This is a genomic window from Microbispora amethystogenes, from assembly GCF_016863015.1.
Taxonomy (GTDB): domain Bacteria; phylum Actinomycetota; class Actinomycetes; order Streptosporangiales; family Streptosporangiaceae; genus Microbispora; species Microbispora amethystogenes.
In genome coordinates this window covers 113,852-170,742 of record NZ_BOOB01000036.1, presented here as the reverse complement: position 1 = coordinate 170,742, position 56,891 = coordinate 113,852, and the positions used below count along the sequence as shown (strand labels likewise).

At 71.8% G+C, this 56,891-nt stretch carries 50 protein-coding genes and 2 pseudogenes (2 of these 52 running past the window's edge); 32 read left to right on the top strand and 20 right to left on the bottom strand.

The genetic code is table 11. From position 1 onward, the window contains the following. The 6 genes from Mam01_RS23020 to Mam01_RS22995 all read left to right on the top strand — a co-directional run. Positions 1-768: the end of a phytoene desaturase family protein gene (locus Mam01_RS23020; protein WP_204287280.1), read on the top strand. It extends 804 nt beyond the left edge of the window; only the last 768 of its 1,572 coding nucleotides appear in the window; its start codon lies beyond the left edge, outside the window; the stop codon is at positions 766-768. A 93-nt stretch (positions 769-861) separates the two neighbouring features. Next, a complete protein-coding gene (locus tag Mam01_RS23015; RefSeq protein WP_204287279.1) occupies positions 862-1,581 on the top strand; it encodes a response regulator transcription factor in 720 nt (239 codons plus the stop codon). After that, a complete protein-coding gene (locus Mam01_RS23010) occupies positions 1,578-2,993 on the top strand; it encodes a sensor histidine kinase (RefSeq protein ID WP_204287278.1) in 1,416 nt (471 codons plus the stop codon). Before Mam01_RS23015 ends, Mam01_RS23010 begins: the two co-directional genes overlap by 4 nt. A gap of 136 nt (positions 2,994-3,129) precedes the next feature. Beyond that, on the top strand, positions 3,130-4,212 hold the full coding sequence (locus Mam01_RS23005) for a transporter substrate-binding domain-containing protein (protein WP_204287277.1): 1,083 nt from the start codon (positions 3,130-3,132) through the stop codon (positions 4,210-4,212). Continuing rightward, positions 4,202-5,263: a hypothetical protein gene (locus tag Mam01_RS23000; protein ID WP_204287276.1), complete on the top strand. Its 1,062-nt coding sequence runs from the start codon at positions 4,202-4,204 to the stop codon at positions 5,261-5,263. Before Mam01_RS23005 ends, Mam01_RS23000 begins: the two co-directional genes overlap by 11 nt. 23 nt (positions 5,264-5,286) lie before the next feature. Beyond that, complete coding sequence (locus Mam01_RS22995; protein ID WP_204287275.1) at positions 5,287-5,865, top strand: chloramphenicol phosphotransferase CPT family protein; 579 nt, start codon at positions 5,287-5,289, stop codon at positions 5,863-5,865. 50 nt (positions 5,866-5,915) lie between these two features. Here the strand turns inward: Mam01_RS22995 and Mam01_RS22990 are convergent, their stop codons facing one another. Together Mam01_RS22990 and Mam01_RS22985 are read right to left on the bottom strand one after the other, a co-directional pair. Further along, the gene (locus tag Mam01_RS22990) at positions 5,916-6,170 is read right to left on the bottom strand and encodes a TipAS antibiotic-recognition domain-containing protein (RefSeq protein WP_204287274.1); all 255 of its coding nucleotides are present in this window, start codon (positions 6,168-6,170) and stop codon (positions 5,916-5,918) included. Further along, positions 6,167-6,346 (bottom strand): hypothetical protein, encoded by a 180-nt coding sequence (locus tag Mam01_RS22985; RefSeq protein WP_204287307.1) that lies wholly within the window; start codon positions 6,344-6,346, stop codon positions 6,167-6,169. Before Mam01_RS22985 ends, Mam01_RS22990 begins: the two co-directional genes overlap by 4 nt. A 128-nt stretch (positions 6,347-6,474) precedes the next feature. Here Mam01_RS22985 and Mam01_RS22980 point away from each other — a divergent pair, with 128 nt between their 5' ends. The 3 genes from Mam01_RS22980 to Mam01_RS22970 all read left to right on the top strand — a co-directional run bounded on the left by Mam01_RS22980 (position 6,475) and on the right by Mam01_RS22970 (position 10,324). Then, positions 6,475-7,647: a bifunctional glycosyltransferase family 2/GtrA family protein gene (locus Mam01_RS22980; protein ID WP_239101532.1), complete on the top strand. Its 1,173-nt coding sequence runs from the start codon at positions 6,475-6,477 to the stop codon at positions 7,645-7,647. Next, positions 7,644-9,800: an ArnT family glycosyltransferase gene (locus Mam01_RS22975; protein WP_239101531.1), complete on the top strand. Its 2,157-nt coding sequence runs from the start codon at positions 7,644-7,646 to the stop codon at positions 9,798-9,800. Before Mam01_RS22980 ends, Mam01_RS22975 begins: the two co-directional genes overlap by 4 nt. Before the next feature lie 107 nt (positions 9,801-9,907). Further along, positions 9,908-10,324, top strand: coding sequence for a ferritin-like domain-containing protein (locus Mam01_RS22970; RefSeq protein WP_204287273.1), 417 nt, complete (start codon positions 9,908-9,910; stop codon positions 10,322-10,324). Between the two features lie 102 nt (positions 10,325-10,426). Here the strand turns inward: Mam01_RS22970 and Mam01_RS22965 are convergent, their stop codons facing one another. From Mam01_RS22965 to Mam01_RS22935, 7 genes and pseudogenes are all read right to left on the bottom strand, one after another. Next, positions 10,427-11,278 (bottom strand): helix-turn-helix domain-containing protein, encoded by an 852-nt coding sequence (locus tag Mam01_RS22965; RefSeq protein ID WP_204287272.1) that lies wholly within the window; start codon positions 11,276-11,278, stop codon positions 10,427-10,429. 51 nt (positions 11,279-11,329) lie between these two features. Next, a complete protein-coding gene (locus Mam01_RS22960) occupies positions 11,330-13,231 on the bottom strand; it encodes an acyclic terpene utilization AtuA family protein (protein ID WP_204287271.1) in 1,902 nt (633 codons plus the stop codon). Next, positions 13,228-14,037, bottom strand: a complete 810-nt coding sequence (locus tag Mam01_RS22955) for an enoyl-CoA hydratase-related protein (protein WP_204287270.1) — start codon at positions 14,035-14,037, stop codon at positions 13,228-13,230. Before Mam01_RS22955 ends, Mam01_RS22960 begins: the two co-directional genes overlap by 4 nt. A 599-nt stretch (positions 14,038-14,636) precedes the next feature. Next, positions 14,637-16,568: pseudogene (locus tag Mam01_RS22950) on the bottom strand (acetyl/propionyl/methylcrotonyl-CoA carboxylase subunit alpha); the annotation flags it as partial. Between the two features lie 41 nt (positions 16,569-16,609). After that, a complete protein-coding gene (locus Mam01_RS22945) occupies positions 16,610-18,208 on the bottom strand; it encodes an acyl-CoA carboxylase subunit beta (protein WP_204287268.1) in 1,599 nt (532 codons plus the stop codon). A 162-nt stretch (positions 18,209-18,370) separates the two neighbouring features. Further along, positions 18,371-20,170, bottom strand: a complete 1,800-nt coding sequence (locus Mam01_RS22940; RefSeq protein ID WP_204287267.1) for a serine/threonine-protein kinase — start codon at positions 20,168-20,170, stop codon at positions 18,371-18,373. 72 nt (positions 20,171-20,242) lie between these two features. After that, entirely contained in the window at positions 20,243-21,607 is a 1,365-nt protein-coding gene (locus Mam01_RS22935; RefSeq protein WP_307820096.1) for an FAD-binding oxidoreductase, read from the bottom strand. 196 nt (positions 21,608-21,803) lie between these two features. Here Mam01_RS22935 and Mam01_RS22930 point away from each other — a divergent pair, with 196 nt between their 5' ends. Both Mam01_RS22930 and Mam01_RS22925 read left to right on the top strand, forming a co-directional pair. Further along, the gene (locus Mam01_RS22930; protein WP_239101530.1) at positions 21,804-24,557 is read left to right on the top strand and encodes an immune inhibitor A domain-containing protein; all 2,754 of its coding nucleotides are present in this window, start codon (positions 21,804-21,806) and stop codon (positions 24,555-24,557) included. 177 nt (positions 24,558-24,734) lie between these two features. Further along, positions 24,735-25,664, top strand: coding sequence for a diacylglycerol/lipid kinase family protein (locus Mam01_RS22925; protein ID WP_204287266.1), 930 nt, complete (start codon positions 24,735-24,737; stop codon positions 25,662-25,664). 13 nt (positions 25,665-25,677) lie between these two features. Here the strand turns inward: Mam01_RS22925 and Mam01_RS22920 are convergent, their stop codons facing one another. The 3 genes and pseudogenes from Mam01_RS22920 to Mam01_RS36845 all read right to left on the bottom strand — a co-directional run. Continuing rightward, positions 25,678-26,523, bottom strand: a complete 846-nt coding sequence (locus tag Mam01_RS22920; RefSeq protein ID WP_204287265.1) for an SWIM zinc finger family protein — start codon at positions 26,521-26,523, stop codon at positions 25,678-25,680. Beyond that, the gene (locus Mam01_RS22915) at positions 26,524-29,082 is read right to left on the bottom strand and encodes an SNF2-related protein (RefSeq protein ID WP_204287302.1); all 2,559 of its coding nucleotides are present in this window, start codon (positions 29,080-29,082) and stop codon (positions 26,524-26,526) included. A 402-nt stretch (positions 29,083-29,484) separates the two neighbouring features. Then, positions 29,485-30,492, bottom strand: a pseudogene (locus Mam01_RS36845) (SNF2 helicase-associated domain-containing protein); the annotation flags it as partial. Positions 30,493-31,298: 806 nt separating this feature from the next. Here Mam01_RS36845 and Mam01_RS22905 point away from each other — a divergent pair. The 3 genes from Mam01_RS22905 (at position 31,299) to Mam01_RS22895 (ending at position 32,384) form a co-directional block, all read left to right on the top strand. Then, on the top strand, positions 31,299-31,535 hold the full coding sequence (locus tag Mam01_RS22905; RefSeq protein WP_204287264.1) for a hypothetical protein: 237 nt from the start codon (positions 31,299-31,301) through the stop codon (positions 31,533-31,535). Beyond that, positions 31,532-31,954 (top strand): type II toxin-antitoxin system VapC family toxin, encoded by a 423-nt coding sequence (locus Mam01_RS22900; RefSeq protein ID WP_204287263.1) that lies wholly within the window; start codon positions 31,532-31,534, stop codon positions 31,952-31,954. Before Mam01_RS22905 ends, Mam01_RS22900 begins: the two co-directional genes overlap by 4 nt. Positions 31,955-32,054: 100 nt before the next feature. Beyond that, the gene (locus tag Mam01_RS22895) at positions 32,055-32,384 is read left to right on the top strand and encodes a hypothetical protein (protein WP_204287262.1); all 330 of its coding nucleotides are present in this window, start codon (positions 32,055-32,057) and stop codon (positions 32,382-32,384) included. A gap of 210 nt (positions 32,385-32,594) precedes the next feature. On the opposite strand, the gene Mam01_RS22890 is transcribed toward Mam01_RS22895, so the two are convergent. Then, on the bottom strand, positions 32,595-33,245 hold the full coding sequence (locus Mam01_RS22890) for a TetR/AcrR family transcriptional regulator (protein ID WP_204287261.1): 651 nt from the start codon (positions 33,243-33,245) through the stop codon (positions 32,595-32,597). Positions 33,246-33,326: 81 nt separating this feature from the next. On the opposite strand from Mam01_RS22890, the gene Mam01_RS22885 reads away from it, so the two are divergent. From Mam01_RS22885 to Mam01_RS22875, 3 genes are all read left to right on the top strand, one after another. Beyond that, entirely contained in the window at positions 33,327-34,466 is a 1,140-nt protein-coding gene (locus Mam01_RS22885; RefSeq protein WP_204287260.1) for an FAD-dependent monooxygenase, read from the top strand. Positions 34,467-34,583: 117 nt separating this feature from the next. Continuing rightward, positions 34,584-35,423, top strand: coding sequence for a helix-turn-helix domain-containing protein (locus Mam01_RS22880; RefSeq protein WP_204287259.1), 840 nt, complete (start codon positions 34,584-34,586; stop codon positions 35,421-35,423). Positions 35,424-35,489: 66 nt separating this feature from the next. Beyond that, entirely contained in the window at positions 35,490-36,071 is a 582-nt protein-coding gene (locus Mam01_RS22875; RefSeq protein WP_204287258.1) for a dihydrofolate reductase family protein, read from the top strand. Between the two features lie 39 nt (positions 36,072-36,110). On the opposite strand, the gene Mam01_RS22870 is transcribed toward Mam01_RS22875, so the two are convergent. Genes Mam01_RS22870 through Mam01_RS22860 form a run of 3 tightly spaced genes read right to left on the bottom strand, consistent with a single transcriptional unit; the run spans position 36,111 to position 38,866 of the window. Next, the gene (locus Mam01_RS22870; protein WP_204287257.1) at positions 36,111-36,848 is read right to left on the bottom strand and encodes an FAD:protein FMN transferase; all 738 of its coding nucleotides are present in this window, start codon (positions 36,846-36,848) and stop codon (positions 36,111-36,113) included. Then, the gene (locus tag Mam01_RS22865; protein ID WP_204287256.1) at positions 36,848-37,471 is read right to left on the bottom strand and encodes an FMN-binding protein; all 624 of its coding nucleotides are present in this window, start codon (positions 37,469-37,471) and stop codon (positions 36,848-36,850) included. Before Mam01_RS22865 ends, Mam01_RS22870 begins: the two co-directional genes overlap by 1 nt. 21 nt (positions 37,472-37,492) lie before the next feature. After that, positions 37,493-38,866: a ferredoxin reductase family protein gene (locus Mam01_RS22860; RefSeq protein ID WP_204287255.1), complete on the bottom strand. Its 1,374-nt coding sequence runs from the start codon at positions 38,864-38,866 to the stop codon at positions 37,493-37,495. A gap of 148 nt (positions 38,867-39,014) precedes the next feature. Between Mam01_RS22860 and Mam01_RS22855 the strand changes: the two genes are divergently transcribed. The 3 genes from Mam01_RS22855 (at position 39,015) to Mam01_RS22845 (ending at position 41,630) form a co-directional block, all read left to right on the top strand. Beyond that, a complete protein-coding gene (locus tag Mam01_RS22855; RefSeq protein WP_275409065.1) occupies positions 39,015-39,743 on the top strand; it encodes a response regulator transcription factor in 729 nt (242 codons plus the stop codon). Beyond that, positions 39,740-41,236 carry a sensor histidine kinase gene (locus Mam01_RS22850; RefSeq protein ID WP_239101529.1) on the top strand — a complete coding sequence of 499 codons (1,497 nt, stop codon included), beginning with the start codon at positions 39,740-39,742 and terminating at the stop codon, positions 41,234-41,236. The genes Mam01_RS22855 and Mam01_RS22850 overlap by 4 nt, the downstream gene beginning before the upstream one ends. A 130-nt stretch (positions 41,237-41,366) precedes the next feature. Next, the gene (locus Mam01_RS22845) at positions 41,367-41,630 is read left to right on the top strand and encodes a hypothetical protein (protein ID WP_150931511.1); all 264 of its coding nucleotides are present in this window, start codon (positions 41,367-41,369) and stop codon (positions 41,628-41,630) included. 123 nt (positions 41,631-41,753) lie between these two features. On the opposite strand, the gene Mam01_RS22840 is transcribed toward Mam01_RS22845, so the two are convergent. From Mam01_RS22840 to Mam01_RS22830, 3 genes are all read right to left on the bottom strand, one after another. After that, the gene (locus Mam01_RS22840; protein ID WP_204287254.1) at positions 41,754-42,164 is read right to left on the bottom strand and encodes a cellulose binding domain-containing protein; all 411 of its coding nucleotides are present in this window, start codon (positions 42,162-42,164) and stop codon (positions 41,754-41,756) included. 143 nt (positions 42,165-42,307) lie between these two features. Further along, positions 42,308-44,719 (bottom strand): glycoside hydrolase family 9 protein, encoded by a 2,412-nt coding sequence (locus Mam01_RS22835; protein WP_204287253.1) that lies wholly within the window; start codon positions 44,717-44,719, stop codon positions 42,308-42,310. Positions 44,720-44,845: 126 nt separating this feature from the next. After that, entirely contained in the window at positions 44,846-47,329 is a 2,484-nt protein-coding gene (locus Mam01_RS22830; protein ID WP_204287252.1) for a glycoside hydrolase family 48 protein, read from the bottom strand. A 365-nt stretch (positions 47,330-47,694) separates the two neighbouring features. Between Mam01_RS22830 and Mam01_RS22825 the strand changes: the two genes are divergently transcribed. From Mam01_RS22825 to Mam01_RS22800, 6 genes are all read left to right on the top strand, one after another. Beyond that, entirely contained in the window at positions 47,695-48,093 is a 399-nt protein-coding gene (locus Mam01_RS22825) for a phage holin family protein (protein WP_117409578.1), read from the top strand. Further along, positions 48,090-49,037, top strand: coding sequence for a DUF3618 domain-containing protein (locus Mam01_RS22820; RefSeq protein ID WP_204287251.1), 948 nt, complete (start codon positions 48,090-48,092; stop codon positions 49,035-49,037). Before Mam01_RS22825 ends, Mam01_RS22820 begins: the two co-directional genes overlap by 4 nt. Beyond that, a complete protein-coding gene (locus Mam01_RS22815) occupies positions 49,034-50,005 on the top strand; it encodes a YihY/virulence factor BrkB family protein (protein ID WP_204287250.1) in 972 nt (323 codons plus the stop codon). Before Mam01_RS22820 ends, Mam01_RS22815 begins: the two co-directional genes overlap by 4 nt. 262 nt (positions 50,006-50,267) lie before the next feature. Continuing rightward, the gene (locus Mam01_RS22810) at positions 50,268-50,789 is read left to right on the top strand and encodes a phospholipase (RefSeq protein ID WP_204287249.1); all 522 of its coding nucleotides are present in this window, start codon (positions 50,268-50,270) and stop codon (positions 50,787-50,789) included. A gap of 96 nt (positions 50,790-50,885) precedes the next feature. Then, positions 50,886-51,317, top strand: coding sequence for an HIT family protein (locus tag Mam01_RS22805; RefSeq protein WP_204287248.1), 432 nt, complete (start codon positions 50,886-50,888; stop codon positions 51,315-51,317). Next, positions 51,310-51,915, top strand: coding sequence for a hypothetical protein (locus tag Mam01_RS22800; RefSeq protein WP_204287247.1), 606 nt, complete (start codon positions 51,310-51,312; stop codon positions 51,913-51,915). The genes Mam01_RS22805 and Mam01_RS22800 overlap by 8 nt, the downstream gene beginning before the upstream one ends. Positions 51,916-51,947: 32 nt before the next feature. Here Mam01_RS22800 and Mam01_RS22795 read toward each other — a convergent pair whose 3' ends face one another. Next, on the bottom strand, positions 51,948-52,307 hold the full coding sequence (locus Mam01_RS22795; protein ID WP_204287246.1) for a hypothetical protein: 360 nt from the start codon (positions 52,305-52,307) through the stop codon (positions 51,948-51,950). Between the two features lie 121 nt (positions 52,308-52,428). Here Mam01_RS22795 and Mam01_RS22790 point away from each other — a divergent pair, with 121 nt between their 5' ends. The 6 genes from Mam01_RS22790 to Mam01_RS22765 form a co-directional block, all read left to right on the top strand. Continuing rightward, positions 52,429-53,610, top strand: coding sequence for a sensor histidine kinase (locus Mam01_RS22790; protein ID WP_204287245.1), 1,182 nt, complete (start codon positions 52,429-52,431; stop codon positions 53,608-53,610). 85 nt (positions 53,611-53,695) lie between these two features. Then, positions 53,696-54,445, top strand: a complete 750-nt coding sequence (locus Mam01_RS22785; protein WP_150932528.1) for a LytR/AlgR family response regulator transcription factor — start codon at positions 53,696-53,698, stop codon at positions 54,443-54,445. Next, a complete protein-coding gene (locus Mam01_RS22780; RefSeq protein ID WP_150931488.1) occupies positions 54,442-54,813 on the top strand; it encodes a DUF485 domain-containing protein in 372 nt (123 codons plus the stop codon). Before Mam01_RS22785 ends, Mam01_RS22780 begins: the two co-directional genes overlap by 4 nt. 29 nt (positions 54,814-54,842) lie before the next feature. After that, a complete protein-coding gene (locus Mam01_RS22775; RefSeq protein ID WP_225311170.1) occupies positions 54,843-56,318 on the top strand; it encodes a sodium/solute symporter in 1,476 nt (491 codons plus the stop codon). Between the two features lie 169 nt (positions 56,319-56,487). Beyond that, on the top strand, positions 56,488-56,784 hold the full coding sequence (locus Mam01_RS22770) for an ArsR/SmtB family transcription factor (RefSeq protein ID WP_150931486.1): 297 nt from the start codon (positions 56,488-56,490) through the stop codon (positions 56,782-56,784). Positions 56,785-56,792: 8 nt separating this feature from the next. Continuing rightward, on the top strand, positions 56,793-56,891 hold the beginning of the coding sequence (locus Mam01_RS22765; RefSeq protein WP_150931485.1) for a hypothetical protein. Its footprint extends 183 nt past the window's final position; only the first 99 of its 282 coding nucleotides appear in the window; the start codon lies at positions 56,793-56,795; the stop codon falls past the right edge of the window.

Genomic DNA, 56,891 nt, shown 5'->3' with positions numbered 1-56,891 from the left:
GACGGCGCCGAACACGTGGTGACCGGCGGGAAGGTGCTCGCGAACCTGCCGCCCGCCGTGCTCGCGCGGCTGCTCGGGGAGACGCCCGAGACACCCGAGGGCGCCCAGCTGAAGATCAACATGGTGCTGTCGCGGCTGCCCCGGCTGCGCGACCCCGCCGTGACGCCGGCCGAGGCGTTCAGCGGCACGTTCCACATCAACGAGAGCCGCGACCAGCTCGCCGCGGCGTACGCGCAGGCGGCCGCGGGGCGGGTGCCGGACCTGCCGCCCGCGGAGGTCTACTGCCACTCGCTCACCGACCCCTCGATCCTCGGGCCGGAGCTGCGCGCGGCGGGGGCGCAGACGATGACGCTGTTCGGCCTGCACATGCCCGCCCGGCTGTTCACCGACCCGGCCGCCAAGCGGGAGGCGCTGGACCGCACCCTCGCCTCGATCGACTCCGTGCTCGCCGAGCCCATCGGCGACTGCCTGCTGCGCGCCCCCTCCGGAGAGCCGTGCCTGGAGGTCAAGACGCCGCTCGACCTGGAACGGGACGCGGGCCTGCCCGGCGGGCACATCTTCCACCGCGACCTTTCCTGGCCGTACGGCGAGGAGGACGGTGAGGGGGACGGCCCGGGCGGTCACGGCGCGGGCGGTCACGGCCGGTGGGGCGTCGAGACGGCGCACGAGCGGGTGCTGCTGTGCGGCGCGGGCGCGCGGCGCGGCGGCGGCGTGAGCGGCATCCCGGGCCACAACGCCGCGATGGCCGTCCTGACCTCGGCGGGTTGACGCGGTCCGGCTTCGGGTCGCCGGGCGGGTGCGACTCAGTGGGACAAAGCGCCCTTTAACCGGATTCTCATGACGCTCGGATAACGTGTGCCGGTGCGTGAGGAAGCCGCGAAGCTGCTGGTGGTGGACGACGAACCCGCCCTGCGGGAGGCGCTGCGCAGCAGCCTGGAGTTCGAGGGATACGAGGTCGAGACGGCCGGCGACGGGCTGGCCGCGCTCGGCCTCCTCGACCACGCCGCGCGGGGCCGGGAGGCGTACGACGCGATGCTCCTCGACGTCATGATGCCGCGGCTCGACGGGCTGACCACCTGCCGGCGGCTGAGGTCGGCGGGCAACCGCGTCCCCGTCCTCATGCTGACCGCGCGCGACGCCGTCGGCGACCGCGTCTCCGGGCTGGACGCCGGGGCCGACGACTATCTCGTCAAGCCGTTCGAGCTCGACGAGCTGTTCGCCCGGGTGCGGGCCCTGCTGCGGCGCGGCGGGCAGTACGCCGCCCGGGGCGGCGACGGCGACGTGCTCACCTTCGGCGACCTGCGCATGGACGCCGCCAGCTGGGAGGTCACCCGGGCCGGCCGGCGGCTGGAGCTCACCCGCACCGAACACCTGCTGCTGGAGCTGTTCCTGACCCACCCGCGCCAGGTGCTCACCCGGGAGCAGATCCTCAGCGCGGTGTGGGGCTTCGACTTCGAGCCGACGTCGAACTCGCTCGACGTGTACGTCATGTATCTGCGCCGCAAGACGGAGGCGGGCGGGCTGCCCCGCCTCATCCACACGGTGCGCGGGGTGGGCTACGTGCTGCGGCCGTCGCCGTGAGGCGCCGCTCGCTCCGGTCGCGGCTCACGCTGCTCATCGCGGCGGCGGTCGCGCTGGCCGTCGCGGTGTCGGCGGCGGCCTGCTGGCTGCTCGCCCGCGCCGAGATGCGCGACCAGATCGCCCGCTCGCTGACCCGGCTGAGACCGGCGGCCGACCAGATCGCGATCGCGTTGCGCGACTGCCGAGGCGACGAGACGCAGCGCCGCGGTCCCCGCCCCGACTGGGACCCCTCCGGGCGGAGCTGGCAGATCGTCGCCCCCGACGGCACGGTCTGCGTCTGGGCCGGCTCGGCCCACGTACGGCCGTCCACGGCGGAACGCGCGCTGACCTCCGGCTCGATCCTGCGCGACGCGGTCACCACCGACGGGACCTCCGTGCTCGTCCACACGACCCGCTACGTACCCCCGCTGCCGGGGCCGCCGGGCCGGTTTCCCGAGCCCGCCCAGCCGCCCGCGCCGGTGACGATCAGTGTGTTCCGCTCCACCGCCGAGATGGACCAGACCCTGGGCATCCTCGCCGTGGTCTTCGGGTCGGTCAGCGTGCTCGGCGTGGCCGGCGCCGCCGTGGCCGGCCTCTGGCTCGCCCGTACGGCCCTGCGGCCCGTGGCGCGGCTGACCCGCGCGGTCGAGCACGTGGCGCGGACGGAGGACCTCACCGTCACGATCCCCGTCGAGGGGGAGGACGAGATCGCCCGCCTCGGCCGGTCGTTCAACACGATGACCGCGGCCCTGTCGAGCTCCCAGGAGCGGCAGCGGCGGCTCGTGGCCGACGCCGGGCACGAACTGCGCACCCCGCTCACGAGTCTGCGTACCAACATCGACCTGCTGCTGCGCAGCGAGGCCACCGGCCGCGCCATCGAGCCCGCGGCCAAGCGGCGGCTGCTGGCGAACGTCAAGGAGCAGTTCGAGGAGATGTCGAGCCTCGTCGGCGACCTGCTGGAGCTGTCGCGCGAGGCGGAGAGCGGCGAGTCGTCGGCCGAGATCGACTTCCACGAGGTGGTCGCGGCGGCGGTCGAGCGGGCCCGGCGGCGCGGCCCGGGGCTGCGCTTCGACATCGGCCTCGACCCCTGGCAGGTCCACGGCGACGTCCGCGGCCTGCACCGCGCCGCGGTGAACGTGCTCGACAACGCGGTGAAGTTCAGCCCGCCCGGCGGCCTCGTCACCGTGCGGCTCGGCAAGGGCGTGCTGACCGTGCGCGACGAGGGGCCGGGCATTCCCGAAGACGAGCTGCCGCACGTCTTCGAGCGCTTCTGGCGCTCGCCGTCGGCGCGCGGCCTGCCCGGCTCCGGCCTCGGTCTCGCCATCGTGGCCCAGGCCGTACGGGACGCCGGGGGCCGGGTCTCCGTGGAGAACGCCCCCGGCGGCGGCACCCTCGCCACCATCCAACTCCCCGGGACCGCGCCGAGCGCCTGACCCGGCCGGCTCGTTCCGCGGTGGGTCGCCGTGCAGAGGCCTGGTCGCGGGGTGTTCGCGTTTCTCCGGAATCACCCGTTGAAAGGGAATACCCTTTTTCCGGGATGATCTCCGTGGATATGGTGCGCTGGACGGTGTGACGGAGGCTGTTCGGGTGGAGTCGGGGAAGCGGTTCGGACGGCGGCCGCGGCGAACGCGGCCGGAAGCGGAACCCGCCGCGCCGAGCTCCCCGCCGGCGCCTCCGGTGCCGGAGGCCGGGCCGCCTCGCCGCCGGGGAGACTGGCTGCGGCTGTACGGCTGGCTGGCCGCCATCATGGCCGCGGTTCTCGTCGGCGGTTACATCCTCTTCGCCGCCGGGCCGCCGACCGAGGCCGAACTACGCGAGCAGGCCCGGCTGACGGGGAAGAAGAAGCTTCTGATCGGGGTGAAGGACGACACCCCGGGCATCGCGTTACGCGACAAAACCGGCGCCTTCTCCGGTTTCGACATCGACATCGCCTACATGATCGCCGGTGAGCTCGGTTTCCGGCCCGATCAGGTGGAGTTCCTGTCCATCGAGACCGAGGACCGGGCCCGCCGCCAGGCCACCGACGCCGACGGGAACTTCGTCACCGTCGACCTCGTCGTGGCGACGTTCAGCATCACCGCCAAACGGCTGCAGGATCCGTCGGTCGGCCTCTCCAGCCCCTATCTGTTCACCGAGCAGTCGGTGGTGACACGGGCCGATCACGCCCGGGTGACCTCTCTCGGCCAGCTCGCGGGCGAGAAGGTCTGCACGCTCGGCACCTCGACCTCGGAGGGCCCGCTGGCCGAGAGCGGTGCCAGGGTGACGGCGGAGAACAAGATCAGTGCCTGCTTCGAGGGACTGGAGGCCCACCTGTACGACGCCGTCAGCACGGACGCCGCGATCATGGCGGGATTCGTCGCCAAGTCCGGCGGCACGTTGACACACCACGACATCGGGCTGGAGACGACCGAGATGTGGGCGGTGAACACGGGCACCAACACCGCCCTGCGCACCCTGGTCGAGCTGGCGTTGTACCGCTCCTACGCCGATCCCCAGAACAGGATGTGGGAGGAGGCCTACGACCGGCACATCCGTCCGATGCTGGCGGCCAATCCCGGGGTGAACGTGGCCCAGAGCACCCAGCCGTGCCTGAAATCGCCGCAGGTGCGCCGGTGGCCGTGGGAGCGAGCCCTTTCCGCCGATGGCTGCTGAGGCCGGGGAGAAGGGCAGGGTCCGCGCGCCGCAGCGCAACCAGGAGTGGGTGCTGACGCTCCTGCCCGCCTTCCCGCTGGTGCTGCTGGTGATGCGGCTCTGGTACGCCAGCCGGCAGGACACGCAGACCCTGCTGTTGCTCGTGCAGTACGTCAGCCCGCTCGGCCTGCTCACCACGGTGCTGCTGACGCTCGTGTGGGTGCTGCCTGCTGTAGTGCTGGCCGGACGGGTGCTCGGGCCGCTCTACCGGCTCAGCACCCGTCGCTCCTTCTGGGTGGCGCGGGCCGCCGACCGGGTGCCCGACTGGGTGGTCGCGGTGGCCGTGGGCGTCGGGCTGCTCGGCTGGCAGCTCCGTTTCCTGCCGACCCTGCTTATGCTCACGCTCGCGGTGGCCGGGCTGACCGTGCGGGAACGCCGCCCACTGGACCGGATGTGGATCCGGGCCGTCTGCCTGGTGGTGCCGGTGGTCTCCGGCGTGCTCGTCCTCCTGCTGCTCCGCCCGGCGATCATGCAGGCGCTGGCGCAGCGCGACGTCGCCACGCTGATCCTGCTCACCGCGCCGCCCGTGCTCGCCCCGCTGGTCACCGGGCCGGTCCCCGCACCCGCCGCGCCGTTGGTGGTGCACGGCCTGACCTGGACGCTCGCCGTGCTCTTCCCGCTGGTGGCCGGAGTGGTGGTGCTGCGCTCGCCGATCCTGCCGCTCACGGCCATGGAGATCGCCACCGAGCCGAACGGCAAGGCCGAGCAGGTCACGGTCGGCTACGTGATCGCCAGTGACGACCGTCTCGTCACCATCCTCGAACGCTCCGGCGCGGTCCGTTTCGTACGCAACGACCTGCTGGTGTCTCAGGTGCTCTGCCCGGAGCCGGGCGCGGTCCCGCACACCACCGTGGACCTCTACCAGTGGAACGTCGAGCGGAGCGCCCTTTCCTGGCTGGCTCCCGCGCCTGTGGCGATCCTGCCCGACTCCCGCTGCGAGGGCCGTCCGGCGTCACCGTACGACCTCACCCCCGACGAGGCCGCGATCTCCGGAAACCCGGGCCGCGAATGAAGCGGCGAAGCCAGAATGAAGCCATGAGCTTCCCAGCAGCCCGGACCGGGCAGGTTCTCTTCCTCAACGGGACGTCCAGCTCAGGCAAGTCGAGCATCGCCGGGCAGCTCCTGCTCATCCTGGATCGCCCCTTCTTCCACCTGCCCGTCGATGCCATCAACGCGATGCGCGCCCGCCAGCGCACGCTGGAGCTGGATCCCGGCGAACTGGCCGCCGTCCTGGCCCGGACCCGGGCCGGCTTCCACCGTGCGGTCGCGGGCATGGCCCAGGCCGGCAACGACCTCGTCGTCGACTACGTCCTCAGCGAGCAGTGGCGCCTGCTGGACTGCCTCACCGTCCTCAGCGGCCTGGACGTCGTCTTCATCGGCGTACGCTGCTCAGGACAGGAATTGGCACGCCGGGAAAAGGAACGCGGCGACCGGCAGCCCGGACAGGCGGCCGCCCAGCTCCGCCAGGTCCACTCCTACGGCGCTTATGACATCGAATGCGACACCACCGCAACCAGCCCCCGTGACTGCGCCCTGACCATCAAGCAGTCCCTTGACCAGCTCCCTACACCCCGAGCCTTCGACCGCCTTAGATCCGAATGCCTGCTGCGCTAGCCACTACAGAGCCCGGAAGACCTGGGGCCCTGGCGGGGCTCAGGGTGCGGTCATTTCCCGCGAACATAAATCACGGTCCCGCCCGCCAAGTGCGGTCGAAACTCACGAACGAAACCACAACGCCAGGTCGCGGACTCCGGGTTGACGCCGTGGGCCTCGGCGTCCGCGCGGATCGTGTCGCGCAGCCAGACGGCGAGGCCCGGCGTGACCGCGTCGTAGTGGGCCGCGAAGCGGGGATCGGCGGCGAAGTCGGCGTTCAGGGCGCCGGTCTCGGCCGCGACCGCCTTCCAGTCCTCCGGTGTCATCTCGCCGGCCCGCTCGGCGTACTGCGCCCACTGCGCGCCGTCTCGATCAGCTCGATGCCGAAGGCGACCACGCCAAGTGCCTCCCGCTCAGGCGGGTAGATCTGCCGGATGTCGGCGAGCTCTTGCGTGATGCGCCGATGCGGGTGGTCACCGATTCGAAGCAGCAGTTGTTTCACCGTTCGATGCTGGCAATGCAGGCAGCTCTGCTGACATCACTTATGGTGGCCGGCGCGGCAGAGGGTTCTCATGCGGCGTTAATCGACGCCTCAGGGCGGTCCCATGAGGACGCCCGAGCGTGGGGCCCATGAGCGTAACGATGGTCCCCGGGCCGGAGACGGGGGCGTCCCGCCGGACCCGGCTGGTCGAGGTGGTCGTCCCCGTCCACAACGAGGAGCGCGTGCTGGCCGCGAGCGTGCGGCGGCTGCACGGCTACCTCGCCCGCGAGTTCCCGTACGGCTTCCGCGTGACGATCGCGGACAACGCGAGCGCCGACGCCACGTGGCGGATCGCCGAGCGGCTGGCGGGCGAACTGCCCGGGGTGCGGGCCGTGCACCTGGACCTGAAGGGCCGGGGCCGGGCCCTGCGGAGGGTGTGGGAGGCCAGCGACGCCGACGTCGTCGCGTACATGGACGTCGACCTGTCGACCGACCTGGACGCCTTCCTGCCGCTCGTCGCGCCGCTGCTGAGCGGGCACAGCGACCTGGCGATCGGCACCCGCCTGTCTCCCTGGGCCAACGTGGTGCGCGGCCCGAAGCGCGAGACCGTCTCCCGGGCCTACAACCTGCTCCTGCGGTCGCTGATGGGTGTGCGCTTCTCCGACGCGCAGTGCGGCTTCAAGGCCGTCCGTACGGAGGTGGCGCAGGCTCTGCTGCCGGCCGTGCGCGACGAGGAGTGGTTCTTCGACACCGAGTTGCTGCTGCTCGCCGAGCAGCACGGCCTGCGCATCCACGAGGTGCCGGTCGACTGGGTGGACGACCCCGACAGCCGGGTGGACATCGTGCGGACGGCCGTCGGCGACCTGCGCGGCATGTGGCGGGTCGCCCGCACGAGCATGCGCCGTCCACCCGCCCGCCCGGCCGCCACATCGGTCAGGAGGCAGATCCCGGCGTTCGCGGTGATCGGCGTGATCAGCACGGTCGCCCACCTCGCGCTGTTCTGGACGCTGCGCGCGGTCCTGCCGCCGGTGACCGCCAACGCGGTCGCGCTGCTGGTGACGGCGGTGGCCAACACCGCCGCCAACCGGCGCTTCACCTTCGGCGTACGCGGCCGGGCGGGGGTCCTGCGCCACCACCTGGGCGGGCTGGTCGCCTTCGTCGCGGGGCTCGCGCTGACCAGCGCGGGCCTGGCCGCGCTGCCCGCCGGAGCGCCGCGCGCGGCCGAACTGGCCGCCGTGATCGTCGCCAACGCCCTCGCCACGCTCCTGCGCTTCCTGCTCCTGCGATCCTGGGTCTTCGCGCCCGGCGAGGATTCCCGATGACCGCGCTCACCACCATGACCCCGATCGGCCGGCGAGCCCCCGCCACTCCGCTCCTGCGCTGGGGCCGGTGGGCCGTCCTGGTCCTCGCGGCCGTCCTCTACACGTGGGCGCTCGGCCGCAACGGGTACGCCAACGACTACTACGCCGCCGCGATCTACTCCGGCACCCGGAGCTGGAAGGCGTTCTTCTACGGCGCGCTGGACGCCGGGTCGTTCATCACCGTCGACAAGCCGCCGTTCGCGCTGTGGGTCATGGGCCTGTCGGCCAGGATCTTCGGCTTCGGCACGTGGAGCATGCTGCTGCCGCAGGCCGCCGCCGGGGTCGGGTCGGTGGCCCTGGTCGGCTCGGCCGTACGGCGGTCGCTGCGCGGGCTCGACGAGCGGGCGGCCGGGGCGGCGGCACTGCTGGCGGCGCTGGTGATGACGCTGACGCCGATCACCGTCGCCATCAACCGGGACAACAACCCCGACACGATCCTGGTGTTCCTGCTGGTGGCGGCAGGGTGGTTCTGCCTGGAGGCGATCCGCTCCGGGCGCCTGCGCACACTGCTGGCCGTCGCCGTGCTGGTGGGCCTCGCCTTCACCACCAAGATGCTGCAGGCCTACCTCGTACTGCCCGCGTTCGCGCTCACCTACCTGTACGCCGCGCCGGGACGGCTCGTACGGCGGATCGGGCGCCTGCTCGCCGCCGGAGCGGTGCTCGTCGTCTCCAGCGGGTGGTGGATGGTCCTGGTCGACCTGACCCCGGCCTCATCCCGGCCGTACGTCGGGGGCAGCACCGACAACAGCGTGTGGGACCTCGTGATCGGCTACAACGGCCTCGGCCGCGTATTCGGCGGTGCGGGCGACGGCGGGCCGGGACGGCTCCCCGCCGCGGCGTCCGGCGACCTGCCCGAGGGCCTCACCCGGGCCTTCGGCGGCGGACCGGGAGGTGGCCCAGGAGGCGGCCCGGGAGGCGGGTTCGGCGGCACGGCCGGGGCCGGACGGCTGTTCAACGACGTCATGGCCGGGCAGATCTCCTGGCTGCTCCCGTTCGCCGTGATCGCGCTCGTCTGCGGCCTGCTCCTGGCCGCCCGGCACGCGTACGGGCCCGCGACGCGGCCCGTCCGCGCCGCGCTGCTGCTGTGGGGCGGCTGGCTGGTGGTCCACTACGCCGTGTTCAGCTTCTCCAGCGGCACCTTCCACCCCTATTACACGACCGCGATGGCCCCCGCGATCGCCGCGCTGACGGGCGCCGGCGGCGTGCTGATGTGGCGGGCGGCCCGTACGTCCCGGGCCTGGCGACTGACTCTGGCGGCGGCGGTCGCCGTGACGGGCGCCTGGTCGTTCGCCGTGCTGCGCCGTACGCCGGAGTTCGTGCCCTGGCTCGCCTGGACGATCGCGGGCGCGACGGCGGTGGCCGTCCTCGCCCTGGTGGCCACGGCGTTCGTCTCCGCTGAGCGGGGCGCGGACCGCGACGGCCCCGCTGGTCGGGGCGCGGACCGTGCCGTACCGGCCGGGCATGGACGTCGTACGGCGGCACGGATTATGGCACTTGCATTGGCCGTGGCGGTCGTAGCCGGGCTCGCCGGTCCGGCGGCGTACGCCGTGACGCCGCTCGGCGCGGTGGTGAACGGCACCAACCCGACCGCCGGCCCCTCCGGGCTCTCCGGCCGAGGCGGCTTCGGCGGCCCGGGCGGGATGAGCGGAATGGCTTCGCCCGGCGGCGTGCGACCGGCGGCGGGAGCGGACGATCCCGGGGCCCCCGCGTCCGGTGGGGACGTGCGGGGCGACCGGGGCATGCGGGGCCCCGGCGGCGAGGTGGACGCCGGGATGACCGCCTATCTGAAGCGGAACAAGGGCGGCGCCACCTGGCTGGTCGCCGTGGGGAGCGCGCAGAGCGCCTCCTCGCTCATCCTGTCGACCGGGGAGCCTGTCATCGCGATGGGCGGCTTCACCGGCTCCGATCCGGCGATGACCGTGGACCTGCTGAGGAGGTACGCCGCGGACGGCGGCCTGCGGTACGTCCTGCTCGGCGACGGGCGCGGACCCAGCGGCAGGGCCGGTGGCGGGGCCGACTCGTCCCTCACCGCCTGGGTGAAGGCCAACGCGACCCTCGTTCCGGCGTCCGAGTACGGCGGAAGCGGGACAAGCACCCTTTACCGCCTGAGCTGAGCGGCGTGAGCGGCCGATATCCAGGGCTGATATCCGGGCCGGACGCGTTCGGCCGTCAGCTTCGCGGGTACGGGAAGGGCCTCTCGATGACGAAAGGACGATCACCCATGGACACGGAGGCCTTCATCGCCCTCCTGAACGAGGACCTGGAGAGCGAGTACCGCTCGATCGTGCAGTACGTCCAGCACGCGGCGACGATCAAGGGCGCGCAGTACCTGTCGATCATCGAGGAGCTCAAGCAGCACCTCGGCCAGGAGCTCAACCACGCGAGCACGCTGGCCGAGCAGATCGACTTCCTCGGCGGGGTGCCGAGCGTCCGCGTTCCCGAGATCCCGGTCGCGGCCGACAGCGAGCAGGCATTGCGGCTCGACCTCGAACTGGAGCAGGAGCAGCTGCGCCGCTACCGCGAGCGGGTGGAGCAGGCCCAGCAGCTCGGCCTGAGCGACGTCGCCGAGGCGCTGCGCCCGCTGCTGCAGCAGACGCAGGACCACGTCATGGACCTGCAGACCGTGCTGGGCGAATGACGGCGCGCTGAATCACGGCACGCCGAGGGGCGGACGGGTGGCCCCTTGCCGGAGCGGACGGGCGGCGGCCCGGCGACGGGCCGCCTGAACCCGTCGGCGCGCTCAGCGCGGCGGGTGGGCGGTGTAGTCGTCGAGGGCGCGGACGATCAGCGCCCTCGCGTCGTCCCGGAAGGCCGCCACCTCGCAGAACTCCTCGAACGCCCGGGCGTAGAACTCCACCTCGCCGGTGTCGCGCAGCAGCAGGTCCCGGGTGCCGGTGGCCACCCCCACCAGGGCGTTGTCGTAGATCCAGAACGAGTTCGTCAGCGCGGACGGCAGCGGCGCCTCGAACGGCAGCAGGCCGAACTCCACGTTCGGCAGCGTCGTCACCGCGATCAGCCGGTCGAGCTGGCCGCGCATCACCTCGGGCGGCGCCAGCCGGTAGCGCAGCACCGCCTCGGGCATGACGAACCGGAACCGCCGCGCCGGGTCGTACAGGATCTCCTGGCGCCGCATCCGGATCCGGATCGCGTCGTCCACGTCGGCGGCCGACTTGTACAGCCGCCCGAGCTTCCCGAAGACGTGCCGGGCGTACTCCGTGGTCTGCAGCAGCCCGATCACCACGCCGGGCTCGAAGGCCCGGAACAGCAGGGTCCGCGTCTCCAGGTCGCGGATGTCGTCCTGCAGGGCGGCGAGGCCGGTCCGCTGCCGCTGCCGCCAGGAGTCCTGCCGCTCCTGGAGCCCGGCCGCCTGCCTGACCAGGGCGTCCATCGTCTGCGGGTCGGCCTCCACGGCCTTCCCCCACGCGGCCACGTCGTCCTCGGAGGCGGTCTGGCGGGCGTTCTCGATGCGCGAGACCTTCGACGGCTGCCAGTGGAGCCGTTCGGCGAGCTCCTTCCCGGACAGGCGGGCGTTCTCCCGCAGCCGGCGCAGCCGGACCCCCAGGTCCATGCGGGCGTGATGGAAACCGCTCACTTCCACCTCCGCATGCGGGCGGTCCTGCGATTGCGCAATCCTAGAGCGAGATCACGACGGAACCGGTACGCGGACCGCGCGCAGGCGTTCCCCGAGCGCCTTGGCCTGCGCGTCGAGGAGCGGGCTCGCGGCCACGCCCCTGCCCAGCAGGCCGTGGACCACGAAGTTGAGCGCGTGCAGGTTGGGCAGCGCGAACCGCTCCACCGGCAGCCGGCCGACCTCAGGCAGCAGTTCCCTGAGCCGCTCCACGGTCAGGAACGCCGCGAGCCACGGGTAGTGGGCGGGGTCGCGCACCCAGACGCCGAGGTTGGCGTCGCCGCCCTTGTCGCCCGACCGCGCGCCTGCGATCCTGCCCAGTGGCCGGACCGGCCCGCTCGTGAGATCACCCGCGTACGGCGGCGCCGCCCCGTGATCCGCGACGTCGCCGGTCGCGCCGTACAGGTCCGAGGAGAGCAGTGGCCCGGGCGGCGCGTACGGCACCTCGATGCGGACCCCGCCGACGGTCACGACCGGGAGCACGGCACGGGCGTCGACCGAGGACGGCCAGAAGACGCCGTAGGGGGAGGCGTCGGCGGGCGGCGTCAGTCCGAAGAAGCCGGGGTAGCTCGCCAGGCCGGTCTCCACCACCGCCGAGGAGAACGCCCGCCCGACCTTGCGTGCGTCGGAGTCCATGACCGTGATCCGCAGCAACGCGGTCCCATTCGTCTCCGGAACGCCCTCGTCCTCCGCGTCCCCAGCCCCCGGCTCCCCGGCCCTCGCGTCCCTCGCGTCCCCGCGGCCTGGGTCCGTGTCCAGCGTGCCCGCCGCGCCGACGTGGGCCGTGCCTGTTCCGGGTGTGGCCGGCTCGGCTGTGCCCGGCTTGTAGGGGTGCGGGCCGAGGGGTGTCAGCTCCACGTGGACCTGCTCGAACGAGTCGCGGGGCACGCGGGCCCAGATCGCCTCCTGCGCGACCCGGGCCTTCGCGGCGATGTCCAGGCCGGTGAGCACGAGGGTCATCGTGTTGCGGAAGCCGCCGAGGCAGGTGACCGCCACCTTCAGCGTCTCCGGCGGGGCCTCGCCGCGTACGCCCGTGATCCTGACCCGGTCGGGACCCGCCTGTTCCAGGCGTACGGTGTCGAACCGGGCCGTCACGTCAGGGCCGAGATAGCGGGGCGAGGCGATCTCGTACAGCAGTTGCGCGGTCACGGTGCCGGTCGAGACCAGGCCGCCGGTGCCCGGGTGCTTGGTGATGACGCTCGACCCGTCCGCGTGCAGTTCGGCGATGGGGAAGCCACAGTGGGGCAGGCCGGGCACCTCCTCGAAGAAGGCGTAGTTGCCGCCGGTCGCCTGGCAGCCGCACTCGATGACGTGCCCCGCGACGACCGAACCGGCCAGCGCGTCGAGGTCGCCGGGACGCCAGCCGAACCACCACATGCCGGGCCCGGTGACCAGCGCCGCGTCGGTGACCCGCCCTGTGACGACAACGTCCGCGCCGTGCTCCAGCGCCACCGCGATCGGCCGTCCGCCGAGGTAGGCGTTGGCGGTGAGCGGGGGCTCCCGCAGGATCTCGCCGGTGCCGGCGTGGACCGGCGGCTCAGCGAGCGGCATGAGGTCGTCGCCGGTGACGTGGGCGACGTTCACGCGCAGCCCCAGCCGGTCGGCCAGGGCGGAGACCGCCTCCGCGCAGCCGGCCGGGTCGAGGCCGCCCGCGTTGGAGACCACTCTGACGCCCTGGTCCAGACAGGTGCCGAGGACCTGCTCCATCTGGGTGAGGAAGGTGCGGGCGTAGCCGGGGCGGCCCTTCAGCCGGTTTCCGGCGAGGATCGACATGGTGAGCTCGGCGAGCCAGTCACCGGTCAGGACGTCGATCGGCCCGCCCTCGACCATCTCCCGAGCCGCCGAGAGCCGGTCGCCGTAGAAGCCGCCGCAGTTCGCGACCCGCAGCGGTCCCGGTCGCCCGGCCTCGGCCGTCATCGCCCGGCTTCCGTGCCCGCGGTCTCGTCGGGGACCCAGGCGGCGGGGCGTTTCTCGGCGAAGGCCCGGATGCCCTCCTGCCCTTCTTGGGAGGTGAATCGCTCCGCTGACAGCGCGGCCATCTCCCGCAGGCCCTCCTCGACCGGCATCAGCGGCACCTCGCGGACGAGCCGCTTGGTGATCGCCAGCGCTTCGGGGCCGCCGCGCAGCAGCATGCCCGTGTAGTGCGCCACGGTCGCGTCGAGGTCCTCCTCCGGGACGGCCCGGGTGAGCAGCCCGATCTCCACCGCGCGTGCGGCGGTGAAGACCTCGCCGGTCAGGAAGTACTCGGCCGCGGCCCGGGGCTCCAGGCGGCGCAGGCAGGTGGCCGCGATCATCGCGGGGACCACCCCGAGCCGCACCTCGGTGAAGGCGAACGACGCGCTCTGCGGGGCGATCGCGAAGTCGCACGCCGCCACCAGGCCGAGACCGCCCGCCCTGGCCGTGCCGTTGAGGCGGCACACGACCGGCTTCGGGCTCTCCCAGATCCGCAGCATGACGGCGGGGAACGACGCGGTGACCGGCGCCCCTCCGCCGCGTTGCTCCTTCAGGTCCGCCCCGGCGCAGAACACCGGCCCGGCGCCGGTCAGCACGATCACCCGTACGGCGGGCTCGTCCAGCGCCCACGAGAGGGCCTCGTCGAGCCGCGCGAGCAGCCGGGACGACAGGGCGTTGCGGTTGTGCGGCGAGTCGAGCGTGATCGTGGCCACGCCGCCCGCCCGCTCCCACCGCACGAGATCCCCCGACGGGTCGCCGGTCGCGTTCATCGCTGTCCAACCTCCCCGCTCGGAGCCGCTCCCGGGTCCGCGCCTGGAGCCGCGCCGCTCGAATGCGAGCCCGCCTCCGCACCCGGAACAGCGCCGCTCGGAGGAATGCCTGCGCCAGGAGGCGGGCCGGCGTGGGTGTCCGTGGGGAAGTCGCCCCGCGTGTCCAGGCGGGGGTTCTCTCCGGTGCCGCCGTCCTGGCCCGCCGCCCAGCCGCGCGCCGGGTCGGTCGCGTCCACGGGTGCCTGGCCGGGTGCCTGGCCGGGTGCCTGGCCGGGGGCCGGGTCGGCGGCAGCCACGGGTGCCTGGCCGAGGGCGGGGGCGGTGCCCGCGGGCGGAGCCGGCGGCTCGACGCCGGCCGAGATGCGGGCCTCGGCGTGGCCCTCGGTGCGGGCTTCGGCGGGGGTCGTGCCCGCAGGGGGAGCCGGCGGCTCGACGCGGGCCTCACTATGAGCCTCGGTGGGGGCTGCCTCGTAGGCCTCGATATCGGGCGCGCCATCGGTCACACGCGTGGTCTCGGCTGCGGGCGCGGTCTCGGGCGCGGGAGTCTCGGGTGCCGACGTGGTCTTGGGTGCGGGCGTGGTCTCGGGCTCGCGCTCGGGTTCGATGTCGGCGAGGGGCGCGCCCGCCTCGACCCGCGCGCCCGGCGCCACGTGCAGGGCGGCCACGGTGCCCGAGGCGGGGGCCACGATCAGGTGCTCCATCTTCATCGCCTCCAGCACGACCACCGGCTGCCCGGCCTCGACGACGTCGCCGGGCTTCACCTCGACACGCAGGACCGTACCCGGCATCGGGGCGGGCAGTGCCCCCGGCGACGTCCGCGCGGAGGGCTCGGGCAGCCGCTCCACCGGGACGAGCCGGACCGGCCCGAGAGGCGAGTCGACATGCACCACGCCCGGATAGGCCGCCACCTCGAACGCGTGCCGCAGGCCGTCCGTCTCCAGCACCACCCGGCCGGGCTCGGCCGACACCAGGGCGACGTCCTCGAAGCCCTCGGCCCGCAGCCCGTCCCTGGTCAGGCGATAGGCGATCTCCAGGCGGCCGCCGTCCTCGGCGTCGTACGCCGTGCGCCGGGGCTGCGAGGGCACGTTGCGCCAGCCGCTCGGCAGCCCGCCGAGCACCCCGTCGCGCCGCGCCGCCGCCCGGTTCGCCGCCGCCCCGGCGAGCGCCGCCGCGAGGGCCGACAGCCGTACGGCCCCGGGCCCGGCGAGCGTCGCCGGAACGGGACGCCGGTCGAGGAACCCGGTGTCGAGCGCCCCGGACAGGAAGTCGGGGTGCCGCAGCACGCCCACGAGGATGTCGCGGTTGGTCGTCAGCCCGTGGATGCGGGCCCGCGCGAGCGCGTGCGCGAGCCGCCGGGCCGCCTCCGCCCGGTCCCCGCCGTACGAGACGACCTTGGCGAGCATCGGGTCGTAGTGGACGCCCACCTCGCCGCCGGAGACCACCCCGGAGTCGAGCCGCAGCCGGGCGCCGAGACCGAACTCGCCGTCCACTCCGGGGATCTCGAAGCGGTGCAGCACGCCGCTCTGGGGGCGTCCCTCGGCGTCCTCCGCGTACAGGCGGGCCTCGATCGCGTGGCCCACCGGGCTCGGCGGCAGCGCGGCGAGCCGCGCGCCCTCGGCCACCTCGATCTGCAGCCGGACCAGGTCGACCCCGTAGACGCACTCGGTCACCGGGTGCTCCACCTGCAGGCGGGTGTTCATCTCCAGGAAGAAGAAGCCCTCGTCCGACACGAGGAACTCGACGGTGCCCGCGCCGGTGTAACCGATCGCGCGGGCGGCCCGGATCGCGGCGTCGCTCAGCTCACGGCGCAGTTCGGGGGTGACGGCGGGGGAGGGGGCCTCCTCGATCACCTTCTGGTGGCGGCGCTGGATGGAGCACTCCCGCTCGCCGAGCGCCCAGACCGTGCCGTGCTCGTCGGCGAGGATCTGCACCTCGATGTGGCGGGCGCCCTCCTGCAGCGGCTCGGCGAACAGCGTGCCGTCGCCGAAGGCCGACAGGGCCTCGCGGCGGGCCGACGCGACCGCCTCGGCGAGGCCGGCCGGGTCGCGCACCACCCGCATGCCCCGCCCACCGCCGCCCGCCGACGCCTTGACCAGCACCGGAAGCGACAGGTGGGGTGTGGCGTCCGGGGACAGCGGGATGGTCGGCAGGACCGGCACCCCGGCCTCGGCCATCAGCGCCTTCGCCTCGATCTTCGTGCCCATCGCGGCGACGGCCTCGGGCGAGGGGCCGATCCAGGTCAGGCCGGCGTCCAGCACGGCGCGGGCGAACCCGGCGTGCTCGGACAGGAACCCGTACCCGGGGTGCACCGCGTCGGCCCCCGACCGCCGGGCCGCCTCGACCAGGCGGTCCGGGTCGAGGTACGCCAGCGGGGCGCCCAGCCGTACGGCCTGGTCGGCCTCGGCCACGTGCGGCGCGTCCGCGTCGGCGTCGGAGAAGACGGCGACGGTCTCCACGCCCAGCTCACGGCAGGTGCGGAACACCCTGCGGGCGATCTCCCCGCGGTTCGCGACCAGCAGCCGCCCGATCATGAACTACCCCCACAGGTGTGGATGCCGATGAGCATGCCCCGTCACATCCGGAAGACGCCGTAGCCGGCCCGCCCGGGATCCGGCGCCCCCGCGACGGCCGACAGGCACAACCCGAGCACCGTGCGGGTGTCGCGCGGGTCGATGACCCCGTCGTCGTAGAGGCGGCCGGACAGGAAGAACGCCGCCGACTCCGCCTCGATCTGCGTCTCGACCGCCGTGCGCATCGCCGCGTCGGCCTCCTCGTCGTAGACCTGCCCGCGTGCCTCGGCCGCGGCCCGGCCCACGATCGACAGCACCCCGGCGAGCTGGGCCGGGCCCATGACGGCCGACTTGGCGCTCGGCCAGCTGAACAGGAAACGGGGATCGTAGGCCCGTCCGCACATGCCGTAGTTGCCCGCGCCGTAGGAGGCGCCCATCACGATCGTGATGTGGGGCACGGTCGAGTTGGCCACCGCGTTGATCATCAGCGAGCCGTGCTTGACGATGCCGCTCTGCTCGTACTCCTTGCCGACCATGTAGCCCGTCGTGTTCTGCAGGAAGACGAGCGGCGTGCGGGTCTGGTTCGCAAGCTGGATGAACTGCGCGGCCTTCTGCGACTCGGCCCCGAACAGCACCCCCTGGGCGTTGGCGAGGACTCCGACCGGGTGGCCGTGGACGCTCGCCCATCCGGTGACCAGGCTCGGCCCGTAGAGCGGCTTGAACTCGTCGAAGTCGCTGCCGTCCACCACCCGGGCCAGGACCTCGCGGGGATCGAAGGGCACCTTCAGGTCCTCCGGCACGATGCCGAGCAGTTCGTCCTCGTCGAACAGGGGGGCCGGGTAGTCGCGGGCGGCGGCGTGCCCGGCCGTGCGCCATCCGAGCCGCCGCACGATCCGGCGGCCGATCCGGAGCGCGTCGTGCTCGTCGGCCGCGAGGTGGTCGGCGAGGCCGGAGGCGCGGGCGTGCATCTCCGCCCCGCCCAGCGACTCGTCGTCGGACTCCTCGCCGGTCGCCATCCTCACCAGCGGCGGGCCGCCGAGGAACACCTTGGCCCGCTCCCGCACCATCACGACGTGGTCGCTCAGGCCGGGGACGTACGCCCCGCCGGCGGTCGCGTTGCCGAAGACGAGCGCGATCGTCGGAATCCCGGCGGCCGACAGCCGGGTCAGGTCGCGGAACACCTGCCCGCCGGGGATGAAGATCTCCTTCTGCGTCGGCAGGTCCGCGCCGCCCGACTCCACCAGGTTCACGTACGGCATGCGGTTGCGCAGCGCGATCTCGGCGGCCCGCAGCGTCTTGCGCAGCGTCCAGGGGTTGGACGCGCCGCCGCGCACGGTCGGGTCGCTGGCCGTGATCACGCACTCGACGCCCTCGACGACCCCGATCCCGGTCACCACGCTCGCGCCGACGGGGAACTCGGTGCCCCAGGCGGCCAGCGGGGACAGTTCGAGGAACGGCGCGTCGGGGTCGACCAGCAACTCGATCCGCTCCCGGGGGAGCAGGCCGCCGCGCTCGCGGTGCCGCTCGACGTACTTCGGCCCGCCGCCGGCGACGGCCTTCGCGTGCTCGGCCTCCAGTTCGGCGATCTTCGCCAGCATGGCCTCGCGCCGCGCGCCGTACTCGGCGCTGGAAGCGTCCAGCCGGCTCACGAGCACGGTCATGGCGCCACCGAACCGACTTGTGTCACGGTGAGATCCTCCGGGTTGGTCCGCGATCACGTCAACGAGCCGAGTCTGCCACCGGGCGGTGACATTCCTGCCGCACGCCCGTGGCCGACCAGTGGTCCGGCCGGGGGTCCGGCGTGGTTCAGCGTGCAGTCGTGGTCAGCCGCAGTGGGACCACGCGCTGCTCCAGGAGGCGCCCCCGTATCCGCCACCCCAGATGACACATTTGCCCTTGGCGGGCAGCCGGAGCGGCCCTGCGTAGACGGTGTAGGCGCCGGCGTCGGCGGCCGACGCGCCGCCCTTCACCTTCAGCACCGCGCTCATTCTGATCTTAGCGGGCATCGAGTAGCGAGAGAGCGTGATCACGCAGTTGCGGCCGGTGGAGGAGTTGTAGAGCAGGTACGTCGTCGCCTGCCCGCCGTAGGAGTGGGAGTCGACGACGGCGAAGCCGGTTCCGCACACGCCCTTCGCCGTGTACGGGTTGGGCTTGGGCGCCGCGGTTCTGGTGGGGGTCGCCTTCGCCGTCGGGCTGGGCCTGGGCGTCGCGGTGGCCTTCGTCGGCGCCGGACTGGCCTTCGCGGTCGGGCGCACCGTCGGAGGGGCCTCGGTGGGCCCTGTCACCGGCCTGGTCGTGGTGGGCGACGGCCGTGCCCGGCGGCCGTGCGAGGGCGAGGCGGCGGGCTTCGCGGTCACGCCGGGCCGCCGGGTCGCGGGACTCGGCGAGTGACTCCTGCTTCGGTGCCCCGAGGGAGCGACCGGCTCGGACGGCGACGGGATCGGCGGCTCGGCGGGCGCGGACGCCGCCGGGCCGGGGGCCTCCGTCACGGCGGTCTCGCTCCCGGCCGCCCGCGTGGAGACCCACGACGGCACCACGAGGGCCGCGGCCACCAGAGCGGGCACCCCGATCCCGGCCGCCGTCCAGGTCAGCACCGTACGGCGGGGCCTCCTCGCCGCGCCCGGCACGGTGGCGTGCCCGGCGGGAGGCGGTGGGGGCCCGGGGAGGCGCGGTGCGGCGGCACCGGCGTGCCCGGCGGGAGCCACCGCCCGCGCCGGGGGAGCGGAGGAGGCGGGCGTCTGCCCGGGGAGGCTCGGCGCGGAGGCACCGGCCTGCCCGCCGTGCCCCGGGCCGGCCGGTGCGAAGGGCGCGGCGACGGAGTGGGACTGGCCGGTGAGGTGGGCGACGATCTCCTGGGCCGAGGGACGCGTCGCGGGGTCCTTCGACAGGCAGGCGGCGACGATGTCCCGCAGGGGCGCCGCGAGGTCGCCGAGGTCGGGCTCGTCGCGCAGGATGCGGGTGATGACCGAGGGGATCGAGTCCGCGCCGAAGGCGGGCCTGCCGGTGGCGGCGAACACCATCGTGACGCCCCAGGCGAACATGTCGGCCGGGGCGCCGGCCGTGCCGCCCGACAGCACCTCGGGGGCCAGGTAGGCGGGAGTGCCGATGGACGCGCCGGTCGCGGTGGCCTGCGGCGAGTCGAACGCCCTGGCCACCCCGAAGTCGATCACGACCGGCCCCTCCGGGCCCATCAGCACGTTGGCCGGCTTGAAGTCGCGGTGGGTGATGCCCGCGCGGTGGATGGCGGCCAGCGCCGTCGCCGTGCTGATGGCGAGCCGTTCGAGCGCCGCGCCCCGGCGCGGTCCCTCGCGGTCCACCAGCTGCCGCAGCGACGGCCCCGGCACGAACTCGCTGACGATGTACGGCTGGTTGCCGGCGAGGTCGGCGTGCAGCACGGGGGCGGTGCAGAACGGCGCGACCCGCTGCGCCAGCGCCACCTCGCGCAGGAAGCGCTCCCGCGCCTCGGGATCCGCCGTCAGCCGCGTGTGCAGCAGCTTCACCGCGACCCGCTCGCCCTGCGGTCCGCGGCCGAGGAAGACGACCCCCTGGCCACCCTCCCCGAGCCGGTCGAGGAGCGTGAACGGGCCCAGGCGGGCCGGGTCCCCAGCCTCCAACGCCACCATCGCCCCCGATTACCCCGGTAACCCCACCAACCCCAACAACGGTGCCAAACGCTACCGGATCGGGGGCGGGGGTCAGATGGCCTTTCCGGGGTTGAGGATGTCGAGCGGGTCGAAGACCTGCTTGATGCCCTGGTGCAGTTCGGCGGCCACCGGCCCGGTCTCCAGGCCGAGCCAGCGCTTCTTCAGCAGCCCGACGCCGTGCTCGCCGGTCAGCGTCCCGCCGAGGGCGAGCGCGGCGCGGAACACCTCGTCGGCCGCGGCCCAGACCTCGGCTGGCGGCTCGGCCAGGCCGCGGTCGAACACGAACACCGGGTGCACGTTGCCGTCCCCCGCGTGGGCGACCGTCGAGATCAGGACGCCGTGCCGCGCGGCGGTCTCCTCGATCGTGGTGATCATCTCGGGAAGCGCCGAGCGGGGCACGCACACGTCCTCGACCAGGCACTGGCCCAGGCGCTCCTTGGCCGGGTAGGCCAGGCGCCGGACGCCGACGAGCTCGGCCGCCTCCTCCGGCGTGGACGACACCGCGACGAACGACGCGGCGGCGCACAGCTCCGCCATCCGGGCGGCGGACTCCTCGGCCGGGCCCTCGGACTGGGCGATGAGCATGGCCCTGGTGGACGGATCCAGCCCGATGTTCTTCCAGTCGTCGATGGCCCGCAGGGTCGTACGGTCGAGGAGCTCCAGCATCGACGGCTGACAGCCCTCGGCGATGATCGCCGCGACCGCCTCGGCGGCGTCGCGCAGCGAGGTGAACTCGGCCGCGACGGTGGACAGCTCGCGCGGCGCCCGCCGCAGCCGCAGCGTCGCGGCGGTGATCACGCCGAGCGTGCCCTCCGACCCGACGAACAGGCCGGTCAGGTCGTAACCGGTGACCCCCTTCATGGTGCGGCGGCCGGTCGTGAGCACCCGCCCGTCGGCCAGCACCACCTCCAGCCCGAGCGCCGAGTCGCGGGTCACGCCGTACTTGACGCACCGCAGGCCGCCCGCGTTGGTCGCCAGGTTGCCGCCGATCGTGGAGATCTCGTACGACGAGGGGTCGGGGGCGTACATCAACCCGTGCGCGCGGGCCGCCCGGTCGAGGTCGGCGGTGATGACCCCGGGCTCCACGACCGCGATCTCGTCCTGCGGCGACAGCTCCCGGATCGCGGTCATCCGCGCGAGGGAGAGGACCACGCAGCCGTCCACGGCCGTCGCCCCGCCCGCCAGGCCGGTGCCGGCGCCGCGCGGGACCACCGGCACCCGGTGCGCGCTCGCCCAGCGCAGCGTGGCGACGACGTCGTCGCGCGACTGGGCGAGCACCACCCCGAGCGGCTTGCCGGGCGACGCGAACGTGCGGTCCCGCGCGTACGCGTCCATGACGTCGGGATCGGTGAGGACGCGCCCGTCCGGCAGCGCCGCGGACAGCGAGGAGGTCGGCCCAGAAGTCGGTGCGGTCACGTCTGGACTGTACGACACAACCCCGTATCGGCTCTCAACCGGAATTACTAACGGATATTGGTACAGATTACATTTTGACAACCATGCTTGGCGGCTCTTTACGATCCCTTTACCCCCTCGTCTAAGGTCCCGCATGCGCGCTCATCCCGGCGCGCTGTGCATGGTGTCCGGGGAACCCGGACGGGAAGGGATCTCGTTGTCCAAGAGAATCCGGCGTCTCGCCGCGATCGTGCCCGCGCTCGGGCTGGCGGCAGGAGGTCTGGCCGCGGCCGGTGCGGCGGCGGCGCCTACGGCGAGTTACCAGCCGTCGGCCTCCGACCACTACATCAACTACGCGCCGCCGCGTGTGCAGGGCGACTTCACCACCACCGAGGAGAAGGTCCCGCCGAAGGGGGCCAAGCGCACCGCCGCCCTCGCCGCGGCGATCGACCACAAGTTCGCGGCCGGCAACCCCGTCGCGGCGCGCGTGCTGGCGCAGCACGAGAAGCAGGCGATCAGGACCGGCAAGAACCCCTTCGACTTCATCTACAAGAAGGCGAAGACGACCCGCACCGCCAAGCTGCTCACGCTGCTGGTCGAGTTCAACGACCAGGCCAACGACGACTTCTCCGGCTGGTCGCACCCGAAGACGACCGACGACGTCAACGACTGCGTGACCGAGCCGGCCGGCACCAAGCTGAACGGCCCGCTGCACAACAACATCCCCAACCCGGCGACGGCCGGCGGCGGGGGCAAGGACAACAACTCCATGTGGGTGGCGGACTTCAACACCGCCCACTACAACAACATGCTCTACACCTCCAAGGGGATCACGACCCGGGTCCGGCCGGACCTGAAGGACCCCCGGGACGGCAAGAAGGGCATCGACATCTCCGGCTCCACCATGAAGAACATGTACGAGGAGCTGTCGAAGGGCGCCTACACCGTCACCGGCCAGGCGGTCGGCTGGCTGAAGGTCCCGCACTCCGAGGCGTGGTACGGCGCCGGCAAGTGCGGCACCTACCCGCAGGACATGACCGGCCACCCGGACAACCCGCGCGGCGCCGCCCAGCTCGCGGTCGACGCGGTCGACACGCTGGTGAAGTCGAACCCCTCCTTCCCCTGGGCCGACTACGACGTCGAGGACGTCTCCGACGCCGACGGCGACGGCAACTTCGACGAGCCCGACGGCGTCATCGACCACCTCGTGCTGATCCACGCGGGCGAGGACAAGTCCGGCGGCGGCGGCAACGAGGGCACGTTCGCCCTGTGGGCCCACTCCAGCGACGTGGCGGGCGGCTACACGATCCCCGGCACGAACAAGAAGATCTCCAACTACATCCTCCAGCCCGAGGACTCCGGCGTGGGCGTGTTCGCCCACGAGTACGGCCACGACCTCGGCCTGCCGGACCTGTACGACACCTCCGGCGCGGGCGACTCCGACGTCGACTTCTGGGACCTGATGTCGAGCGGCTCGCACTCCGGGCCGATCTTCCAGTCCCTGCCGACGCACATGAGCCTCTGGGACAAGTGGGTTCTCGGCTGGGCCAACCCGAAGATCATCGAGCCGGGCGCGGCCAAGCAGCTCGCCGTGATCGGGCAGGCCTCCCGGACGCCGAAGGGCACCGAGGACGGCGTACGGATCAACCTGCCGGACAAGCTGAACATCATGTCCACCCCGCACAGCGGGTCGAACATGTGGTGGTCCAACAGCGACCAGAACTGGGCCGACCAGAAGCTGGTCAGGACCGTCGCCGTGCCGGCCGGCTCGGACGTGAAGTTCCGCTGGTGGAGCGACTGGGGCATCGAGGCCGACTGGGACTTCGGCTTCTTCGAGGTGTCCGCCGACGGCGGCGCCACCTGGGCCGAGCAGAAGATCTTCGACGAGGACGGCACGCTCGTCAGCACCGGTGACGACTACACCGACCCCAACGGCCGCCTGAAGGACTACGGAAACAAGAAGTACGGCCTGACCGGCGAGAGCGACGGCTGGCACCACCTGTACGCCGACCTGGCGCCGTTCGCCGGGAAGACCGTGCAGATCCGCTTCCGGTACAACACGGACGCGGCCTCGGTGGAGCGCGGCTGGTTCAACGACGACTTCTCGGTCACCAACGGCGCCACCGCGGTCTGGACCGACGACGTCGAGGGCGGCGCCAACGGCTGGACGACCGTCAAGGGCACGTTCACCGACTCCACCGGCGCCGGCTGGATCATCCACTCCGGCCGGGTGCAGGCGGCGCAGTACTACCTCGCCGAGTGGCGCAACTTCGACGGGTTCGACGAGGGCCTGAAGTACGCCTACGACACGACCTGGCTGCGCGACGGCGCGTGGAAGGTCGAGAAGGTCGCGTACAACGCCCCCGGTCTGCTCGTCTGGTACCGCGACACCTCGCAGGGCGACAACAACGTCTCCGACACGACGTTCGACCTGCCGTCGGTGGGCCCGAAGGGTCAGCTGCTCCTCGTGGACTCGCACTTCGAGCCGCTGCGCCGTACGGGCGAGGCGGCGGCGCACGACCCGAGCACGCTCAAGAACCTCCCGTCGCGCCCGCAGTCGTCGAACGCCGCGTTCAACTTCGCCGGGACGTACCCCTTCAAGGAGTGCGTCGAGGGCGAGCCGTTCACGGAGTACTGCACCTCGTTCGGCAAGCAGTCCGCGGTGAAGGAGTTCACGGACGCGAAGGGCTGGTACCCCGGCCTGGAGCTTCGCAACGGCAGCCTGTACTACCGCCACCGCGACGCCTCCGTCGTCATCCCGTCCAAGGACAACCAGCCGTACTCGACCAGGATCGTCAACCCCGACGGCACGCCGGTGACCGACCTCTACGGCACCGACATCGGCGGCGCGATCCTCGGCAGCGGCAACCCCGGTGACGAGGGCAAGCAGCTCGGCGTCCAGATCAAGCTGGTCAGCCCGCTGCCGCTCAACATGGGCGCGATCGTCCAGATCACTCCCGCCAAGAAGTAACGGCCCCCGGGTGGCGTGAGGCCACCCAAGGGTCACAGTGCAGGGTCACCGTGCCCGGCCGCCGTCCGCTCCCGGACGGCGCGCCGGGCACGTCCATGTCCGGAGGCGTCCCGATCCGGGGCCGGGTACGGCCGGCGGCGATGCGCGCCCGCGCCCGGCGGCCCCTAGCATGTCAGCGTGCGGAGCAAGGCGGATCACACCGCGGCCATCCACCGGGACCGGAAGGCCGCCGTCGTCGTGAACACCAGGTCCAGGCGAGGCCGCCGCCGTTACGCGGAGGTGCTGCGGCTGCTGAAGGAGGGGGACTTCCGGCTCACCGGCGTCCATCCGGTGACCGACCCCTCCCGGCTGCGCGACGCGCTCACCCGCGCGCTCGACGCCGGGCCCGACCTCCTCGTGGTCGGCGGCGGAGACGGCACGCTGAGCAGCTCGGTCCGGCATGTGGCCGGCCGCGACGTCGCCCTCGGCGTGCTGCCCCTCGGCACCACCAACAACTTCGCCCGCAGCCTCGGGCTGCCGCTCGACCTCGCGGGTGCGGTCGGCGTGTTCAGCGGCGGCAAGGTGGCCGACATCGACCTCGGCATGTGCGGTGACCGGCCCTTCGCCAACCTCGCGAGCTTCGGCGTGTCGGTCGAGGTGGCCGGCACCGTGCGGCCGTGGGTCAAGCGCGTGCTCGGCCGGGCCGCCTACCCGCTGACCGCGCTCACGATCCTGCCGGGGCACCGGCCGTTCCGCGCCTACATCACCGTGGACGGCAAACGCCACGAGCTGCTGACCCACCAGCTCAACATCGCCAACGGCCGGTTCCACGGCGGCTGGCAGATCGCCAGGGACGTCAGCATCGACAACCGCAGGCTCGTCGCCTACCAGCTCGGCTCGGGCAAGCGGCTGCGGCTGCTCGGCGAGACGCTCGTACGGGCGACCACCGGCAAGTGGACCAGCCTCGCGGGCGGCCCGTTCGTGACCGGCCAGGAGATGCTGCTGGAGACCGACCCGCCACTGGCCGCCGACATCGACGGCGAGGTGCGGCTGCGTACCCCGCTCGTGCTGAAGACCATCCCCAACGGCATGCGGGTGATGGTCCCGCGCGACTTCGTCGACACCTGACCCACGCGTCCCGCTACGCGTCGTCCTCGACGGCGAAGGCCCGGTACGCGGGCCGCAACAGGTCGAGGAGCGGGATGTGCCTGGCCTTGACCGGCGGCGGGTCGAGCGCCCGCAGCAGCAGGTCGGAGGGCGAGCCGGGATCGGCCGGCGGGCCGAGGCGGGCCGGTGAGGCGCCTGACTCGTAGAAGTCGCCGACGCGCTCCGCGAACGGGACGTCGGCCACATCGAGCAGAGCCGGTCTCCCGCCGTCCTTCCCATCGGCCCGCCCGCCGGTGTGGCGGAGGGCGTCGAGCAGCGCGTCCCTGGCCATGCCGCGCCAGGCCAGCACGAGGAACGGGTCCTCGTCGAACGCCTCGGCCAGCAGGTAGAGCACCGCGGACAGGTGCTTGCAGGGGAACCCCCAGTCGGGGCAGGAGCACTCCATGTCGAGCCCGCGCTCGCCCGGGAAGAGCGGCAGCCCGCACTGTTCGAAGACGTCCTCGATCTCCGGCGGCATCTCCCCGGCGAGCAGCTTGGCGCGGTGCACGGCCCGCGCGCCCAGCGCCCCGGTCAGCTCCGCCCACTCGTCCGCGCCGTACGCCGTGATCCGCACGCTCACGTCGTACGGCTCAGTGCGCGAGCCCTGCACCCTGGCCTTCACCAGGCCGGGACCGAGGTCGAGGTCGAGCACCTGGCCCCGCCGCGCGTACGCGCGCCCCCGCTGCAGCCGGCCCGCGTCGCAGACGAGTTCGAGGAGGTCGACGAACCGCCGCGACCACCACTGCTCGCCGATGGACCCCCGCTTCGAGCGCGCCCGGATGCCGCCGTCGACCCTGATGGGCCGCGCGGCCTCGAACCAGCCGTCCCGTCCGACGGGCACTCAGCTCACCGCCTCGGGGGACAGGCGGAACAGCTCGCGCAGTTCCGCCGTGGACAGCCCGGCGATCCAGTCCTCGCCCGTCCCGACGACGCTCTCGGCCAGGGCCTGCTTGCGCTCGATCATCTCGTCGATCCGCTCCTCCAGGGTGCCCGCGCAGATGAACTTCCTGACCTGCACGTTCCGGGTCTGCCCGATGCGGAACGCCCGGTCGGTCGCCTGGTTCTCCACGGCCGGGTTCCACCACCGGTCCACGTGGACGACGTGGTTGGCGGCGGTGAGGTTCAGCCCGGTGCCCGCCGCCTTCAGCGACAGGAGGAAGATCATCGGCTCGTCGCCGGTCTGGAACCGCTCGACCAGCGCGTCGCGCGTCCTCTTCGGCAGCCCGCCGTGCAGCCAGAGCACCGGGCGGTCGAGACGCGCCGCCAGGTAGGGCTGCAGCATCGAGCCGAACTCGGCGTACTGCGTGAAGACCAGCGCCTTGTCGCCCTCGCTGACGATCTCCTCGGCCAGTTCCTCCAGCCGGGCCAGCTTCCCCGACCGCCCGGCCAGTCGCGAGCCGTCCTTGAGCAGGTGGGCGGGGTGGTTGCAGACCTGCTTGAGCCGGGTCATCGCGGCCAGGACGTTTCCGCGCCGCTCGATGCCCTCGCTGCCGGCGATCCGGCCCATCATGTCCTCGACCACCGCCTGGTAGAGCGTCGCCTGCTCCGGGGTGAGCGTGCACCAGACCTTCATCTCCATCTTGTCCGGCAGGTCGGAGATGATCGTCTTGTCGGTCTTGAGGCGCCGGAGCACGAACGGGCCGGTGGCCCGCTTGAGCGCGGCGGTCGCCGCCTCGTCGCCGTGCCGTTCGATCGGTTCCTGGTAGCGGTCGCGGAAGGCCCGCGCCGGTCCGAGCAGACCGGGATTGCAGAACTCCATGATCGACCACAGCTCGGCCAGATGGTTCTCGACCGGCGTGCCGGTCAGCGCCAGCCTCGTCCGCGCCGGGAGTGAGCGCACGGCCTGCGCCTGCCGCGCGGCCGAGTTCTTGACGGCCTGCGCCTCGTCGCAGACGACCCGGGCCCAGGAGAACCCGGCGAGGACGTCGCGGTCGCGCAACGCGGTGCCGTACGTGGTGAGGACGATGTCGGCCCCGGCGACCCGCTCGGCCAGTTCCGCGCCGCGCAGGCGGCCCGAGCCGTGGTGGAGGTAGACCTCCAGCGACGGCGCGAACCGGGCGGCCTCCTTCTGCCAGTTGCTGAGCAGCGACATCGGGCACACCAGCAGCGTCGCCCCCACCCGTCCTTCTTGCTCACGCTCATTGACCAGCAACGATAGGGTCTGTGCGGTGTTGTGGCAGAGGATGCCTCCGGCGACGAAGCTGTGGTGTTCCGCCACCTCGAAGTCGTAGACGTATCCCTCGTGATCGACCTCTTCCACCGAGACGACCCGCGTGTAGAAGACCTCACGTTCCGCCCGCATGGCGAGCTCATCACGGATGGCGCGCAAGGCGTCCCGATCCAAGGCGCGATAGGCGGCGGTGACCCTCCCGGTCCATCGGTTGGCCGGTTGTATCGAATGTTCGCGTTCCGCTGCGCCGGACAACATCCGGTCCATCGCCTGAACCGCCATGGCCGCGCTCTTCGGGGAAAGCTCCTGGGTTCCCGTGAAGTAGACGGTACCGACGCCGAAATGGCGCATGGGAAGGCCGGTGGAGGCCTGAGCGAGTACCAGGAGATCGCTCCCTGGTACGCCCTCCACGTTCGAGTTGGCCGGCTTCGCGGAGAGGTTGTCCAGCTTGGCCTGCTTCACCGGGTCGGAGAACCCGATGAGATCGCGGAACAATCGAAGCCCGGGACCGCCGATCATACCGATTTGATAAGGCCGCCTGATTCCAGTGCCGTTGGTGGCGGCCTTCATCTTCTCGGTCGTCCGCAGCCAGATTCCGAAACGGCGGAGCATGATGTTCAGCTGGGACATAAGCCAGCGCGAGGCGGACGCGACCTCGATCATCCGCATTCCCGCGATGACACTGCCTTCGGCCGTGAAGAACTCCCTGAGGAAGAGCCGGACCGTGTCGTCGTCAGCGGCCATGATGAAGTCAGGAATGCGCTTCGCGGCGGAGAGATGGCCCCACTCGTAGCCCCGGGCGGCAAGGAACGCGGCGTAGTCGATGCTGCACAGGCGCAGATCGTGAACGTTCCGTGTAGATCGGATGGTCGGATTGTTTACGGACAGCCCGTGGCGAGCGCCGACTCGGAGAATACGCTCACGGAGGGCGTCGAGAACGGCGCGGTCCTTCTGGGTGATTCGTAAATCCGCCTTGCGATTCTCATGACCCTCGCTTATTTGCCATGCCAGAAAAACGGTGAGGTCCGGATCGACCGGCTCCCCCTCCCAACGGATGCGGCGAGGCACGCAGATTCGGTCGCCGGGCTGGATGTCGCGAGTCCAACCGTTGACACCGAGCAGACGATGCCGCTTGGTGATCGTGATCTCGCTGCCATCGTCCAGGCGGACCCGGCGAAGCCGTTCCCGTACATGCTGGCGGTACAGGCGAGTGAACGGCGCCTGTACCATCCGGCCTTCGGCGTCGATCGCATTGGTGGAGAGTGGGGACGACGGGGTGCCCCACTCACCGCCATCCTCAACGAGAATGTCGACGGCGTGGTTCTGCCAGATGTCGGCCGCGGAGGTGAGCACACCGTTGATGAAGACCGGCGAATCGGGCATTAAGCACTTTCCGAGTCCCATGTCGTCCGCGAGGATGCCGCCGAGTCCGATTTGGGACATGAAGGTGAGCCAGGCCAGGCCGCGCTCCTGGTAGGGCCGGAGCGTCCCGTGGAAGGCGGCCGGGGTCGCCACGGGTTCGAGACGGCGGTCGGCCTCGCCGGAGAGCAGGTCGCCGAGCAGGCCGTCGGCGTCCACTCCGACGAGCGGCAGATCGTCGTCCCCACCGTGCACCACCTCGCGGACGACCTCGCCGACCGTCATCTGGCCCGACCCGCGCCGCTCCACCGCCTTCAGCGCGGCCCCGAGCTGCCGGGCGTCCAGCTCGACCCACTGTCCGCGCAGCCGGACCAGCGGCACCTTGAGCCGGGCCAGCTCGGCCAGCTCCGCCTCGCTGATCGTCTCGTCGCCGACGGCCAGCTCGGCCCGGAAGTCCACCAGTTGCTCCAGCCCGAACCCCTGGCCGACGGTGGCGCCCGGCCCGGAGCGCGACCGCGCGGTGAGCTTCAGGCCCAGGCGGGCGCGGCCCGCCCACGCGGGCAGCTGCACGCCGAACCCGGCCGACTGCAGGAGCGGCGCGGCGTGGCGCAGGAAGTGGAAGGCGCCCTCCACGTCGAGGTCGACGTGCGCCGGCCGGGCCTCCCGGAGCGCGTCGTCGATCCTCGGATAGAGACGGGCCGCCCGGCCGAGGCCGGCGAGCAGCGTCTCGTCCGGCCGCCCGGGCAGGCCGGGCACGGTCTCGCCCGCCCAGACGAGGGAGGCCGGCAGATAGAGGCTCGGGTCCTCGGCCGGCTGGAGGGCGAACTCCACCCGCCACCTGCCGCCGCCGGCCGGGGCCGCAGCATCCGCACCGGCCGGTGCTCCGGCGGCGACGTCCGCGTGGGCCGCGGCGTACTCGGCGGCGATGTCCAGGCCCGCGCCAGTGCCGGAGCCGGGCGCGAACTCGGGCTCGGGCTCGACGAGGCGGAAGCACACCCTGACCGGGCCGTCGAGCTGGTGGGCCGCCCGGAACCAGTCCTGCAGCGGCCGGGCCAGCGCCTCCACCTCCTCCTGCCTGGCCCCCGGGAGGTCCGCCGCGTCGCCGGTGAGCGCCACCGTCCACCGGTCGGCCAGTGGAGAGCGCCGCCCTGGACGGTGCCCGCCCAGCAGGCGCTCCGGCAGTGCCTGCCGTACGGCGGCGTCGGTCAGGCCCGCCAGCGCGTCGATCAGCACGTGGGCGGACGGACGCTCCTCCTCCACGGCCCGGCAGACCGGCGGCATCGCGGCGGCGAGGTCCCGGAAGCGGTCGGCGCACGGCCCGGTCAGCACCGGCCGCCAGCGCGCCGCGTAGCCGCCGTCCTCGGTGACGAGCTGGGGCAGCACCCTGCCCCGCCGCACCAGCTCCCGCGCGTGGGCCGCGACGACCGCGAGATAGCGCAGGGACGACCCGGGCAGCAGGTCGGCGGGACGGTCGTCCGGTTCCGGCGACTCCGCCGTCGGGTGGTCCGCCTCGCCGAAGGCGGTCAGCAGGCGCATCGCCGCGCCGGCGCCGACCAGCAGCGCGGGCACCCGCCACGGCCTGATCCCGGGCCGGCGCGCGACGACCCGCAGCCCGGTCTCCGGTGAGGGCAGGGGACCGGACGCCGAACCGGGCAGGAGCAGCACCACCTCACCTGGCACGGCCTTCCCGGCCGCCTCGGCGGCCGCGTCCCCCCAGCCCGGCAGCGCGGCGATGAGAGCGCTCGCCGGGGCGGCGAAGGGATGGGGCCGAACTCTGGCCCGGGAGGTCACCGGCTCCGCGCCGGCCGCCTCCTCCGCCCAGAGCACGAGCCGCCCGCCGTCCCAGGCCGCGTGTAGCACGAGCACGCCGTCTCCTCCCGCCACCCCGGAACGCTAGCAGCGGTCCCGGAGCCCTCAGACCGCATGACACCGGCCACCCGGAAAGGATCGCCACAGCCGCTCCCCGGCTCCTCCAGCATTCCCGGCGGCTACGGACTCGGGCCTCGCGGGGCGCTGAGTGGAGCTGAGGCGAGGCCATGGCACGCGTTCGGATTACCACGGCAGGTCTCCGACCGTAGACTTGAAGCATGACCGCCGCATCCGAAGAGTATGAGGACCTGCATCGCCTGGTCGACCAGCTCAATCCCGAACAAGCGGGAGAGCTCCGCGCGCATGCCCTGCGGCTCGTTCACTCGTCGGAGCACACCGAGGACTCAGCCTGGCCGCCGTCATGGGTAGGTGCGATCGACGCCGCACGTACCGATATCTCCGAAAGGCTCGAAGAGCTGCGCGGTGAGGACGTCGCCCTCCGGGCCGACCGGTGATACTCGTCGACGCGGGGCCGCTTGTCGCCGCAGCGATCAGGAACGACGCCCATCACGAGAGGTGCGCCCGCGAGTTCGAGCGTCTGTTCAAAGAAGGCCATGACCTCGGTGTCACTGGTTTCGTTGCGGCTGAGGTGTGTTACTGGCTGGGCAAGGCCAGCGCGCGACTCGAAGCGGCTTTTCTTCGCTCTCTCGAGTCCGGCCTCATGACTCTCGTCGATCTCACCAAGGCCGATCTCGCAAGAGTCGCGGTGCTTGTAGAGCGGTACGCCGATCTCCCCCTTGGCGGAGGTGACGCTTCTGTTGTCGCTGTGGCCGAACGGTTGAAGATCAACCAAGTGTTCACCATAGACGTCCGGCACTTCAGTGTGGTCCGGCCGGTCCACGTCCCCGCCTTCTCCTTGCTTCCCAGCAACTAGCGGCCCGGCCGAATTCAGGAGCGTGAGCGAGGCGCCTGCCGCTGGTGGCCGGCTGGCGTCTGGCCGTACCAACTTCTGGAAACCGGGTTAGATCCATTTGGTGGAGAGCTGGGTCTACGCCGGTGTGGGTGCCGAGCCGGCGGCGGACCGGGCACGTCATAACGTCCTCAGGCTCGCTCGCATCTACCGCTACGGTGCCAACGTCCGGCTCCACGAGGCGCTCTGCGCGGTCGCCCGGGGCGGCGTCGACGAGGGAATGCGGTTGGCGGCAGGGGTGATCGAGCCGTTGCCGGTCGCCTACCGCAGCCACCACATCACCGAGACCGGGTGCGTGGTGCTGCGTGCCGTACCACGCGATCAGCGCGAGCGTCCCGCCGTCGGCGAGTTTCGCGAGATCCTCGCCCGCCGGTCCGCTGGCGGGGACGCATAGCTCGTTCCGCCGATGCGTCAAGCACCCGCAGGCTGGAGGCGATGCTTGCGGGCGTTTCACCGGTAGCTCGCGCCCGGCTCGCGTATTCAAGCACAAGCGCCTTGATCTTTGATACCGCCACCGCGCAGCCGTCCCTGTTGAACAAAGGCATCCAGGAACCACTCCTTTTGCAGCAGGATTCGTCGGCCTCTGCGGGGGACGAAAGGCTGGTCAGGCGGGCGGAGGGGGATCGGCCGTGGTGTAGCGGCGCAGGGCGTCGGCGTCGAGCGCGACCCCGGGAAGAGGTGACCCCCGGTCGGCGCGCAGGCCGTCCAGCATGATCTCCACCATCCGCGCCATGGCCTCCTCACCGGGCACGGCCGGTGGCGTGTAGACGTGCAGGGTCATCAGCAGGGCGATGTCGCCGGGGCCGATGTCGGCGCGCAGCGCGCCGTCCGCCTGCGCCCGTTCGGTCAGCCGCAGGACGGCGGCGACGACCCCCTGCCGGATCTCCCGCAGGTCGGCGCCGACGCGCAGCCGTTGGTGCAGGAGGGGATCGAGTTTCGCGGCGAGGACGCCCAGCCGCAGGGCGACCGCACCGCGCAGGAAGCGGCACAGCGCGTGCCACGCGTCCGGCTCCTCCCGCCCGGCGGTCTCCACCAGGTCCGCCAGGCGGCGCAGGCTCTCCTCGCCGACGGCGCGCAGCAGCGCGTCCCGGTCGGGAAAGCGGCGGTAGAGCGTGCCGACGCCCACGCCCGCCCGGCGGGCGACCTCCTCCAGCGGCACGTCGACGTTCTGCTCCAGGAACAGCTCACGGGCCGCGGTGACGATCAGATCCCGGTTGCGGCGCGCGTCGGCGCGCAGCCCCTTCTCCACGGCCACCTCACAGGGATCTGGACGATTTTCCTCCGCTTAGGATACCGTGCTGAATGCGGAGGAAATTCCTCCGGTTAGGGGTGTGTCATGAGCACGGTGCTGATCTCGGGGGCCGGGGTCGGGGGACCGACGCTGGCCTACTGGCTGGCCAGACACGGGTTCCAGGTCACGGTCGTGGAACGCGCGGACGAGGTGCGGTCCAGCGGAAACCCGGTGGACGTCAGAGGGCCGGCCGTCGCGGTCGCCAAACGGATGGGCGTCCTGACCCGGCTGCACCAGGCCGCCACGGGGACGACCGGGCTCAGCTTCGTCGACGCGGCGGGCAGGCGGGTCGCCCGGATGGACATGCGCGCCGTACAGCGTCCGGGCGAGGTCGAGGTGCCGCGCGGTGACCTCGCGTCGATCCTGTACGAGGCGAGCCGCGGCCACGCCGAGTTCCTCCTCGGCGACTCCATCGCGGCGCTCGCGCAGGACGAGCACGGGGTGGACGTCACCTTCGAGCGCGCCGCCCCCCGCCGCTTCGACCTGGTGATCGGAGCCGACGGCCTGCACTCGGTGACCCGGCGCCTGACGTTCGGCCAGGAGAGCGGCCTCGTACGCCACATGGGCCTGTACGTCGCGACGACGCCGCTCGGCGGCGAGGCGGTGGCCGGTGCCGGCCGGGACATCCTCATGCACAACACCCCCGGCAAGGCGGTCGCCGTCAGCCCCATGTCGGCGGGTGCGTTCTTCCTCTACCGGAGCCCGGCGGAGCCCGGATTCGACCACCGCGACACCGAGCAGCACAAGCGGATGCTGACCGCCGCCTTCGCGGACGTGTCCTGGCGGGCGCCGGAACTGCTCGAACGGGTGCGTACGGCCGACGACCTCTACTTCGACTCCGTCAGCCAGGTGCGCCTGCCCCGCTGGTGGAAGGGCAGGGTCGCCCTTCTCGGCGACGCCGCCTCCTGCGTCTCACTGTTCGGGGACGGCTCCACGCTGGCGATGACGGGGGCGTTCACCCTCGCCGAGGCGCTGGCCGCCCATCCCGGCGACCCCGGCGCGGCCTTCCGCCGGTACGAGACCACCCACCGGCGCCTGGTCGAGCCCAAGCAGCGCGCCGTCGGGCAGGCGTCGGCACTCCTGGTCCCCGCGACGCGCGGCGGCATCCTCGCCCGCAACCTGGCCACCCGCATGTGGCCCGCCGTAACCGCCACCACCCGCCTCAGGCAGGCCCTCGCCCGTTGACGCTGATCGCTTCCACCTGCTGAGCGATCACCTCGGCGCCGGTCTCGCCGTCCGTCGGCAGCGCGGCTGGACCGTTCCGGCGCTCGATGCCGGCGAGGCGTCGGCGAGACTGTGGGCGTGGAGTACGTGTCCAGATTGCCGCGACCGCCGCTGGACGGGCTGATCGACGACCTTTACTACCTGGAGGGTGCACCGCCGTACGCACGGCTGACGCTGCCGCCGATGCCGGCGGCGTTGCTCATCGTCAACCTCGGGGCGCCGTTCCGCATCCGCGCCGGCACCGACATCGAGACGGCTGAGTACGCCGACGGCTGCGTGGTCACCATGCCCACCCGTGCCTTCGAGTTCGGCTATCCGCCGGGGACCCGGTCAGTCGGTGTGCACTTCAAACCGTGGGGGCTGGCGCCGTTCCTGCCGATGCCCGCGGCTGAGCTGTGTGACCGGCCGGTGACAGTGGAGCAGGTTTGGAGCCGGCCCGCCATTGCCGAGCTGCGGGACCGGCTGGCCACGGCGGCCGGGCCGTACGAGATGCTGACGCTGCTCGAGGAGGAGCTGACGCGACGGCTGTGCGAGAGCGCCGGTCTGGGGCTGGTCCGCCATACGAGCAGCGTCATCGCGGCGACCAGCGGGGCGGTGGCGATCGGCGACCTGAGCGTGGCAGCCGGTGTCAGCAGCACTCATCTGGCGCGGCGGTTCAAGGAGCTCATCGGCGTTACGCCGAAGCGGCTGGCCCGCACCTACCGCTTCGCCGCCACCGTGTTCGCGATCGACCCCGCCGGACCGATCGACTGGGGCGAACTCGCCGGTGGCGCGGGCTACTTCGACCAGGCCCACTTCGGCCACGAGTTCCGGGCGTTCACCGGGCTCACGCCGACCCGGTACGTCGAAGTCCGGCGGCGGTTCCTGCGCGAACATCCCGGCCACGTGCTGGACGGCTGGCCGCTGCCGGCCGATTGATTTCTTACAAGAGCGACAGCTCACGACCACGCTAATTTGGGGCACCCCAAAGCAGAGGAGAGCCCCGTGGGCAGGGTGGTCATGTACAGCTCGGTGTCGGTGGACGGCTTCGTCGCGGACGAGAACGACCAGCCCGGACCGCTGTTCGACTGGTTGTCCAGCGGTGACGTCCCGTTGGACGAGAGCGGCGAGCTGAAGGTGTCGCAGACGTCCTACGACTACACCCGGCCGTACTGGGACCAGATTGGAGTCACGATCGTCGGTCGTCACGTCTTCGACATGACGGACGGCTGGGACGGCAAGCCTCCGGGCGGCATCGACCACGTGGTCGTCGTGTCGCACCGGCCGATGCCCGAGGGCTGGGACCCCGGGGCGCCGTTTCACTTCGTCGACGGCGTCGAGGCAGCCGTGGCCAAGGCGCAGGAGCTTGCGGGTGACCGCATGATCGAGGTCGCCGCCGGCGACGTCGGTGGACAGGTGTTTGCCGCGGGCCTCGTCGACGAGGTGCGCATGGACGTCGTACCCGTCGTGTTCGGGTCCGGCAAGCGCTACTTCGGGTCGGTTCATGCGCAGAACCTGTTGGAGGATCCTGACGTGGTGATACAGGGCAACCGGGTGCTTCATCTGCGCTATCGGGTGCGCCGTTGACCGATCTGAGCGGGGCGTACGGCGAAGGTGCCTGCAAGGTCAGGCCGTGACCCGGGGGTGGAAGCCGGAGGTGTGCCAGGTGGCGCCGGAGGGGGTGACGGCGAAGGCCTCGTAGCCGCGCAGCCCTTCCACCCAGTTCCTGGCCGCGGAGCCCATGGCGAAGGCGCTCGTGGCGTACGCGTCGGCCAGGGTGAGATCGGGCCCGACCACCGTCACCGAGGCCAGCCCGGTCGCCGGGCGGCCGGTGTGCGGGTCGACGACGTGCGTGCCGCGTTCGGCGGTGCCCGAGGTCGCCACGGCGAGGTCGGTCGCCGACACCACGGCGGCGAGCTCGCCCGGCCGGAGCGGGTGGGCGACGCCGACCCGCCAGGACCGGCCCGGCGCGGGCGAGCCGGACAGCCGGATGTCCCCGCCGCCGTTCACGCAGTGGTCGGAGGCTCCCGCCTCGCGCAGGATGGCCGAGGCGCGCTCGACCGCCCAGCCCTTGACGAGGGCGGAGGGATCGAGGCGGCCCCCGGGATGAAGGGTGAAGTAGCCGTGGGACACCAGCGCCACCGACTCGCAGAGGCGCAGGACGTCCGCCACCTCCCCGGGGCAGCCGGCCAGGGTGATCTCACCCCGGGCCAGGCGGCTCACCGCGCTGTCCGGCCGGTACGTCGAGAAGACCTCGTCCACGTGGTGCAGCCAGGCCACCGCCTCCGCGACGCACGGCCCGGGGTCGGAGGCGCGTACGTCGAAGGAGAAGACGGTGCCCATGACGTGCTCGGTGTGGCGCATCAGAGACCGGCCTTGTCGAGGGCGCTCTGCAGCGAACGGATGTAACCGTCACTCGTGTAGGTGGCGCCGGACACCACGTCGATCTGGGCCGACCCGGCCGACAGCGCCTCATCGTCGAGGATCGGCAGCGCCTCGTTGTTGATCGCGATGTCCCGGTGGTTGTTCTGCGGGGCGACCAGCACCCTGATCCCGGCCATCTTCCCGCCCGAGATCACGATCTCCACCTGCACCGGCCCCCACCGGGTGTCGGCGGAGTCACCGGTGACGGTCTTCTCCCCGCTGGTGGCGCCGGCGGTGGCGCCCGCCCCGGTCCAGCTTCCCTGTGTTCCCTGGGATCGGGTCTCCTGCGACTGCGTTCCCTGAGGCTGCGTTCCCCGGGACCCGGGAGGGGCCGGGAATCCCCGGCCGAACCGGTCCCCGTCCTCGTCCCCGCCGTCTCCGTCCCCCTCTCCGCCGTCATCGTCATCGTCGGCCCTGGGGTGCGGGTCTCCGGGGCCGGAGCCGGTGCCCTCGGTCACGGCGGCGGGGCGGGCGGCAGGGGAGGTCACCTCGTGGGGCTTGAACGACAGCAGCAGCACGAGGCCGACGGCGGTCGCGAGCACGGCCAGAATGGCTCTGCGCATGGAACTTCCAATCCGGGCTGGTCAGAACTCGAACGACTCGTGGTGGACGCGGCGGCGGGGCACCCCGGCGGCGCGCAGCGCGGCGATGACGGCGGCGGTCATCCCGTCGGGCCCGCAGACGTACACCTCGTGGTCGCGCAGGCCGGGCACGAGCGCGGCCAGCGTCTCGGGCGTGAAGGGGTCGCCGACGAGGGCGCGCGGGCCGACGCAGTAGTGCAGGGTCGCGCCCCGCGCCGTCGCGATCTCCTCCAGTTCGGCCCGGAAGACCAGGTCTCCCGCGTCACGGGCACGGTAGAGGAGGGTCAGGTCGCCGGGGGCGGCGGGCAGCGCCTCGAACAGTGCGCGCATCGGGGTGATGCCGATGCCGCCCGCGACGAGCAGGACCCTGCGCGCGCGCCGCGCCCGCCCGGTCAGGGCGCCGTACGGGCCCTCGGCGAGCACGCGGGTGCCCGGCCGCAGGCCGGCGAGTGAGCGGCTCTGGTCGCCCAGGTCCTTCACGGTGATCCGCAGTTCGCCGTTCCGCGGCGCGGCCGACAGCGAGTAGGGGTTGGGGGACCACCACAGGTCCCTGGTGAGGAACCGCCAGCGGAAGAACTGGCCCGGCTCGGCCCCCAGCCGGTCGAGCCGCCGGCCCGTGACGTGGACGCTGACGACGCCGGGCGCCTCCCGCACCACCCGCGCCACCCGGAGCCGGTGGCGCAGCGCCAGCCGTACGGGCGTGAGGAAGCGGTACCAGACCAGCAGCGCGGCGACGCCCAGATAGAGGGCGTACCACGCGACCTGGGCAGGCCGGTCGCCGATGAACTCCTCGCCGGTGGCCAGCTGGTGACCGAAGGCCAGCCAGGTGGCCAGATAGGTGTAGAAGTGCAGGTGGAACCACGTCTCGTACCGCATCCTCGGGCGGATCCTGCGGGCGGAGACGACGCCGACGCCCACCAGGAGCAGCAGCGCCGCCGTGGCCTTGAGCACGTCCGGATAGGTCAGGTTGAGCGTGACCGTCTCGCTCACCACGTCGGTGCGCTCGGTCACGGCGTAGCCCCAGGTGATCAGCAGCACGTGGGCGACCGCCAGGCCGACCACGTAGCGGCCGCCCATCGAGTGCCAGCGGGCGAGCCTGTCCGCGCCGACTCCGCGCTCCAGCGCCGGGACGCGGGCCATCAGCGCCAGCAGGACGGCGATCGCGTAGCCGGCGAGCAGCCCGGTGACCCGGCCCGCGTTGGTCAGCCAGCCGTCGAGGCCGGCGACCGCGGGCGTGTGCGCCCACCACAGGCCGGTGACGGCGGCCGCCCCCGCGGCGATGACCGCCAGGACCGCCTCCGGGCGGGCGCGCACCCCCCGGGGCGGGGGTTGCGCGTGCCCGGTGGCCGCCGCCCGGCCGGTGAAGGTCGTGGTCAAAGGTGCCTCCCTTTCCTCGTACGCGACTCACGCTGCCAACCGAACCTCTCGTTTTCCTATGAACGGGGGCATACCGACACCCCTCATAGGATTTCCAGAGCGTTCTCAGAGGAAGCGCCGGAGCGGCGGGGGGGACCCTGGCATCATCATGCGTACGACTTCGAACGGCCTGCCTGATCTGGTCCGCCCCGACGGGACGCCCGTGCGCGTCCTCGTGGTCGACGACGAGCCCGACCTCGTCGAGGTCCTGGGCGCTGTCCTGAAATACGAGGGGTGGGACGTGCGCACCGCCGGCGACGGCGCGTCGGCGGTGCGCACCGCCCGCGAGTTCCTGCCGGACGCGGTGCTGCTGGACGTGATGCTGCCCGACTTCGACGGGCTGGAGGTGCTGCGCCGCCTCCGCACGGAGGCCCCGGACGTCTGCGTGCTGTTCCTCACCGCCCGCGACTCCGTCGAGGACCGCATCGCGGGGATCACCGCCGGCGGGGACGACTACGTGACCAAGCCGTTCAGCCTGGAGGAGGTGCTCGCCCGGCTGCGCGGGCTGCTGCGCCGCGCGGGGATGGCGCGCACGGCCGAGGGCGACCGGCTGACGGTCGGCGACCTCGTGATGGACGAGGACGCCCGCGAGGTGACCCGGGGAGGGGAGCTCGTCGAGCTCACCCCGACCGAGTTCGAGCTGCTGCGCTTCCTCATGCGCAACCCCCGGCGGGTGCTCAGCAAGGCGCAGATCCTCGACCGGGTCTGGTCGTACGACTTCGGCGGGCAGGCCCACGTGGTCGAGCTGTACATCAGCTATCTGCGCAAGAAGATCGACGCGGGCCGGCCCGCGCTGATCCACACCGTGCGGGGCGTCGGATACGTCCTCAAGCCGTGAGGGTGCGGGTGGGGCCGCCGCGCACGCTGCGGGCCCGGCTGGTCGCCGGGACGCTGGTGCTGCTCGTGCTGGCCTGCGCGGCGGCGGGCACCGCGTCCTCCCTGCTGCTCGAACGCTTCATGGTGGACCGGGTGGACCAGCAGCTCGCCATGCAGGCCGGCCGGTACGCGGCCAGCCTGGAGCACGAGGAGCGCGAGGAACACCCCCGCGGGTACGACGGGCGGAGCCCGTTCGACGACGAGCGCGGGGACACCCGCGGGCAGGCGCCCGGCACGCTCGGTGTCCGGGTGGTGGACGGCCGGGTGGGCACGCCCGCCGTGGTCGGCCAGGCCGACCCGTCCCTGCCGGCGGCCGACGAGAGGGCGCTGGCCTCCGTGCCGCCCGACGGCCTGGGGCACACCCTGGCCCTGTCGCGGCTCGGGCGGTACCGCCTGATGGCCGTGCGGAGCTCCGGAGGGGCCGTCCTCCTCACCGGCCTGCCGCTGGCGGACGTGCACGCCACGGTCCGTCGTCTGCAACTGGCGGAGATCGCGGTGTTCGCCGTCGTCGTGCTCGTGACCGGCGTCGCCGGGGCCGTGTGGGTGCGGCTCTCGCTGCGCCCGCTGGACCGGGTCGCGGCCACCGCCCGGCGCGTCGCCCGCCTGCCGCTGTCGGACGGCGAGGTGGCGCTGCCCGACCGGGTGCCCGACGAGGACCCCCGTACGGAGATCGGGCAGGTGGGGCAGGCCTTCAACCGCATGCTCGGCCACGTCGGGCAGGCGCTGGCCCACCGTCACGCCAGCGAGGAACGCATGCGCACCTTCGCCGCCGACGCCAGCCACGAACTGCGCACCCCGCTCGCGACCGTCCGCGCCCACGTCCAGCTCGCCCGGCGCGACCCCGCGGAGGTGCCCCCGAACGTGCGGCACGCCCTGGAGCGCGCCGACGCGGAGTCGTCCCGCATGGGCAAGCTGGTCGACGACCTGCTGCTGCTGACCCGGCTCGACGCGGGCCGGCCGCTCGCCCGCGAGGAGGTGGACCTGACCCGGATGGCGATCGACGCCACCGGCGACGCCCGCGTCTACGCTCCCGGCCACCGCTGGCGGCTGGACCTGCCCGAGGAGCCCGTCATGGTCCCCGGCGACCCCGACCGGCTGCACCAGGTGGTCGTCAACCTGCTGAGCAACGCCCGCGCGCACACCCCGCCCGGCACGACCGTCACCGTGGCGCTGCGTGAGCGTGCCGTACGCGAAGGGGCGCGGCCCGGGTCCGGCTCCGGTTCCGGACGGGTGGAGCTGACCGTGACCGACGACGGCCCAGGCATTCCCGCGGACCTCCAGGGCGAGGTCTTCGAACGCTTCGTCCGCGCCGACAAGGCGCGCTCGCGCGCCTCCGGTGGCAGCGGCCTCGGGCTCGCGATCGTCCGGGCGGTCGTGGCCGCCCATGGAGGAACGGTCGACGTCGAGAGCCGCCCCGGCCGCACCGTCTTCCGGGTGAGCCTGCCCTCCGCGTGACACCCTGCTGACCCGAACCCCCATTCGAGGGGGTCGCCTGAAACATATGTTGCATATGAGGAATACTTGGACGAATGGGGGGCAGGGGGGTCTTTCTGAGCGGGGGTCCCCGCGATAAGAGAGGTGTGCAATGACCGCGACCGCTATCGAGCGCCGCACCCTGGACGGGCTCGCCCATCCGTGGCCTGACGACCGCTACGAGGTCAGGTGTGACAGGGAGAGCCCGTACACCGGTAGCCGTGACCGTTACCACTACGCGAAGAACGCGGTGGAGTCCGCGAAGGCGCTGGAGAGAGCGGGGCTGGCCCGCCGTGTGGTGGTTGTCAGGCTTGCGGACGAGACCGTCATCTACGACCGGGTCGGCGACGTGAACCTTCCGCCGGAGGCCTGGTGACGGAGGCCGGCGAATCTTGGTGAACCGTTTCTGACGTGTCGCACGACATGGCGCAAGATGACGATCCCCCGGGAGGAGGCCTCCCGGGGGGATCGTCGTGTGACCGCCGCCTTCAGGCGCCGGTCATGAGGGCGTGCAGGTGACAGCGGGAGCGGCGCTGCCGCCCCCGCTGGTCAGCAGGCTGAAGACGGCCGAGCCGCCCGCCGGGAGGGCGCCGTTGTAGCTCTCGTTGCCGAACGCGTACATGCCGGGCAGGCCGATCACCGGAAGTGACACGGCTCCGCCGACCTGGTTGACGACGGTGCCGTCGGTGTAGCGCCACGACACGCGCCAGCCCTTGATGGCCGAGGACCCGCTGTTGCGCACGGTCACCTGCACGAGCGCGCCGTGGCTCTGCGAACCACCCCACACGCTGCTGATCACATAGCTCGCCGTGCAGCCGATCGAGTCGGCGGAGGCGGGAGCGGCCGTGGCCGCCGTGACTCCCGCGGACGCCAGGGCCAGCGCCGCCGCGGCGATTGTCCTCCTGAACATCGAGCCTTCCTTCCCTCGGTCATGTCCGTATGGGTGGTGCCGACTTGCCAGGAAACGTCTCAGGAAAAAGGTGGATGCCCGCCTTCCCCAGAGAGGGGTCCGACTGGGGAAGGCGGGCGATCAGGGCGAGCCCGGGACGGGGGCTACGCGGGTGTGCAGGTGACGGGGGACGGGACGGATCCGTTGCCGTTGCCGGTGAAGCCGAAGCTCGTGGTGGCGCCGGGGGCCAGCGATCCGTTCCAGGACAGGTTCTTCACCGTGACGCTCGACCCGCTCTGGCTGAGCGTGCCGCTCCACAGCTGGGAGATGCTCTGGCCGCTCGGCAGCGTCCAGCCGACCGTCCAGCCGGTGATGGCCGCGGTGCCGGAGCTCTTCACGGTGACGTCCGCCTGGAAGCCGCCCTGCCACGAGCTCGTGATCTTGTACGTGGCGGTGCAGGCCTTGCCCTGCTGCGTCGGGGTGGCCGACGGCGACGGCGACAGCGGCGGGTCGCACGAGCCGGTGTTCTGCGGCGGGCAGGTCGGCGTCGGGCTGGGCGACGGCGACCGGGGCGGGGACGGGGAGACCGACGGGCTCGGCGAGGGGGAGGGGCTGTCGGACGGGCTCGCGGACGGGCTCGGCGACGGGGACTGCTCCGTGCCGGGCGCGTTGCCCCAGATCTTGTTCGAGCCCGAGTACAGCGTGATGTTCTCCACGGTCACCGGCGTGGACCCTGGCGTCGTCGCGACGCCCTTGTACGACCAGTCGTTCGACGGGTCCCACGTGCCCGAGCTGGCGATCCGGAACTGGACCTCGCGCCGCGACTGCGACTGCCCCTGCGGGGCGACGACCTGCCCCGAGCAGTCGATCGTGACGTAGTAGATCTTCCCGGAGAACTGCGTCGGGCCGGTCGGCTGCTTGCACTGGGTGTACGCCGAGCTCAGCGTGATCTGGCCGGGCGTGGTGTCGCCGTCGAGGGTGAAGTAGTAGCGGAACGAACCGTCGCTCAGCGCCCGCGCGGGCCAGGCCGAGTGGTTGACGACGAGCGCCTTGATCTCGGTGAAGGTCGAGCCCGTGGCGTTGACCGACGCCTGGAGGTAGATCTCCGGTCCGTCAGGGGTCTCCGTGCCGGGGAAGCCGGCCAGCGGCGTGCCGCCGTACTCCTTGACCAGCCGGACCAGCGCGCTGGTGAACCCGGCGTTGTAGTCGGTGGCGACCTCGTTCATCGTGTAGTCGCTGCGGCTGTCGGTGTAGGCGTCGTTGGCCGACGTCGGGCCGCCGACGAGCGCGCCGTACAGGATGTGGCGGCTCTGCGCCGGCTCGTTGAGGTTGTCGGACCAGGAGCCGTGCGCGGTCCGGTGGTGCGGGTTGCGCGGCGGGTTCGCGCCGAAGCCCACCATGTACGACGACTTGCGTGGGTTGTCGCCGAGCGCGTAGTTGATCTGGCGGACGGCGAAGTCGTGGTAGCGCGCCTTGCGGGTCGCGTCGGTCAGCCAGTCACTGTAGTCGAGCGCGACGAAGGCGGTGTTGGCCGCGTAACGCAGCGAGCCCCACTGGTCGAGCACGGCCTCGCCGCCGGGGGAGTAGGCGACCTTCTGCCCGTTGACGCCGACCGTCCACCAGTCGAGCCAGCGGTTGGCGTCGTCGGCGTACTGCTGCTTGCCCGTCAGCTTCGCGAGCAGCGCGTAGCAGCCGTAGGACTTGTCGTCCCAGGCGATCGTCCACTTGTACGACTTGGTGGTCGACTGCGGCTCGGTGCCGAGGCCGGAGTAGGCCGACTCGGCCTTCGCGAGGTAGGAGGAGTCGCCGGTGGCGCGGTAGAGCCAGATCGCGCCCCAGACCAGCTCGTCGTTGTACCCGCTCCAGGACTTGTAGTAGCCGGCCGCGTCGGTGATGCAGTCGCTGTACTTGCCCCGCACGGTGTCGGCGAAGGTGTAGAGCTGCTTGGCGTGGGTGAGCAGCTTGTCGGCGTACGCCGCGTCGGTGGGCCGGAAGACCATCGAGGAGGCGGCCATCGCGGCGGCGGTCTCGCCGGCCAGGTCGGAGCCGCCGCACGAGGCGTCGATCTTGTAGGCGGGCCGGGCCATCGGCAGCACCTCGGCCGGTCCCCACCACTTGTGGTCGTCGCCGCCGTTGCCGACCTGCCCGTACAGGACGTTCGCGGACGGGTGGGCCTTGATGAAGTAGTCGTTGACGAAGCGCAGGTTGTTGAGCAGGTAGGAGATCTGCCCGGACGAGGTGTAGGCGTCGCGGTAGTCGACCGCGCCCCAGGCGAGCATCGTCGTGCTGAACGCCATCGGCAGGCCGAACTTGACGTGGTCGCCCGCGTCGTACCAGCCGCCGGTCAGGTCGAGGCCGACGTCCTTGCCGTCGTTCAGGGCCGAGTCGCCGCGCCAGGAGACGCGGTTGGTCGACGGCAGCTTGCCGGACTGCTGGGCCTCGTAGAAGAAGAGCGACTTCTGCAGGGCCTCCGCGTAGTTGTACGCCGGGGCCGCCGCGGCGGTGGAGGGGACGGCGGCCGGGACGACCGCCGAGGAGATGATCAGCGCCGCCAGAGCCGGGAACGTACGCCGCATGGAGATGTGCCTCGCATAGGTGGGGGGATCGGTGGCGCGGCGGCGGGTCAGGCGCCGCCGCGCCCCGGCTTACTGGGGGTGCGGTGAAGGGTCAGGCGACACCGCACCCCGGTCTACAGGGCGTGCTCAGCCATTCGGGAAGAGCAGGCCGTACTGTCCGAGAGCGGTGGCGACGTCGGTCTGCGCCCAGAAGCGGTGGTAGCGGAAGACCGGCGCGGAGCCGCCGTTCAGGTACGACTGGACCTTCGGCCAGTCCGGGTCGTTCTTGTACCAGGACCGGATGGAGATGAAGGTCGAGTTGCTGTTGATCGGGTCGCCGTTCGGCATCTTGCCGCTCCAGCCGGACGGGACGTAGATCGGGTCGTCGAGGCGGTTGTAGTCGGCCTTGGTCTCGTTGACCGACACGCCCTTGGCGTCCTGGTTGTTCTTCCAGATGCCGTCCAGGAGAGCCTTGGCCGTGGCCTTGGCCTGGGCGTTGCCCGACTTGGCCGCGTAGAACATCAGCGTCTTGGCGTAGGAGCCGGCCACGCCGATGTCGTCGGTGTAGTCCCGGATGCTCACGTGCAGGCCGGAGTTGGCCGGCGGCATCCCGGTGCCGCTGAAGCTGGCGTCCGGCTGACCGGTCCACACCAGCGTCGAGGGGATCTGGAAGCTGCCGTCGGAGTTCACCGTGGTGCCGGCCAGCGCCCAGGCGACCCACTTGTCGAGGATGGCCTTGGCGTCGGTGTTGCCGCTGGCGTAGTAGAGCTCCGCCACGCGCTCCATGCTCCAGGCCTGGAAGCCGAACCACTGGTTGGACGGCGGGTCGTGGTAGACCGGCTGCCAGTCGTAGGCCATGCCGAAGAACTTCGGCAGACCGGACGGCGGGGCGGCGTAGTGGCCCTCCCAGCTGTTGGTCGCGCCGCCGGCGATGCCGCCCTCGGCCGACTGCAGCCACTTGTAGAACTGCAGCTGGCGGGTGAGGCTGGTCGACCAGTCGGTGACCGCGGTCGAGCCCTTGGGCTTCAGCGCGTTGACGTTCGACAGCGCCCAGGCCGCCAGCGGGTTCTGGTAACCCGAGTGGTTGTGGCTGGAGCCGATGCGCCACGCCCAGCCGGCCGACGTGTCGTACGCGCCGCCCCAGGCGTAGTACCAGGACAGCAGGTAGTTCGACGCGTTCTTACCGGTGCCCGCAGGGCAGGAGGTGCTGGTGCAGTTGGGCTGCTTGAAGTACTTGTCGTACATCGAGTAGCGCAGGTAGTCGCCCATCTTCGCCGCGTTCGAGACGGAGGTGGAGATCTGCGACTGCTTGCCCTGCTCGGTCGCCCAGGTCAGCGCCCAGTAGGCGGCCTGGACGGCGCGGGCGTCGGCGTCCGGCGCGTTCGTGTACTTCCACTGCTTCGCGTACGACGCGTCACCCGTGAACAGGTCGAGGAACCCGTTCGGACCGCCGAACTTGAAGGTGTCGCAGGACGGCTGCGGGATGGTCTCGAAGACCGACTCCTCGGGGCCGCGCTGGTAGGTGTTGATGTACGCCGGCTTGGTGGTGCCGTCGCCGCAGCGGCCGAAGCCGTAGGTGTTGTCGACGTCCAGCAGCCAGTGCATGCCGTAGATGTCGGAGGTGCCGTACGCGCTCTTCAGCTCGTTCGCGATCGGGTCGGTGCCGACGCTGACGCCGCTGTCCAGCTTGGACGGGTACCCCGAGATGTCGTTCCACTCACCCGCGTACGTCGCCGGCTTGCTGGGGTCGTACTTGTCGTTGGTCGGCTGGTCGGCGCGCGCCGGGATGATGTACTTCTCCATCGACTGCCACGCGGTGTTGAACTTCGACCAGTCGCCGGTGACCTTGCCGTACATCGCCTCCAGCCACAGGTAGTAGCTGTAGGCCTCGGACGTCGTCTCGTGGCCCTGGTCCGGCGCCTCCACGAGCAGCGTCTCGACCGAGTGGTACGGCACGCCCTGCGGCGAGAAGTACCCGTTGGCCGGGTCGTGGATCTTGTTGTACATCGTGAGGAAGTTCTTGACGTACTGGTTGTCCGTCCCGGGGCTCGTCGACGGCGACGCGGAGGGGCTCTGCGACGGCGACTGCGACGGGGACTGGGACGGCGACTGCGACGGGGACTGCGACGGGGACTGCGACGGGGACTGCGAGGGCGACTGGGACGGCGACTGCGACGGGCTCTGGGTAGCCCCGCAGGTCACCCCGTTGACGGAGAACGAGGCGGGCTTGTTGTTGCTGCCGGTCCACGTTCCCTGGAACCCGACGTTGGTCGTCGCGCCGGACCCGAGGTTGCCGTTCCACGACATGTTCGTTGCCGTGACGGTCGTGCCGCTCTGGCTCCAGTTCGCCGACCAGCCGTTCGACAACTTCTGCCCGTTGGGGAAGTTGAACTTCAGCGTCCAGCTGCTGATCGGGTCGCCCAGGTTCTTGATGTCAAGGCTGGCGGTGAAACCGCCGGAGCCCGAACCCCAGGAGTTGAGCGCGTACTGGACATCACAGGCCACGGCGGCGGACGCAGGCGTCTGCGTCAGCCCGACGAGGAGGCCACCGGACACGGTGGCGGCCGCCAGCAGGGCGATCCGTCTCCGCGATCGTGGGAGCGCTCCCGTGCTAAGAGCTCTCGTTCGCATTTGCGGGGGGTCTCCAAAAAGAATAGGGGTGGGAAGCATCGGATGAAGAAATGCCAGGTAGCGGATTCGACAGCCGATGCGGGCAGGGGTGGATCTGAACCGATACGATGGGAGCGCTCCCACCTCAGGATTGTGGATTGGGCCCCCCGTATGTCAATGACGCGTTGCGGGAGCCTCACGCTGTAACCGTGCGGTGCGGTGAGCCGAGGCCCCTTGCTGGCCTTTTGCCGGTCCGTGACAAAAAACGTGTGCGTACGGAACTGAAACTTTCATCTGTTCCGGCCTCACCGTTCACCCCGGGGACGGCGGTGGTTAGGGCTCTTGGCTGTGGGTAGGCGCTTCCCAACCTGGAAGGGAGGCAGGCCATGACCATCCAGAAGGAGTCGCCGTCCACAGGCGATCTCGTCCGCCGGTTGTCCGAGGACGTCTCCCGGCTGATCCGCGACGAACTGCGACTGGCGCGGCTGGAGATGACTCGCAAGGGCAAGCGCGCCGGCATGGGCGCCGGCCTGCTCGGCGCCGCCGGCGTCGTCGCGTTGCTCGGCGGGGGTGCCCTCGTGGCCACGGCGATCCTGGCGCTCGCGTTGATCCTGCCGGCCTGGGCCGCCGCGCTGATCGTGGGCGCCGCGCTGCTGGCGATCGCCGGGCTGCTCGCCCTGGTGGGCAAGGAGCAGATGTCCCGGGCGGCGCCGCCCACTCCCGACGAGGCGATGCGCAGCCTCAAGGCAGACATCGACGTCATGAAGGAGAGTGCGCGCAGATGACCGAGACCGACCCCGGTGCGGCCCGGCCCAACGCCGGGACCGTGGGAGTGCACAGACAGGACGTGTCAGAGCCGGTCACCGAGCCCGAGTCGCTCAACGCCGTACGGCAGGCCAGGCCCGGCCCGGAGCCCGTCGAGACGGCGAGGGACACGAGGACCGAGACGGGGAAGAGAACCGGCGAGCACGAGAAGGGCCACGACGAGATCTCGGAGGTGCGCCGGGACATCGAGCGCACCCGCGACGACCTCGGCGACACGATCGAGGCCCTGGCCGCGAAGGCCGACATCAAGGGGCGGGCCCAGGAGCGCGTGCACGCGACCATGACCGCGGCGCGGGCCAGGGCCACCGGAGTGGCCGGGCGGGTGCGCGAAGCCGCCCCGCCGCACATGCGCGAGGCGGCCGGCCGGGCCGGTGAGCAGGTCAGGAACCGCCCGGACCTCCTGGCCGCCGCCGGAGCCGTCGCCGCCGCCGGGGGCGCGGTGCTGCTGCTGCGCCGGGTCACCCGGGGCGGGGGCCGTACGGCGAAGACCACCGGGCTCGGCATGCCGATCTTCCTGAGCAGACCGGGCGGGCTGGGCAAGCGGGGTGGGATGGTCAGGCGGAGCCTCTCCGCGAAGGCCGGCCTGCCGGCGCGGATCCGTCTGTACGGCAAGAAGACCCGCATGCGCGGCCGCCCGGCGATGTTCCGCACGACGCCCGGCAAGGGCGTGTTCGGGAAGAGCATGTTCGGCCGCGGCGGTGTCTTCGGCGGAAAGGCCATGTTCGGCAAGGGCACGTCCGGTAAGAGCATGTTCGGCAAGGGCATGCTCGGCGGGAAGGGCATGTTCGGGAAGAGCGCGTCCGGCAAGGGCGTGTTCGGCGGGAGCCGCACGACGCGCGGAGCCCGGATGTTCCCGGCCGCGAAGCACAACAGCACGTTCACCCGGAGGTTCGCCCACCGATGACCGACCCCGAGGACGAGCAGGGGCCGCTGGAGAGGCTGTCGCGACGCGACTGGATCGGGGTCGCCAAGCGCACGGCCAAGGAGTTCAAGGAGGACAACGTCCAGGACTGGGCGGCTTCGCTGACCTACTACGCCGTCCTTTCGATCTTTCCGGGTCTGATCGTGCTGGTGTCGATCCTCGGCCTGCTCGGCCAGGACGCCATCGGCCCGCTGCTCGACAACGTCAAGTCGCTGACGCCGGGGCCGGTCCAGGAACTGCTGCAGACCGGCCTCGCCAACGTGCAGCAGCACCAGGGGACCGCCGGCGTGTTCGCGATCGGCGGTCTGCTGCTCGCGCTGTGGGCCGCCTCCGGCTACATGGGCGCCTTCATCCGGGCGACCAACGCCATCTTCGACATCAGGGAGGGCCGTCCGTTCTGGAAGGTCACCCCGCTCCGGGTCGGGCTGACGCTCCTGCTGGTGGTCCTGATGGCGGCCTCCGTGCTCGCCGTGACCTTCACCGGCCGCCTCGCCGAGATCGCCGGAGGGATGCTCGGTCTCGGGCCCGCCGCGGTCACGATCTGGGGCATCGTGAAGTGGCCGGTCCTGGTGCTGCTCGCGACCGGCATGATCACGCTGCTCTACTACGCCGCGCCCAACGTGCGCCAGCCCGGTGTGCGCTGGCTCAGCCCGGGCAGCCTGCTGGCCGTCGTGGCGTGGGTCGTGGTCTCCGCGGGCTTCGGGCTGTACGTCGCGCGGTTCGGCTCCTACAACAAGACGTACGGCACGCTCGCGGCGGTGGTCGTCTTCCTCATCTGGCTGTGGCTGTCGAACATCGTCATCCTGACCGGAGCCCAGCTCGACGCCGAGCTCCAGCGCGGGCGCAGGATCGCCGACGGCGAGTCCCCCGCGGAGCCGTACGTCGATCCCCGGGATCCCCCCAAGGAGCCCGTCCCGGAAGAGGGCCTGAGCGAGTCCCGCACGGGCTGACGGGGCGCGTCCGCACAAGGGCCGCCGTCGCCGGGGTGTGACAGGCCGGGATACGGTCGTCGCGCCCCGGCGATGGGGAAAGGCTCAGAAGAAGGCAGAGCTCACTTACAAGAACACGTTTTTGCTGTAAAGAGCGATTGTTCACGAACGTGCGCCGTGATCTCGATCTGGTCTGGCGCGAGAATTTCCGAATACATGGGCTCATTGTTGGGCGGTGGCAGATTCCTGCCGTGAGAGCACCCCCCACCCAAAGGCAGAGCCCATGGTCAAACGCGCCCTCACCGCCGCCGCCCTCTCCTTCGCCGCGTTGCTCGCGTCGCCTCTCCCCGCACACGCCGTGACCCTCGAACAGAAGCTCGCGGCACTGTCCACCTTCACCCAGGCCACCGCCTCCAGCGCCGCCAGTTGGCGCTCGGCCTGGCAGAACCAGTCGGGCTGGGCCGACTACGCCTTCGACTGGTCGACGGACCTGTGCTCCAGCAGCCCCGACCAGCCGCTCGGGTTCGACTTCAGGATGCCCTGCCGCCGGCACGACTTCGGCTACCGCAACTACAAGGCCGTGAACCAGTTCTCCGGCAACAAGTCGCATGTGGACGACGCGTTCTACTTCGACATGAAGCAGGTCTGCGCGGGATACTCCGGCGTCAGCAAGAGCACCTGCGACGGCCTCGCCTGGACCTACTACCAGGCGGTCAAGCAGTTCGGCGCGCTGAATGTCACTCAGGCGCAGATCGAGCGGGTCCAGAAGGACGCTCAGCGGGCCGCGAAGAACGCCCAGGAGTAGATCCCTCGGGGTGCCGGGCATCCGCCGTACGCCGGCCGCACGGAGACGGCGGCGGATGCCCGGCCTCCGCGCGGCGCCCCCGGCGGTTGACCCAGAATGGACCCCGTGGACGGCTGCGTGTTCTGTGAGATCGCGGCGGGGGAGCGGCCCGCGCGGGTGGTGCTGGACGACGAGGTCGCCGCCGCCTTCCTCGACACCCGCCCGGTGTTCAAGGGACACGTGCTCGTCGTCCCGCGCGGCCACGTCGAGACCCTCGCGGATCTTCCACCGGAGGAGGTCGGGCCGTTCTTCGCCCGGGTCCGGGCCGTCACGCGGGCGGTCGAGGCGGGCACCGGCGCGGCCGGCACGTTCGTCGCGATGAACAACCGGATCAGCCAGAGCGTCCCCCACCTGCACGTCCACGTCGTGCCGCGCAACCGCAAGGACGGCCTGCGCGGCTTCTTCTGGCCTCGGGTGAAGTACGACGGCGACGCCGAGATCGCGGACTACGCCGCCCGCATCCGCGCCGCGCTGGACGCCGGTGAGTGAGGTGCCGGACGGGACGGTGTCCGTGCGCGCCCTCGTCCGCCTGATCCTGACGGCCGTCGTGGTCGTGGTCACGACGACCGGAAGCGTGGCCGACGGCCCACGTCTGTATCTGAGCAACTCCCCCTATACGGACGACGAGGTCTCGATCGGTGTCGTGCTTCCCGGCGTCGTCGCCCACCGGCCCTATTCACTGGGCGGCTGGGTCATGTGCGTGGACGGGCCCGGTGCGGCCGTCATCGACAGGATCGACCTGATCAACCCAAGTGGTGGAATCGCCTTACAGGCGTTCTCGTTCCGGCGGCGAGGTGACCACCCCATGCTCGGCAACTCCGAGCGGCCGCTGACCGAGCTCGGCTTCCCGGCCCGCGGTTCCGCCGTCACCACGGTCTGCGCGAAGAACGGGGAGTCCCTCGGCACGGAGCTCGGCCTGCAGTACGGGAAGACCGGTGACGCCACCGCGCACGCCGAAGGCGTTCGCGTCCACTACACGTCGGCGGGCCGCCGGCGCACCGTCGACCTCGCCCTGGACGTGTGGCTGTGCGCCCCCGGCGACATGAGCACGGAGCAGTGCCGGGAGACGTACGAGAACGACGAGTAGCCGCGCGCTGGTCGCCGTCGCGCGCGGATCTGTCACCACTGCCTGTACGGCTCCCACAGGACCGCGAGCGCCGCCACGGTCGTGAGGGCCGTGAGCTGTATGATCACGATTTCGTCGCGTCCACGCCGCCGGCCGGCGACCAGACTGGCGATCAGGATCGTGGCCATGACGGCGAAGGAACCGTAGGCGACGGCGGAGCGGAAAGCCATCTCCGCCTGCCACTGCGCGAAAGCAGGGTCCCCGCCCGAGCAGAACACCGTGCCGCCGTCGCACAGCACGCCGCGGTCGCGTGCCCGGCGGATGGCGAACCCCGCGGTCATCAGCAGGACGAGATCCATGATGAGCACCGCGACGGCGGTGACGACACGATCGATGAACCCGCCTGTCTTCACGAGGACGAGCCTAGAAGGCACGCGGCTCCGGCGTGCTCGTCCGGGCGTTCCGGCGACCGATGAGGACCGCTCACCGCCGCGCGAGCGGGCGCCCGGTAGACGGGGGGTAGGCTGCGGCGGCGTGGAACCGGTCGTCACGGCGCTCGTCGTCGCCGTCCTCGTCAGTGTGCCGGCCGTCGTGCTCTGGCGGGTCCTGCGCGGCCGGCGCGACCTCGGCAGCAGCCCCGCGGAGCGGGCGACCTTCGAGACGCTGCACACCGCGTCGCTGGCCGCGCCGCCGCTGCGGGCCGGGCTCACCCAGGCCGGCGCGCTCAAGGCGTCGCGGCACCTGCGCGAGCTGCTCGGCTCCCCGGCCATCGCCATCACCAACGGCGAGGAACTGCTCGTGTACGACGGCGCGGGCGACCACCACGCCGCCGACGCGTTCGAGCACGCCGCGGAGACGCTGAAGGACGGCCGCACCCAGGTGCGGGCGCTCGCCTGCGCGCTGCCCGAGTGTCCCGTCCGGCACGCCGTGGTCGTCCCGCTCACCACGGACGACCGGGTGGTCGGCTCGCTCGCGGCGTACGGCGACCACGCCTCGGCCGGTCTGGTGCGGGCGGCGCAGGAGGTCGCGCGGTGGGTCGACTCCCAGCTTGAGCTGGCCGAGCTCGACCGGTCCCGGACGATGCTGATGGAGGCCGAGGTGCGGGCGCTGCGGGCGCAGATATCGCCGCACTTCATCTACAACTCGCTGACCACGATCGCGTCGTTCGTCCGCAGCGACCCGGAGCAGGCCAGGGAGCTGCTGCTGGAGTTCGCCGACTTCACCCGCTACTCCTTCCGGCGGCACGGCGACTTCACGACGCTGGCCGAGGAGCTGCGGTCCATCGACCGCTACCTGACCCTGGAGCGGGCCCGGTTCGGCGACCAGCTTCTGGTGACGCTGCGCATCGCCCCGGAGGTTCTGCCGGTGGCGGTGCCGTTCCTGTGCCTGCAGCCGCTGGTGGAGAACGCCGTACGGCACGGGCTGGAGGCGAAGCCCGGCGCCGGCCGGATCACGATCATCGCCGAGGACGACGGAGCCGAGTGCGGCATCACCGTCGAGGACGACGGCGTCGGCATGGACCCCGAACGGCTGCGGCGCGTGCTGGCCGGAGAGGACCGCTCGGGGGCGGGCGGCATCGGCGTCGCCAACGTCGACGAGCGGCTGCGCCAGGTCTACGGAGACGAGTACGGGCTGGTCGTGGAGACCGGCCCCGGCGCGGGCACCAAGGTCACGGTGCGCATCCCCAAATACCACCCCGGAGTGTCGGTGCTCTGACACCGTCTCGTGACACGCGCAAACGTTGACTTCCGGTCGTCCTGGTCATCACTCTCTAGAGCATCGGCCGGTGAAAGGGGTGATCGTGAGCGGCCTGCGGGTCCTGGCGGTGGACGACGAGCAGCCCGCGCTGGAGGACGTCGCCTACCTGCTCAGAGCGGACCCCCGCATCGGCGAGGTGCTGACCGCCCGCGACGGCGCCGCGGCGCTCAAGCTGCTCGACCGCGCCATCGCGGACGGCAGGCCGGTCGACGCGGTGTTCCTCGACATCCGCATGCGCGGGCTCGACGGTGTGGTGCTGGGCCGGTTGCTGACCCAGTTCACCCGTCCGCCGAAGATCGTGTTCGTCACGGCGTACGACGACCACGCCGTTGACGCGTTCGAGCTCAAGGCCGAGGACTACCTGCTCAAACCCGTACGGCCGGAGCGGCTCGCGGAGGCGATCCGCCGGGTCTGCGGCAGCCGCGGCGAGCCGGGGGAGGGGCCGCAGGCCGACACCATCCCGGTCGAGCTGGGCGGCGTGACCCGGTTCGTGGCCAGCACCGAGGTGCGGTACGTCGAGGCGCAGGGCGACTACGCGCGGCTGCACACCGCGACCGGCAGCCATCTGGTCCGCATCCCGCTGGCGACGCTGGAGGAGCGCTGGGCGACGGCCGGGTTCCTGCGGGTGCACCGCAGCCATCTCGTCGCGGTCAGGCACATCGACGAACTGCACATCGACTCGGGCAAGTGCGTGGTGCGCGTGGGGGACACCGAGATCCCGGTGAGCCGGCGGCACACGCGGGAGTTACGCGACCTGCTCGTCCGCCGGGCCCGCAAGGGCCAGGCCCGGTGACGGGCAGGCCGCGCCGGGTGACGGTGACCAGCCCGCGCACGGCGGCGGCCCGCCGGCCCCGCCATCCGCTCACCCGGGAGATCGACGAGCAGACCCGCCTGGGTGAGGTCTACATGCGCTCCCTGGTGCGTACGCAGTTCCGGCTGGCCCTTTTCGTGTGCACGGTGCTGGCGTGCGTCGTGGGCGGGCTGCCGCTGCTGTTCCTGCTGGCCCCCGAGCTGCGCGCGGCCGAGCTGTTCGGGCTGCCGCTGCCGTGGGTGGTCCTGGCCGGGCTGATCTATCCCGCGCTCGTCGTCGGGGCCTGGCTGTACGTCCGGCAGGCCGAGCGCAACGAACGCGACTTCGCCGACCTCATGGAACGCCGGTGAGGACGTGCGCCGGTGAGGACGGTGCGTAGGTGAGTCAGATCACCGCGGTCGGCGTGGTGCTGCTGGCGACCGTTCTCATCGGCGCGTTCGGCATCCGGATGTCCCGCACCACCTCGGACTTCTACGTCGCGTCCCGCACCGTCTCGCCGCTGTGGAACGCCTCGGCGATCGGCGGGGAGTATCTGTCGGCGGCCTCGTTCCTCGGCGTCGCGGGGCTCATCCTCACGTTCGGCGCCGACATGCTGTGGCTGCCGGTCGGCTGGACCGGCGGCTACCTCGTGCTGCTGGTGCTGGTGTCGGCGCCGCTCCGCCGTTCGGGGGCCTACACGCTGCCCGACTTCGCCGAGGCGCGGCTGGAGTCGATGGCCGTGCGGCGGCTGTCGAGCGTCCTCGTCGTGCTGATCGGCTGGCTCTACCTCATGCCGCAGTTCCAGAGCGCCGGGCTGGTCTTCCGTACGATCACGGGGGCGCCGCCGTGGGCGGGCAGCCTGCTGGTGGCGGCGGTGGTCGCGGCGAACGTGCTGTCGGGCGGCATGCGGTCGATCACGTTCGTGCAGGCGTTCCAGTACTGGCTGAAGCTCACCGCGCTGGCGCTGCCGCTGGTGTTCATGCTGATGGCCTGGTGGTCCGGCGGCGCGCCGGGGCTCGCCGCCGGAGACGAGTGGGCGCTGCCGCTGCACGGCCGCGACCACCCGGTGTACGAGACGTACTCGATGATCCTGGCGACGTTCCTCGGGACCATGGGACTGCCCCACGTGCTCGTCCGCTTCTACACCAACCCTGACGGCCGGGCCGCGCGCCGCACCACGCTCGTCGTGCTCACGCTGCTCGGCGCCTTCTACGTGATGCCCGCCGTGTACGGCTACCTCGGCCACGTCTACGGCGTGCCGGCGGGGGACACGGTCGTCCTCACGCTCCCCGGGCGGCTGGTGGGCGGCCCGGTGGGGGAGTTCCTCACCGCGCTGGTGACTGCGGGGGCGTTCGCGGCGTTCCTGTCCACCTCGTCGGGGCTGACGGTGTCGGTCGCCGGGGTGATCGCGCAGGACATCCTGCGCGGCGGGGTGCGCTCGTTCCGCTACGCGACCGTGCTCGCGGTGGTCGTGCCGTTCGCGCTGGCGGGGGTGGCCAGGTCGCTGCCGGTGGCGACCGTGGTGGGGCTGGCGTTCGCCGTGGCCGCCTCGTCGTTCTGCCCGCTGCTCGTGCTCGGCATCTGGTGGCGCAGGCTGACCACGACGGGGGCGTTCGCCGGGCTGCTGGCCGGGGGAGGGCTCGCCTGCACCGCCGTGGTCGTGACGATCAGCGGCGGCCCGCACACCGGCTGGGCGGGGTCGCTGCTGGCCGAGCCGGCCGCCTGGACGGTGCCCGTGTCGTTCACCGTCATGGTGACGGTGTCGCTGCTGACACCCTCGCGGGTGCCGCGCGGCGTGGCCCGCACGATGGTCCGCCTGCACACGCCGGAGACGCTGAACGTCGACCGCGGCGACTGGCGTCCCCGGCACATGTAGCCCGGCGTTTCCCTGTGGTCCGGCGTTCTCCTGGGGGCTGAGGGACATCGCAACGAAAACCGGTTTCGCACGATCACGCCCCGCCGTTCGGTGTACGAGGCTGTTCCAAACACACTTACATGTGTAAGTTACGACTGACACGTGTCAGCACGAGCTAGAAGGGAGCGTCATGGGCTCCGATCTTGTTGGGGTGCTGGCAGTGCTGGCGAGCCCGCAGCGGCTGCGGTTGATCGCGGCGCTGGCCGGTGGCAGCAACTACGTCAGTCAGTTGGCTCGTGAGCTCCAGCTGAGCCGGCCGTTGGTGCACATGCACCTGCGCCGGCTGGAAGAGGTGGGGCTTGTCGTCGGCCGGATGGAGCTGTCCGCTGACGGCAAGGCGATGCGGTTCTTCGATGTCGCGCCGTTCGCCTTTCAGCTCACCCCGGAAGCGATCCAGGACGCGGTACGAACAATGGAGGAGAAGTGACTCAATCGGTGGACGAGAGCATTGATCTGGTTGCTTGGCAGGGCACCTTCGGATTTGTGATCACACTCGCCGTGGTAGCCCTGCTGGCGGTTTACGTGACCAGGCAG

What these genes read in the sequence shown, in the direction of transcription:
- Mam01_RS22960 (WP_204287271.1), bottom strand. Translation starts at nt 13,231, where the DNA reads ATGACGGCCGAGGCCGGGCGACCGGGACCGCTGCGGGTCGCGAACTGC.
- Mam01_RS22805 (WP_204287248.1), top strand. Translation starts at nt 50,886, where the DNA reads ATGGACCCCGTGGACGGCTGCGTGTTCTGTGAGATCGCGGCGGGGGAG.
- Mam01_RS22980 (WP_239101532.1), top strand. Translation starts at nt 6,475, where the DNA reads ATGAGCGTAACGATGGTCCCCGGGCCGGAGACGGGGGCGTCCCGCCGG.
- Mam01_RS22815 (WP_204287250.1), top strand. Translation starts at nt 49,034, where the DNA reads ATGACCGACCCCGAGGACGAGCAGGGGCCGCTGGAGAGGCTGTCGCGA.
- Mam01_RS22810 (WP_204287249.1), top strand. Translation starts at nt 50,268, where the DNA reads ATGGTCAAACGCGCCCTCACCGCCGCCGCCCTCTCCTTCGCCGCGTTG.
- Mam01_RS22830 (WP_204287252.1), bottom strand. Translation starts at nt 47,329, where the DNA reads ATGCGAACGAGAGCTCTTAGCACGGGAGCGCTCCCACGATCGCGGAGA.
- Mam01_RS22870 (WP_204287257.1), bottom strand. Translation starts at nt 36,848, where the DNA reads ATGCGCCACACCGAGCACGTCATGGGCACCGTCTTCTCCTTCGACGTA.
- Mam01_RS22915 (WP_204287302.1), bottom strand. Translation starts at nt 29,082, where the DNA reads ATGGTACAGGCGCCGTTCACTCGCCTGTACCGCCAGCATGTACGGGAA.
- Mam01_RS22840 (WP_204287254.1), bottom strand. Translation starts at nt 42,164, where the DNA reads ATGTTCAGGAGGACAATCGCCGCGGCGGCGCTGGCCCTGGCGTCCGCG.
- Mam01_RS22865 (WP_204287256.1), bottom strand. Translation starts at nt 37,471, where the DNA reads ATGCGCAGAGCCATTCTGGCCGTGCTCGCGACCGCCGTCGGCCTCGTG.
- Mam01_RS22975 (WP_239101531.1), top strand. Translation starts at nt 7,644, where the DNA reads ATGACCGCGCTCACCACCATGACCCCGATCGGCCGGCGAGCCCCCGCC.
- Mam01_RS23000 (WP_204287276.1), top strand. Translation starts at nt 4,202, where the DNA reads ATGGCTGCTGAGGCCGGGGAGAAGGGCAGGGTCCGCGCGCCGCAGCGC.
- Mam01_RS22940 (WP_204287267.1), bottom strand. Translation starts at nt 20,170, where the DNA reads ATGGTGGCGTTGGAGGCTGGGGACCCGGCCCGCCTGGGCCCGTTCACG.
- Mam01_RS22770 (WP_150931486.1), top strand. Translation starts at nt 56,488, where the DNA reads ATGGGCTCCGATCTTGTTGGGGTGCTGGCAGTGCTGGCGAGCCCGCAG.
- Mam01_RS22845 (WP_150931511.1), top strand. Translation starts at nt 41,367, where the DNA reads ATGACCGCGACCGCTATCGAGCGCCGCACCCTGGACGGGCTCGCCCAT.
- Mam01_RS22855 (WP_275409065.1), top strand. Translation starts at nt 39,015, where the DNA reads ATGCGTACGACTTCGAACGGCCTGCCTGATCTGGTCCGCCCCGACGGG.
- Mam01_RS22825 (WP_117409578.1), top strand. Translation starts at nt 47,695, where the DNA reads ATGACCATCCAGAAGGAGTCGCCGTCCACAGGCGATCTCGTCCGCCGG.
- Mam01_RS22995 (WP_204287275.1), top strand. Translation starts at nt 5,287, where the DNA reads ATGAGCTTCCCAGCAGCCCGGACCGGGCAGGTTCTCTTCCTCAACGGG.
- Mam01_RS22905 (WP_204287264.1), top strand. Translation starts at nt 31,299, where the DNA reads ATGACCGCCGCATCCGAAGAGTATGAGGACCTGCATCGCCTGGTCGAC.
- Mam01_RS22990 (WP_204287274.1), bottom strand. Translation starts at nt 6,170, where the DNA reads ATGACACCGGAGGACTGGAAGGCGGTCGCGGCCGAGACCGGCGCCCTG.
- Mam01_RS22885 (WP_204287260.1), top strand. Translation starts at nt 33,327, where the DNA reads ATGAGCACGGTGCTGATCTCGGGGGCCGGGGTCGGGGGACCGACGCTG.
- Mam01_RS22955 (WP_204287270.1), bottom strand. Translation starts at nt 14,037, where the DNA reads ATGAACGCGACCGGCGACCCGTCGGGGGATCTCGTGCGGTGGGAGCGG.
- Mam01_RS22970 (WP_204287273.1), top strand. Translation starts at nt 9,908, where the DNA reads ATGGACACGGAGGCCTTCATCGCCCTCCTGAACGAGGACCTGGAGAGC.
- Mam01_RS22945 (WP_204287268.1), bottom strand. Translation starts at nt 18,208, where the DNA reads ATGACCGTGCTCGTGAGCCGGCTGGACGCTTCCAGCGCCGAGTACGGC.
- Mam01_RS22835 (WP_204287253.1), bottom strand. Translation starts at nt 44,719, where the DNA reads ATGCGGCGTACGTTCCCGGCTCTGGCGGCGCTGATCATCTCCTCGGCG.
- Mam01_RS22820 (WP_204287251.1), top strand. Translation starts at nt 48,090, where the DNA reads ATGACCGAGACCGACCCCGGTGCGGCCCGGCCCAACGCCGGGACCGTG.